This window comes from Croceicoccus sp., from assembly GCF_983967925.1.
Window position 1 is genome coordinate 1 of sequence record NZ_CFETID010000016.1, and the last position, 55,465, is coordinate 55,465.

The following is a 55,465-nucleotide window of genomic DNA, read 5'->3' on the forward strand; positions in this document are numbered from 1 at the left end:
TTGGTCGTGCGCACGATGCCGACATAGTTCCACATGAAGCGGCGGATCTCGGTCCAGTTCTGCTTGATGACGACTTCCTCGTCCGCCTCGGTCACGCGGCTGGCGTCCCAGTCGCGGATGGGGGGCGGGCTGTCGAGATCGTCCCAGCAGGCCAATATGTCGCGCGCCGCCGCGTCGCCGAACACGAAGCATTCGAGCAGCGAATTGGACGCCAGCCGGTTCGCGCCGTGCAGCCCGCTTTCGGTGCATTCGCCCGCCGCCCACAGGCCGGGCAGATCGGTGCGCGCGTCGAGGCCGATCAGCACGCCGCCGCAGGTATAATGCTGCGCGGGCACGACCGGGATCGGCCCCGTGGTCATGTCGATGCCGAGCCCCAGCAGCTTTTCATGGATCGTCGGGAAATGCGTCTTCACGAATTCGGGCGGCATGTGGCTGATGTCGAGGTGGACATAGTCGAGCCCGAAGCGCTTGATCTCGCTGTCGATGGCGCGGGCGACGATGTCGCGCGGGGCCAGTTCCATGCGTTCGGGATCGTATGCTTCCATGAAGCGCTGGCCGCTGCGCGGATTGATCAGCCGCCCGCCTTCGCCGCGCACCGCCTCGGTAATGAGGAAGTTCTTGACGTCCAGATTGTAGAGGCAGGTCGGGTGGAACTGCATCATCTCCATGTTGGAGACGCGCGCGCCGGCGCGCCATGCCATGGCGATGCCGTCGCCGGTCGCGCCGCGCGGGGCGGTGCTGAACTGATAGACGCGGCCCGCGCCGCCCGATGCCATGACGGTGGCGGGGGCGACATGGGTTTCGACCTCGCCCGTGTCCTGGTTCAGCGCATAGACGCCCCAGACGCGGCCCGATCCCGAGTATTTCTCCTCGTGCCGCCCGGTGATGAGGTCGATGCAGGCCCGGCCCGGCAGCAGGGTGATGTTGGGATTTTCTTCCGCCGCCTTGAGCAATGCGGCCTGCACCGCCCAGCCGGTCGCGTCGTTGACGTGGACGATGCGGCGATGCGAATGGCCGCCTTCGCGCGTCAGGTGAATTTCACCCTCCTCGCGGTTGAAGGGGACGCCCATCCCGATCAGCCGCTCGATCGATTCGGGGGCGCGTTCGATCACGAATTCCACCGTCTCGCGCCGGTTGAGGCCTGCGCCTGCGATCATCGTGTCGCGGATGTGATCCTGAAACGTGTCGCCCGCGTCCAGCACCGCCGCGATGCCGCCCTGCGCCCATGCGGTCGATCCCGATTCCAGCGTGCCCTTGGCCAGCACCAGCACGCGCAGCCGTTCGGCCAGCACCAGCGCCGCCGAAAGGCCCGCCGCGCCCGACCCGATGATGATCACGTCATGCCCCGACGGGCCGCGTGCGGGCGAGCTTGCGGCGTTGGATGGCGTCTGCTGGGTCGTCATGGCTGGTCGGGGATCCTCTTCGGTGAAAGCGGTCCTTCACGCCGCCCATGCAGCCGCCGCCCATGCAGCAGCTGCCTTGCCATCGCCGTGCCCGATCAGGCAAGTGTTTCGCGCGGCGAGACGTGCCCGGTGCCTGCCGTCCTAGCCCAAATGATAGACGCGCCCCGGCTGGACTGGCATCGCGGCTGTGCTAACCCCACATGCACACGGCAACCGCCCGCCGCCTGAAGGGCCGGGTGCCGCCATTCACCGGCCGACTATCCCGGCCAACGCCTAAGAGGATGCATCATGAACGACGTCTATCTCGTCTCCGCCGCGCGTACCGCGATCGGAACCTTCGGTGGAGCGCTGAGCAACGAAAAGCCGGGCGAGCTGTGTTCGCAGACGATCAAGGCCGCGCTTGAGCGTGCCGGGGTTTCGCCCGAGCTGGTCGAGCACACCATCATCGGTTCGGTCATCCCGTGCGAGCCGCGCGATGCCTATGTCGCGCGCATCGCGGCGGTCGAGGCTGGCGTTCCCCATGCCGCGCCCGCACTGACGCTCAACCGCCTGTGCGGTTCGGGCATGCAGGCGATCGTGTCGGCGGCGCAGCACATCATGCTGGGCGATCACCAGATCTGCATCGGCGGCGGGGCCGAGATCATGAGCCGCGCGCCCTATTACGTGCCGGGCGTCCGTTTTGGCCTGAAGATGGGCGACGGCAAGCTGGAAGACGGCATGCTGGGCGCACTGCACGATCCGTTCCACCGCTATCACATGGGCATCACGGCCGAGAACGTGGCCGAGAAATACGAGATCACGCGCGAGCAGCAGGACGCATTCGCGGCGGAAAGCCAGCGCCGTGCCGCCGCCGCGATCGAGGCGGGCTATTTCAAGGACGAGATCGTGCCGATCGAGGTCATGGTAAAGCGCAAGCCCGTCCAGTTCGACACCGACGAGCATGTGAAGGCCGCCACCACCGCCGAGACGCTGGCGGGCCTGCGCCCCGCGTTCAAGAAGGACGGCGGCACCGTCACCGCGGGCAATGCCAGCGGCATCAACGACGGCGCGGCGGCGACGATCCTCGCCAGCGAGGCGGCGGTGAAGGAACACGGACTGAAGCCGCTGGCGCGTCTGGTGTCATATGGCCATGCGGGCGTCGATCCGGCCTATATGGGCATCGGCCCCGTGCCCGCTTCGCAGAACGCGCTGAAGAAGGCGGGCATCTCGAAGGACGATCTGGACGTCATCGAATCGAACGAGGCTTTCGCCGCGCAGGCCTGCGCCGTGTCGAAGCAGCTGGACCTCGACCCCGCGAAGGTCAACCCGAACGGTTCGGGCATTTCGCTGGGCCATCCCATCGGCGCGACCGGCGCGATCCTCATCACCAAGCTGGCGTACGAGCTGAAGCGCACCGGCGGCAAATACGGCCTTGCCACCATGTGCATCGGCGGCGGGCAGGGCATCGCGACGGTGTGGGAAGCGCTGTAAGCCGCACGCGGCTTAACGGCTGACGGCAACGGCTGACGAAAGGGGGCGGCCCTGCGCATCGGCGCGGGGCCGCCCTTTCCCTTTCGGTCACCCGCCTGTTCAGGAACCGCAGGGTGCGTTCGCCTGTTAATCCGGAAACACCCCACCAGCAGGAGCCCCACCCATGGCCGACAAGATATTCGATCGCCTGATCGAGGACCACGACAAGCACCGCGAACTGCTCAAGCAGATGGCGAAGACCGAAGGCGACAGCGCGGAGCGGCGCGAGCTGCTGGAGCGCTTTACCAAGGAAGTGAAGAGCCATGCGGCGGCCGAGGAAATGGCGCTCTATTCCACGATGCTGCGCAAGCCGCCGACCAATGACGAGACCCGCCATTCGGTCGCCGAGCATCACGAGATCGAGGAAATGCTGAACGATCTGGCCGCGACCGACATGTCGAGCAGCGCGTGGAAGGCGAAGTTCGACAAGCTGGAACACCGCTATAACCACCACATCGACGAGGAAGAGGAAGACAACTTCCCCGATTACGAGCAATATCTCACCGACGAGGACAAGCAGCACATGCGCAAGGTGTTCGACGAGCGCAAGGCCGAGGAATGCGAGGAAGCCGAGGTGACGCCTGTCGCCATGGAGGACGCAAAGGAGTAGGCCGTCAAATACCCGCACGACCGCCGGAGGTGGGATTGACGACGAGCAATGACGAAGAACGGCCCGACAGGCTCCCCTTGCGTGACGGCGAGGCGGAGCCCGGGTCGTTATGGCCGCCCGAGGACGAGCCCGGCCCCGACGATACCGAGAGCGAAGAACGCGGCATCTGGCGATACGAGCATTGCACGCGGGCGCGGCTGGTCATCGACGCCGCCGATTATTTCCTGCTGATCCAGGAAGCGATGATGAAGGCGCGCCGCCGGATCATGCTGATCGGGTGGGATTTCGACACGCGCATTGCGCTGGGCCGCGGACGGGGCTGGCTGAACATCTTCAAGCGGCACCACCCGCCGCGGCGGCTGGGCGCATTCATCGTCTGGCTGACCAAGCGCAATCCCGATCTGAAGATCCGCGTGCTCAAGTGGAATTTCGCCGCGATCAAGATGTTCTTCCGCGGCTCGATGATCCTGGACATGTGGCGCTGGTTCAAGAACAGGCGGATCACGTTCAAGTTCGATGCGGCGCATCCGATGGGGTGCAGCCATCACCAGAAGATCGTCGTCATCGACGACCGTTTCGCGGTGTGCGGCGGGATCGACATGACCGCCGACCGCTGGGACACGTCGGAGCACAGCGAAACCGATCGCCTGCGCCGCGCGCCGGGCGGGCGGCGGTATATGCCGTGGCACGACCTGACCATGCTGGTCGAGGGCGAGGTCGCGGGCGCGCTGGACGAGCTGGGCCGCAATCGCTGGCGCATCGCGGGGGGCGAGGACATCGGCGCGTTGCCGCATCAGCCCGACAGCCCATGGCCCGAGGGGCTGGAGCCGCAGTTCACCGATATCGAGATCGGCATCGCGCGCACCCGCGCGGAGTGGAAGGACAACGACGGCATTTTCGAGATCGAGACGCTGTTCCTCGACATGATCCGCAAGGCGAAGCGTTTCATCTATGCCGAGAACCAGTATTTCGCATCGCGCAAGATCGCCGAGGTCATCGCCGAGCGCATGGCCGAGCCCGACCCGCCCGAGATCGTGCTGCTCAACCCTTTGTTCGCCGATGGCTGGCTGGAACAGGAAGCGATGGACACCGCCCGCGCACGGCTGGTGGAGACGATCGCGCGGGTCGATCACAAGAAGCGGTTTCGCATCTACAACCCGCTGACCGAAGGCGGCAGCCCGATCTATGTCCATGCCAAGCTGACCATCGTCGACGACATGATGCTGAAGGTCGGGTCGGCGAACATGAACAATCGCTCGCTGGGGTTGGATAGCGAATGCGATCTGTTCATCGATGCAAACCGCCCCGCCAATGCGGGCTGCGACGTGCAGATCAGGCAGATCCGTCATTCGCTGCTGGCCGAGCATATCGGCGTCGAGCCCGAGGAGATCGAGGGCTTGCTGGAGCGTTACGGGTCGATGCACGAGATGATCGCGCAGCATCCGCAGCCCCGCCGCAGGCTGCAGGTGCTGCCCCCGCGCGAGATGAACGATCTGGAAAAGCGCATGGCGGACGAGGAATGGCTGGACCCCGAGGATCCGGGCGATTTCTTCGAACCCATCGTGGGATCGAAAAGCAAACGCGCCGCCCTGTTCCGCAAGCTGCGCGCACCGGGCTGAAGGATAGGCGGATAGGAAAAGGGGCGGGAAAGCATGTGCCTTCCCGCCCCTTTTTCGTCGTGTGGTCCGGCCTTAGCGGGCCTTTACCGCGCTCTTGTGCGCGCCCACGCCATTCGCGCCCTTGGGGCGGAAGCGGCGCTTGCGGCCCATGTCGTCGCGCGGAAGGCCGTCGCCGCGGTTTTCCGCCGACTTGCGCTGCTGGCGTTCCTCGAACTGCTTCGATCCGCCGCCGCCGCCGCCGCTGCGTCCGCGTCCGCCGCCGCCGCCGCCGCGTGCGCCGCCGCGTCCGCGACCGCCTTTCGCGTTGGGATCACGCTCGGCCCCGGCGGGGGCGCGGGTCGGCTTGGGCAGTTTGGCTGCGTTGGCGACGAAGTTTTCCGGGATCGGCAGGATCGCGGGCTTGTTCTTCGTCAGACGCTCGATGTCGCGCATATAGGGCTTTTCATCGGGCGCGACGAAGCTGATCGCCATGCCGTCCGCGCCGGCACGCGCGGTGCGGCCGATGCGGTGGACATATTGTTCGGGCACGTTCGGAATCTCGAAGTTGAAGACGTGCGAAACGCCCGAAACGTCGATGCCGCGCGCCGCGATGTCGGTGGCGACCAGCACCGGCACCTTGCCGTCGCGAAAGCCGTCGAGTGCGCGGGTGCGCTGTGCCTGCGTCTTGTTGCCGTGGATCGCGGCGGCATTGATGCCCGCCGCGGCCAGATGGCGAACGACGCGGTCGGCGCCGTGCTTGGTGCGCGTGAAGACGAGGGTGCGGTCGATCTCGCCGCTCTCGATGCCTTTCAGCAGCGACAGGGTGAGCAGCGCCTGCTTTTCGCTCTGGTCGATATGGATTGCGAATTGCTCGACCCGCTCGGCGGTGGTCGACTGCGGCGCGACCTCGACCTTCACCGGGTTCTTGATGAAACGCTTGCCGAGGCTGGCGATCGCATCGGGCATGGTGGCCGAGAAGAACAGGCTCTGCCGGTCCTGCGGAAGCAGGGCGGCAACGCGGGTCAGCGGCTTGATGAAGCCGAGGTCCATCATCTGGTCGGCTTCGTCGAGCACGAAGATCTCGACATCGCGCAGGGTCAGCGCGCGCTGGTCGATCAGGTCGAGCAGGCGGCCGGGCGTGGCGACGAGGATGTCTGTGCCCGCGACCAGCTTCTTCGCCTGCTTGCCGGCGGGAACGCCGCCGAAGATGCACTGCACCTGCAGCCGCGTGTTCTTGGCGTAAAAGCGCATGTTGTCGGCGATCTGCGCCGCCAGTTCGCGCGTCGGCGACAGCACCAGCATCCGGCACGAGGCCGCCTGCGGGCGCTTGTCGTTTTCGACGAGCCGATGGATCGAGGGGAGCGCGAAGGCCGCGGTCTTGCCGGTGCCTGTCTGGGCGATGCCCAGCAGGTCGCGCCCTTCCATCAAGGCGGGGATCGCCTGCCGCTGGATCGGGGTCGGCTCGTCATAACCCTTGGAGGTCAGAGCGCGGGTAATGGGCTCGGCGAGGCCGAGATCCGAAAAATAGGACAAATATATATACTCACATGGGCACGGATCCGCCTTTTGCGGACGTGCGGGGCCTTACGGCGACCCTTAGCGTGATCGGGAAGCTGCGGTGTGCACCCAAGGGTAAACCCAAGGTTCGCATGCGGGGCCAGATATCGCCATTTCGGACGGCGCGGCTCACGCGGGCATACGAAGGTGCCGGATCATCCGACACTGTCACGAGGCGCTAGATAGGGATCATTTGCGTATCGCGCAACTAAATTCGCAGGCGCAGCAATTTGCCGTGCGAAATCAGGCCGGTTAAATCGGCTGTGGGTTGTGCGGCACCAGTATCAGCGTGCCGTCCTCGACCCGCCAGCCCTGCAGGCGCGACAGGAAGTTCATGCCCAGCACGTTGATGCCGTTGAGCCCTGGTGCGATCACCACGTCGAGGTCGCGGGCGAGGATATTGCCAGCGCGCAGTTCCTGCATGGTGGCGATGCGGCCCGGCGAGGCGCCGTTCGCGGTCTGCAAAGCGATTGTGCCGCGCATCGGGTTCGCCTCTACCCGCCCGCGCTGGGCGGTGTCGGGCGAGATCGCGGTGAGCGAGGCACCGGTGTCGATCAGGAAGCGTTCGGGATGGCCGTTGACCGTGCCCTCCAGCCAGTAATGACCGTCGCGCGACAGGGGAATCTGCGTCTCGCCCCCTTCGACCACCTGTTCGGGCATGCCCAGTTCGGCGACCGACAGGCTGCGCGCGAAATCGCTGCCGCCCGACAGGCGCGCGACGTCGATGATGGTCAGCACCAGCACCACGGCCAGGCCGAAACTGCCCAGCCCGCGCATCAGCGATCCGATCCGCGGCATGGTGCGGATGATCGCGCCGCCGACGATCGAGATGCCGAGTGCGACGACCGCCGCCATCAGCAGCGGGTTGCTGGCGAAAAGCTCTCCATAGGGAAGCTGGGAAAGGCGTTCGAAGTCCATGTGTCGCCTTATTAGCACGGGCAGGCTGTCGCCCGCATGACCGGCTTTGGTGAAATGGGGCGCGCTACATGCGCGCTTTCCCCACTTCCTCTACGAGTATGGCGCGGGTGCGTTCCGCGCCGGGAAAGCCTTCCGCGATCCAGCGCCCTTCGATGGCGTGGAGCGTGCGGGCGATCAGGGGGCCTTGCCCGATGCCGGCCTTGAGGATGTCTCCGCCCGATACGGGCAGGCGGGGCACGGTCCACCCGGCGATCGGCGCGATGCTTTCGCCCAATAGCAGCAGCCGGTCCTGCGCCGTTTCCATGCCGAGGCGGTAGGCGAGCGAGCGCGGATCTTCGCTGTCATGCGCCTGCCGGTCGGCGGCGAGCGCGATGCGCTTTTTCTGAGCATTCGACAACCGCAGGCGCGAGGCGACCTGCCGGGCCTGCTCGGCATCGGGCGGCAATAATGCGGCCAGACGGCGGATCGGGTCTGGGGCGATCTGCTCGCGTTGTTCGGCGTGCTGAAGCGCGGCGAGGGACGCGATGCCTTCGTCGTCCACTTCGGGAAGGATGACGGGCAGCACGCCCAGTTGCGCCATGCGCTCGATGCTGGCGGCGGGGTCGGGCAGGGCGAGGATCGCCAGCAGTTCCCCCGCAACGCGTTCGCGCGACAAGCCCTTCAGCGTGGAGGCGAGGTCGCGGCAGGCGGCCTCGGCCTTGTCGTCCACTTCGGACCCGAAGCGCGCCTGAAAGCGGAAATAGCGCAGGATCCGCAGATGATCCTCGCGGATGCGGGTCTCGGCATCGCCAATGAAGCGCACCACGCGCGCCTCCAGATCGTCCAGACCGCCGAAATAGTCGGAGATCCGCAGCGTTTCGGGATGGGCGTAGAGCGCGTTGATGGTGAAATCGCGGCGCGCGGCATCGTCGAACCATTCGCTGGCGAAGGCGACCGTGGCGCGGCGGCCGTCGGTGTCGACATCCTTGCGCAGGGTCGTGATCTCGACCGGGCCGTGGGGCAGGATCGCTGTAATCGTGCCATGTTCGATCCCGGTGGGGACGCTGCGGATGCCGGCCTGTTTCAACAGGTCCTGCGTGACCTCGGGCCGGTGGCGGGTGGCGATATCGACGTCGCTGGCGGGCACGCCCAGCAGCGCATCGCGCACGCAGCCGCCGACATAGCGGCACTCCTCCGCCCCCAGCGCGGCGATCAGCGCGGGCAGGTCGTCGCGCTTCGCCCATTCGGCAGGCGGCATGACCCGGTCGCTCACAGGCTTTCCCCGGTCACAGGCTTTTCCCGCTCAAAGTCTGGGCCCCCGCAGCAGGCGGCGGCGCAGATTGTCGAGGATGGCCGCGGTGACGCCCCAGATCCGGTAGTCCTGATAGTGCATTTCAAGAAAGCGCCGTTTCTTGCCATTCAGCTCGCCCGTCCCCTCGCGCACGTTTCCGGTGTCGAGCAGGAAGGAGAGCGGCGCCTCGAACCAGCTGTCGACCTCTGCCGGATTGGCATTGAGCGGCAGGTCGGGCGGCACGGTCGCCAGCACGGGCGTGATGTCGAAACCGCTGCCGGTGCGATAGCGGTCGCTCTCGCCGATCACCTTGACGCGGGTGGGGGGCAGGGCGATTTCCTCCTCCGCCTCGCGCAGCGCAGCCTGGATCGGGGTTTCGCCGGGGTCGATGCCGCCGCCGGGAAAGGCGACCTGGCCCGGATGGCGGCGCATGCGGGTGGGGCGCTGGATGAACAATATGCCGGGGCCGGGGCTGGCGGGATCGTCATAGGGCAGCGGGCGGTCGGTGATCGCGACCAGCACGGCGGCGCGGCGCGCGCGCGCGCCCTCGGGCAGCCATTCGCTGTCGTCGCGCAGGCCGGTGACCGTGCGGCGATGGCCCGCGCGGTACAGCAGGGAAAGACGGTCGTGCAGCTCGCTCAACGCGGCACCAGCGGGAAGACCGCGCCCTTGCTCTCTACCGCGAGAGCATCGGGATCGCGCGCGATCGCGATCTCGGCCAGCTGCGCATAGGTCGACCGGTCGAGCCGCGCCTCCAGCCCGCCGCGCACACGCACATAGAGCGCGGGCGTGTCGGCATCCCCGCGCGCGGTGATCGGATGATCGGCATCGGCGGTGACGAACTCGTCGGTGTTCAGGCGGAAGGTCAGGACGGGGGTGCCGTCTTCCCGGTCCTGTTTTACGTCCACCGCCACGAAAGGCGCGTCGGCGACCGCGATGCTCTGCTTCTGATAGGGCAGGACCAGCCAGTAACCGTCCTCGTCCCGGCGCAGCAGCGAGGAGAAGGCGCGGACCATGCCGGAGCGCCTGATCTCGCTGCCGTCATGGTACCAGCGGCCATCGGCGCGGATTTCCATGCCGCTGTCGGCTGTGGCCTCCGGCTGCCATTCGTCCACGGGGGGAAGGCGGCGCGCGGCGACCGCTTCGGCTATCTCGGCAAGACCAAGGCCTGCCAGATCGGGGGGTATCTCATAAGGCATCGCAGCATCAGGCGATGCCAGATCGGGTCAGCCGCGCCAAGGCCCCAGCGCGCCCATTTGCGGCAATACGGACAGGTTTTCGGCCCGGACCAGCAGGCGCGCGGGATCATAGGGGCCGGGCAGCGTCCAGCCCTGCGTCGGCTGGGCCACGAAACCGAAGAAGCGGCCATAGTAATCGGCGTCGCCGATCAGCACCTGCGGCAGCGGCACCGCGCCGCCCGCCTGCAGCGCGGCGATGCTGGCCAGCATCAGCGCCTTGCCATAGCCCGCGTTCTGCAGTTCGGGGACCACCGCGACCGGGCCGACCATGATCATCGGGTGCGCCCGGCCCGACGGATCGGTCAGCGCGACGGGCCAGCACTGGATCGATCCGGCCAGCATGTCGTCATCGTCAAGCGCGGCGAAGGACAATGCGCCCAGCGCCTCGGTCCCCTCGCGCACGCTGTATGCGGTGCGGCCATGGCGATCGGTCCCGAACGCGCGGTCGAGCAATTCCTCGACCATGGCGGGGTCGACCTGATCGAGCGGGATGATGGTGGGCATGGCGGGCAGGAAACTCGGCACATAAGGGAAAGCGCCGCGCGAATAGGGACCTCGCGCGGCGCTGTCGATGCTATTTCTGCTTTGCGCCCGGAAAGGCCGGCCCATGCAGCAGGGGCGATCAGCCGGCGGGGGTAAGCCGCCAGATCGTCGCCTCCGGTCCGTCCTCGGCGACCCAGACCGAACCGTCGGGCGCTTCGGCGACGGCGCGGAGGCGCTCACCGAAATCGTAGCGGGCGGTTTCCTTCGCGCTGGTGCCGTCCATCTTCACCAGCACCAGGCCCTGGCTGACCAGTCCGGCGATCAGCGCATTGCCCTGCCAGCCGGGAAACAGCGCGCCCGAATAGAAGATCATGCCGCCCGGCGCGATCACCGGGTCCCACCATTCGACCGGCGCGACATAGGGATCGCCCGGCGCGTGGTCGGGGATCGGTTCATTGTCGTAATGGATGCCGTTCGACACGTTGGGCCAGCCATAGTTCGCGCCGCGCTGGACGAGGTTGAGCTCGTCCCCGCCCTGCGGCCCGTGTTCCAGATCCCACAGCTGCCCGCGCGCATCGAAGGCGAGGCCGAGGATATTGCGGTGCCCGTAGGACCAGATCTCGGGGTTGGCATTCGCTTCGCCGGTGAAGGGATTGCCGGGCGCGGGGGTGCCGTCGGGCAGCAGGCGCACCACGGTGCCGAGATTGTTCGACAGGTCCTGCGCGGGCTGCATCTTTTGCCGGTCGCCCGAGGCGATGAACAGGAAATCGCCGTCGGGCGAAAAGGCGATGCGGTGCGAGTAATGGCCGCGGCCCGTGACCTTTTCGTCCTGCCGCCAGATCACGCGCGGATCGCGCAGGGTGCAGTTATCGGGCTGGCCGCATTGCAGCGTGGCACGTGCCACCGCCGCGCCGCGCGTGTCGCCGGGCCCGGCCTCGGCAAAGCTGAGATAGACGGCGCGGCTGCTGGCGTAATCGGGCGCGAAGACGATGTCGCCCAGACCGCCCTGGCCGCCATAATCGACCTCGGGCACGCCGCTGACGGTGCCCGTGGTGCCGTCGGCCTTGCGGAACTTGAGGGTGCCCGATTTCTCGGTCACGAACAGCGTGCCGGTGCCCGGCTCGAACGCCATGGCCCATGGCTCGTCGAAAGTGCCCATGTCCTCCTTGGCGAAGTCGACGGCGCCGGCGGGATTATCCGCAGGCTGTCCACTGGCGGCGGGGGTCGGGGTTTCCTGACAGCTTGCAACCGTGGCGAAGGCAAGCGAAACAAGGGCGATGCTGGCGAAACGCACTGATTTGAACTCCATGACCCGTGATACTTCTTGCCGCTGGTCGCGGCTGCGCGGGGTGCGCCCGTGATCGTCGGGGTGGACGAGGCGGGGCGCGGACCCTTGGCGGGGCCGGTTGTGGCCGCTGCGGTGCTGCTGTGCAAGCCGCGACCTGCGGGGCTGGGCGATTCCAAGGTGCTGAGCCGCGAAAAGCGCGCCGTGCTGGAGGACACGATCAAGCGCCGCTGCGCCTGGGGCGTGGGGGTGGTGGAGGTCGAGGAGATCGACCGGCTCAATATCTTCGGCGCGACCATGCTGGCGATGACGCTGGCGGTGGAAGCGGTGTGCGCCCGGATCGGCTGCGATCCGCTGGAGGTGCTGGTGGACGGCAATCTGACGCCCGCGGGCCGCCGCCCCGAATGGCGCTGGCCCGCGCGCGCCATCGTCAAGGGCGACGCGAAGGAGCCGTGCATCTCGGCCGCGTCGATCATCGCCAAGGAACACCGCGACCGGCTGATGCGCGAGGCGGCGATGCGGCATCCGCATTACGGCTGGGACCGCAATGCGGGTTACGGCACGCCCGAACATCTTGAGGCGCTGCGCATCCATGGCCCGACGCCGCTGCACCGCCGCAGTTTCGCGCCGGTCGCGCAGATGGAGATGCGGCTGTGAACGAGTTTACCGGTGCCGACCTGACCGATCAGTCGGGCAAGTGCTTCGTCGTGACGGGGGCGAATGCCGGGATCGGTTTCGCCGCTGCGCAGGCGCTGGCCGCGAAGAACGCGCGGGTGGTGATGGCCTGCCGCAGCGAGGAGCGGGCCCGCGCGGCGATGGACCGGATCCGGGGCGGGCATCCCGCGGCCGATCTGGCGTTCCTGCCGCTGGATCAGGCCGATCTGGCCTCGGTTCGCAAGGCCGCCGAGCTCGCCGCTGCGGAGCCGCGCATCGATGCGCTGATCAATAATGCGGGCGTGATGGTGCCGCCGCTGTCCTTCACCATGGACGGGTTCGAGATGCAGTTCGGGGTCAACCACCTCGGCACCTTCGCGCTGACCGCGCTGATGCTGCCGCTGCTTGAGAAGACCGCCGCCGATCACGGCGAGGCGCGCGTGGTCGTGACCGCCAGCATCGCGCACAAGAAGGGCTGGATCGACTTCGCCAATCTGGACGGGTCGCGCGGCTATGCGCGCATGCCGTTCTATCAGCAGTCGAAGCTGGCCAATCTGCTTTTCGCGGCGGAGCTGGACCGGCGGCTGCGGGCGCAAGGCAGCCGGGTGAAGGCCATTGCCTGCCATCCCGGCGTCGCGCAGAGCGAGTTGACGCGGCATATCCCGCTGCGCCGGGTTTTCACGCCGATGATGGGCTGGGTGGTCAACACGGCGGAGCAGGGCGCGTGGCCCGCGTTGCAGGCGGCGTGCGATCCGGCGCTGCGGGGCGGTGAATATGTCGGATCGCGCGGCTTGTTCGAGGCGCGCGGACCATCGGGTCCGGCCTTTCGCAGCAAGGCCGCGCGCGATCCCGAACTGGCGCGGCGGCTGTGGGATGTGTCGGTGCGGATGACTGGCGTCGATCCGGAATTGCCGCCAGCCTAGATCTTAGGCGAAGGATTTCTCAGGCGAAGGCCTTGGCGCGCATCGCGTCGATATAGGCCTTGCCCCATTCCTCCATCACCAGCGGATCGGCGGGCAGGCCGCCCGCCTTGTCATTCGCGGCGCCAAGCTCGTCGCGGCTGTTGACGCGCGGGAAGGGGCCATCGGGCACCGGCACGCCCAGGAATTCGCACAGGGGTTCCCAGCCTTCCTTGGGGTGAAACACCAGCAGGCGTTCGGGCGGCAGGCTGGCGATCACCTCTTCGTTGCGGCGGCGGTACCAGTCGGTCATGAAGGCGCGGTCGGTCATCGATCCTTCCTTGAACGCGTCATAGATCGCGCCCTGCATCATGCGTTCGGCAGGCGTGCCCACCAGTGTCGCCTGCATGCGCGGGCTGAAGATCGTCTCGCTGACCGAATCGAACCAGCTGTCGGGATCGCGGGTGGTCAGCACGATCTTCGCGTCCGGGTAATAGGCGGCGAGTTCGCGCCACCACGTGCAGGCGGGGTAATCGGTGACCGAGCGGAAGCCTTCGAACACAGCGTCCCAGTCGGGTCTGCCATCCACCACGTCCAGCCACAGCGGCAGGCGGCGGCGCACGTCGGCGAACAGCTCAGCCATGTGGAAGCAGGGGCCGAAACCCAGTTTCTCGAGCGCGAATTTCAGCGTGAAGGTTGCATTGCGGCCAAGGCCGGCGCCGATCACTTCCAGTGCCATCTGGGCTTCCCCCGTGTCAGGTCGCGACCCTGAACGCAGGCGAACATGCGCGCGGCGGCGCGCCGCTGCAATCGACTTTTATACGCGGCGAGTCCTGAAGGACACAGCCCCAAGATGATGAGTCCGGGCCTGCGGGGCGGACTCAATATGTTGCGAAAACGCCTGTCCGCGCTGCCGCGGCGCGGACTCAGTTCGCGGCGCGAAGCGGATTCGGCTGACCGATCCGCGCTTGACGGCGAGTCCCCATGGATTCACTAAGGGACTTATCCACAGGGGGCGGGCCTTGAAGAAGGCCCCGTAAGGGACGGCATGGCAACGATTTTGAAGACCCGCACGGTGCAGCACACCACGCTTATCCAGCCGCGAGAGCAGCCGCGCCAGATGAGCGTGGAACTGCCGCTGGGGCAGATCCTGGACGGCGATTGCGTCGAGGCGATGCGCAGCATCCCGTCGGGCACGATCGACATGATCTTTGCCGATCCGCCGTATAATCTGCAGCTGGGCGGCGATCTCGACCGGCCCGATGGCAGCCGCGTCGATGCGGTGGACGACGACTGGGACAAGTTCGCCAGCTTTTCGTCCTATGACGATTTCACGCGGGAATGGCTGGGCGAGGCGCGGCGTATCCTGAAGCCCAATGGCTCGATCTGGGTGATCGGCAGCTATCACAATATCTTCCGTGTCGGCACGGCGATGCAGGATGCTGGGTTCTGGATCCTGAACGACATCGTGTGGCGCAAGTCGAACCCGATGCCCAATTTCAAGGGCACGCGTTTCACCAATGCGCATGAGACGCTGATCTGGGCGTCGATGGGCGAGAAGGCGAAATACACCTTCAACTACCGCGCGATGAAGACGCTGAACGACGAGCTTCAGATGCGCAGCGACTGGGTGCTGCCGATCTGCGGCGGGCAGGAGCGGCTGAAGAAGGGCGGCACCAAGGTGCACCCGACGCAAAAGCCCGAGGCTCTGCTGTACCGCGTGATGCTGGCCACCACCAATCCGGGCGATGTGGTGCTGGACCCGTTCTTCGGCACCGGCACCACCGGCGCGGTCGCCAAGCGGCTGGGCCGCCAGTGGATCGGCTGCGAGCGTGAGGGCAATTACCGCGAGGCCGCGCTGGAACGCATCGAAAGCGCGCTGCCGCTGGACGAAAGCGCGCTGAAGGTGATGCAGTCGAAGCGTTCGGCCCCGCGCGTCGCGTTCGGCGCTTTGGTCGAGGCGGGCTATGTCCCCGCGGGCAGCACCGTCACCGACAAGAAGCGCCGCTTCAGCGCCACCGTGCGCGCCGACGGTTCGCTGGTGTCGGGCAAGGAAAGCGGGTCGATCCACGGGCTGGGTGCAGCGCTTCAGGGCGCGCCGTCGTGCAATGGCTGGACCTTCTGGCACATGGAGAGCGAAAAGGGGCTGCAGCCGCTGGACGATGCGCGGCAGCTTTACCTGTTGGCCACCGAAGACTGATCCGTTAGCCAGCGGCGCATGAGCAAGCTCTATCTTCTGCCGCTGGGCTTTGCGCCTTCTCCTCAGGCCTATGATGAGGGCAGGGATCCGCCCGATGTGATCCGGCTGGCAGGCACGATGTGCTATGTCTCGCAGATCGCGCTGATCGTGAGAGAAGGCGTGCGGGTGACGCGGCGGCAGGTGCTGCGCCCGTCGGAAATCGCGCCGGTGCTGGCGTCGCTGCCCGACGATCTGGCCGCGGATGGCGAGGAGCAATTTGCCAGCCTGCGCACCGCGCATCCGCCGCTACAGCTGGGCGAGCGGACGATCCGGCTGGACCAGCCGCAAGTGATGGGCATCCTGAACGTCACGCCCGACAGCTTTTCGGATGGCGGGGCGCATGACGATGTGTCGGCCGCGGTCGGCCACGGCGTCGACATGCTGGAAGCGGGCGCGGCGATCATCGACGTGGGCGGCGAAAGCACGCGCCCCGGCGCGGCGGCGGTATGGGAAGGTGACGAGATCAAGCGCGTCGTGCCCGTGGTCGAAAGGCTGGCGCGCGGCGGGGCGGCGGTGTCGGTCGACACGCGCAATGGCGCGACCATGCGCGAGGCGCTGGCGGCGGGCGCAACCATGATCAACGACGTATCCGCGCTGCGCCACGATCCCCGCAGCGCCGAGATCGTGGCCGAGGCAGGCGCGGCGGTGGTGCTGATGCATGCGCCGGGAAAAGGCGCGGACCTGCACGCCGATGCGAAATACGATCATGTCGTGTTCGACGTGTTCGACCATCTGCGCGCCCGGCGCGATGCGGCCATGGCGGCGGGGATCGAGCGCGGCAGGATCGTGCTCGACCCCGGTATCGGCTTCGGCAAGACACTGGCGGAGAACCTTGCGCTGATAGAGGCGTTGCCGCTGTTTCATGCGCTGGGCCAGCCACTGCTGTTCGCGGCCAGCCGCAAGCGTTTCATCGGCGCGCTGTCGAACGAGGCGCCCGCGGACAGGCGGCTGGGCGGATCGCTGGCGGCGGCGATGCGGGCGATGGATGCGGGCGCGCAGATGATCCGCGTTCACGATGCGGCGGAAACGGTGCAGGCGATGCATGTGTGGCGGGGACTGCGCGATGCGGCGCTGACGGATTTCTCGCAACTGCCGCAATGAATGCGCGCGAGGCCGTAGCGCGCATCGCGGAGTGGGCCGAGGCGGCCGCGCTCGATTTCCGCCATGACGAGGCCGCTGGCCATGGCGCGGTTTTCAGCCGCTGCGGGCGCTATCGATACCTGCTGTGGCGCGATGCTTTTCCCGCGCATGAGATGATGGCGATCGCCATGCTCAATCCGTCGAAGGCCGATCATCTGGCGAACGATCCGACCATCGCGCGATGCCATTCGCGTGCCTTGGGTGAGCACGCCTCGCTGCTGGTGTGGAACCTGTTCGCGCTGCGCGAAACCGATCCGCTTCAGCTCAAGAAACGCAGGGGGCCGGTGGGGCGGCACAACGACGACGCGATCCGGCTGGCGCTGGCGCTTGCGCCGCGCACGATTGCCGCGTGGGGCGTGCATGGCGCGCATCGCGGGCGGGATCGGCAAGTGCTGCGGCTGTGCGGCGATGGGGGGCTGCATTGCTATGGCACGACCAAGGCGGGGCTGCCGCGCCATCCGCTCTATCTGCGCAGCGACGTGCGTGCGGTGCCCTATAGCGTATAGCCGCCGTCGCTGGACAGCACCGCGCCGGTGATGGTCGCGGCCATGTCGGACAGCAGGAAGCCGATCTGGCCCGCGATCTCTCCGGCGCTTGCATAGCGGCCAAGCGGTGTCGCCATCCTGCCCATCGCCTGGATCGCGGCGTCGCGGCTACCAGCCTCGCGCGTCATGTCGGCGAAGAAATCCATCGAATCCCAGATCGGCGTATCGACCCCGCCCGGCGCGATGGCATTGACGCGCACGCCCGACACCGCCGATTCCTTCGCGGCCACCTTGGCCAGCTGGACCAGCGCGGCCTTTGACGCGGCATAGGCGGCGGTGGTCGGCTCTGCCTTGAGCGCGGCGGCGGATGCGGTCACGACGACCGAGCCTTTGCCCGCCCGCTGCATCGCGCCCAAGGTGGCCGCCAGCGTCAGGAACGCCCCGTCGAGATTGATCGCCATCACCCGCCGCCACTGCGCGAAATCGCCGCCCGCTATCGGGTAGGCGGCGCCGATGCCTGCGTTGGCGATCACGTGATCGAAGGCGGGCCGGTCCGCGAAGCCGGTCCAGAGGGCGGGGTCCGACACATCGCCCGCCATGCGCTCCACCTCGCAGGTCAGGTCCAGTCGCGACAGCCCTTCGGCGTCCAGATCCATCAGTACCAGCCGCGCGATGCCGTGCGCGTCCAGCCAATGCGCGGTCGCCGCGCCTATGCCCGATGCCGCGCCGGTGATCAGCGCGCTGCGGTTCGAAAAGTCGAAATCCCCTGCCATGGATGGCAAGGTGGCGCGATCAGGCGGCGTTGTCGATTCCCAGATCGCTCAGCTTGCGATAGAGCGTCGAGCGCCCGATGCCGAGGCGGCGCGCGACCTCGCTCATCCGGCCGCGATAATGGCCGATGGCAAGGCGGATCACGTCGGCCTCGATCTCTTCCAGCGAACGCAAATGCCCGTCGGCGCCGAACAGGGTCACGCCGCCCGCATTGTCGGCGGCGCGCGGTCCGATGTCGCCCACGATATTGGCAAGCTGCGGGAAATCGCTCTCGGTCAGGGCGTCGCGGTCGCAGAAGACGACGGCGCGGAACAGCACCGCCTGAAGCTGGCGCAGGTTTCCGGGCCAGCCATACCCCTCCAGCAGGGCCAGCGCATCGTCGGTGATGCCCAGATGGCGCAGGCCCGGCTGCTCGCCGATCAGCTTGAGGAAATGGCGCGTCAGCGGCGCGACGTCGCAGACTCGCTCACGCAGGGGGGGCAGCTGGATAGAATGGCCGTTGAACGCCTCTGCCAGCGCGGGTTCCAGCACGCCCTGTTCGGCCAGCGTCGCCGAATCGGTGCCCGCCGTCGCGATGATGCGGACATCCACGCGAAAGCTGTGCGCCGCGCCCAGCGGCTTGGCGATGCCGGTCATGATCGTGTCGGCCAGCCGGTGCTGCAGTGCGGGGGGCAGACGTTCCAGATCGTCGATGATCAGCGTTCCGCCATCGGCGTTCTGCAATGCGCCCGCGCGCTGTTCGAACGCGCCGGGGAAGGCGCCGCGTTCGTGGCCGTACAGCGCCGATTCGATGGCCGCCGGGGCCATGCCGGTGGTGTGGACCACAACGACGGGCCCGCGCGAACGCGGGCTGGCCGAATGGATCGCGCGGCTGAGCAGTTCCTTGCCGGTGCCCGGCTCGCCCGCGATCAGCAGCGTGGAATGCCCGCGCGCCGCCTTGGCCGCACGGGCCAGCGCGGTACGGAAATTGGGGGAGGACCCGATCATCAGGTCGAAATCGAGCGGCGCCTCGATCTTCTCGGTCAGCGGGGCCAGCTCGTCAGAGGCCAGCGCGTGCTGGACGCTGCTTTCCAGCGCATAGATCAGCCGTTCCGAAGCGATCGGCTTTATCAGATAGTCGGTCGCGCCCGCGCGCATCGCCTCTACCGCCAGCAGCGGCGAGGCGCTGCCCGTCAGGAACAGCAGCGGCATTTCGGGCGCGGCGGCGCGGAAGCGGCCGATCAGGCGGCACGATTCGTCGCCCGCGATCCAGCTGTCCAGCATCAGAGCCTGCGGCTTTTCGGGAGAGGTGTCGTCCAGCATCCGCAGCGCGGTCTCTCCGTCGGGGACGGTGCGCATGCGCCAGCCTGCACGGCCTGCCAAAGCATTGATCTGCCTGATCTGGCTGGCATCGTCTGCGACCAGCAGCATCAGGCGCGGTTCGTCATCCACCATTACTTGCCCCGTTGCGGCGACGGAAACCCCTGGCCGCCCCTGACGACTTCTAACGGGATATCGTGAACAATATGTTTAACGCGTTCGCGCGCCCGCCACCAGCCGCGCATTGAAGGGTAAACGCGCCATTGACGATAGCGTTTCCGTCCGGCTCCTGAAAGACAGGCGGCCGGCCCTTGGCGCGGCTCGAATACGGCGTCTTGTCTGAAACGGCGGCCCGCATTAGAGGCTTGTCGGGTATGGGGTCCCGTCCGGCCGGGCGGGGCACCACAGGAATAGTGCACGAAGCTTCCAAGGAAACCGCGATGGCCATGAAGAATCCCCACTCGATCGAAAAGGCGAAATCGACCTATTCGAATTTCGTCAGCTGGTTCAAATGGGGCACGATCATCGTCGCCATCCTGACCGCCGTCGTGGTGCTGATCATCGCCTGACAGCGCGAGGCCTTGCCGGAATACGCGCATCGCGCCCCGATGGCCGGGCGCGCGGGCGTTCCGGTTAAATTAACCGGTCATAGCGAACATGTCCGCCACGCTGCCGGTTGGCATGCGGTGCCTTTTTGCGTAGGCGAAAGGCGGGACACACAAGCATGAGGGACCTGGTCTTTTGCGAAAACTTGGTCTGATCGGGGGGATGAGCTGGGTTTCCACCCGTGCCTATTACGAAGACATCAACCGCATCGTGCAGCGCCGCGTCGGCCCCACGGCCAGCGCGCCGCTGCTGATCGAAAGCATCGATTTCTCGCGGCTTTACCGCACCAACGGGCCCGAACAATGGGACCATGCCGCCGATGTGCTGATCGAATCGGCGCGGCGGCTGGAGAGCGCGGGCGCGGGCGCATTGGTGATCGCGGCCAATTCGATGCATGCGGTCTATGACCGGGTCGCGGGAGCGGTTTCCATCCCCGTCATCCATATCGCGGATTGCGTCGCCACCCGCATGACCGAAAAGGGCATCAAGCGCGCCGCGCTGATCGGCACGCGCAACGTGATGATGGAGGATTTCTATCGCGAGCGGCTGGTGGTCGAGGATATCGAGCTGCTGCCCCCCAACATGGATATCGTGGAGACGCTGGACACGATCATCTATGACGAGCTGATGCACGGCAAGGTCCGCCGCGACAGCGAGCGTGAGCTGCGCACCATGATCACCAATCTGGAAAAGGCCGGGGCCGAGGCTGTCGTGATGGCCTGTACCGAGCTAGACCTGCTGATCGACACCGATGCCAACGTGCTGCCGATCTTCGATTCCGGCCATATCCATGCGGCGGCGGCGGCGGACTGGATCATCGGCGAACAACCGGCGCAGACGGATACGCCCGCCGGATGACGGGTTTTTCCGCCGTTTAACGCCGCGTTCCGTTTTTGATCCGGTTTGCCTGTGCGCCCCGATCTGCCATCGGGGTCGGCGATGGACGACGTTCTTGCACCGGCCCTACCCGATATCGCCAGCGGCGGCGGCGCGCGCGCCCGATATGCCGCCGATCCGGCGCACACGCGCGGGCGCGAATTCGGGGAGGTCGAGGGCGGGGTGCGAGGCCCGCGCAGCGCATACCAGCGCGACCGCGACCGGATTATCCACTCGATCGCGTTCCGCCGGCTGAAGCACAAGGCGCAGGTGTTCGTCGCGCCCTATGGCGACCATTACCGCACCCGCCTGACCCACAGCCTTGAGGTCGCGCAGGTCGGCCGGGTGATCGCGCGCGCATTGGGTCTGGACGAGGATCTGACCGAGGCATTGTGTCTTGCCCATGACATCGGCCACGGCCCGTTCGGCCATGCGGGCGAGCGGGCGCTGCAACGCGCGCTGAAGGGCCATGGGGGTTTCGACCATAATGCGCATACGCTGCGGGTGCTGATGCGGCTGGAAAGCCCCTATTGCACGCATGAAGGGCTGAACCTTTCGTGGGAAACACTGGAGGGGCTGGCGAAGCACAACGGGCCGGTCTCGGCGGATAAGACGCTGCCTTGGGCCTTGCGCGAACTCGACGAAGCCTTCCCGCTCGACCTTGGGCGCTGGCCTAGCCTCGAGGCGCAGGTGGCGGCGCTGGCCGACGACATCGCCTATGACAATCATGACATCGAGGACGGGATTCGCGCGGGCTTCCTCTCGCTCGACCAGATCCTGTCGATGCCGTTCGTCGCGGACCAGTGGGATGCGATCAATCGCAAGTTCCCCGGCGTCGCGAAGGAGCGCCTGCAGCGCGAGCTGATCCGTTCGCAGATCGGCTGGATGGTCACCGACGTCATTGCCGAAACGAAAGGCCGCATCGCGCAGGCGGGCGTCGAAACCGCGCAGGACGTGCGCGAGGCGGGGGTGCAGCTGGCAGGCTTTTCGCTCGGCGTGGCGGAGGCGGAGCGGGCGCTGAAGCGGTTCATGTACGATAAGCTCTATTACCACCCCGCGCAAAAGCGCACCGCGGAGCTGGCCGATGCGCTGATCGCGGGGCTGTTCGCGGCCTATGCGGACGATCCCTCGCTGATGCCCGAAGACTGGCGCGCCGCGCTGCCCGAAAGCGAGCCGCAGCGCAGCCGCCATATCGCCGATTTCATCGCGGGCATGACCGACCGCTATGCGATCCGCGCCCATGCCGACATCTTCGGCCACGCGCCCGAGGAGCTCAGCAATGTCTGAGCGCGGCGGCAGGCCGGCAGAGCCCATCCACATGGTGCTGGTGGGTGCGACCGGTCTGGTGGGGCGCGAGATCATGGCGCGCAGCGGGGCGCAGGACGACATCCGCCTGACCGCCATCGCCCGCCGCGAAGTGCCGCTGCCCGAAGGTGCGCGGATGGAGATGATCATCGCCGATCCGGCCAGCTGGGGGCAGGTCATCGCGCAGCTGGCGCCCGACGTGCTGGTGTCGGCGCTGGGCACGACATGGAAGAAGGCCGGGCGGGACGAGGCCGCGTTCCAGTCGGTCGATCTCGAACTGGTGCTGCGCTGCGCCGAGGGTGCCTCGCAGGCGCGGGTGCGGCAGTTCATCGGGATGTCGTCGGTGGGCGCGGACCGGTTTTCCAAAAACCTCTATTTGCGCACCAAGGGCGAGATGGAGCAGGCGGTGAAGAAGCTGGCCTTCTCGCGCGTAGACATGCTGCGGCCCGGCCTGCTGAAGGGCCGGCGCGAAGAGGATCCGCGCGGCAAGGAGAAGCTGGCGGCGATGCTGTCGCCGGTCACCGACCTGCTGATGAACGGTTCGCTGCGGCAATATCGATCGATCCCGGCGGGCGCGGTTGCCGATGCCATTTTGGCGATGGCGCATATGCGCGCGGACGGGCGTTTCGTGCACGACAATGACGCCATTCGCGCCGCGCCCTTGCGGCGGTCGGTGAAAAAACCGGCGCTGGCGGGTGAATAGCGCGATTTGCTCGGTTAAATCCGCCAGAACCCCAGCGCGCTGATTGACTTTGCAGGCGCAGCATAGGAATTTGCCGCCACATCGCTGACCCGTGTGGGAGAGAGCGTGCGATTCGCCGTCTGGCGAATTCGCATGCCGCCGAAGGAGCAACCGCCCCGGAAACTCTCAGGCAACAGGGACCATGTGGGTCGATAGCGATGCTCTGGAAAGAGCAGCGGCGTTTCATTGCCGAGGCCACCGAAGGGGTATTCCGGCTGCCGTGTTCGCGGCACCGGCGAAGCTCTCAGGTTTCCGCGACAGAGGGGGTCTTGCGCGTATCCGCCTGCCGGACGCGCAGGCCTGCCTATTCACGGAGCCTGATTGTGAGCGAAACCATGTCCGAAGATCATATCGAAGAGCCGATCGCTCCGGAGGCTCTGCCGCTGGACGCGTGGCATCGCGCAAGGGGTGCGCGCATGGTGCCCTTCGCGGGTTATCTCATGCCGATCCAGTATGAGGGCATCATCGCCGAGCACGAATGGACCCGCACCAACGCGGGCCTGTTCGACGTCAGCCACATGGGCCAGCTGATCGTGTCGGGCGAAGGCGCCGCCGAGGCGCTGGAGACGCTGCTGCCCGGCGATATTTCCGCGCTGAAACCGGGGCGTGTCCGCTATTCGCTGCTGCTGAACGAGGATGGCGGCATCCTCGACGATCTGATGGTGACCAATGTCACGCAGAACGACGGCGAGCCGACCTATTACCTTGTCGTCAATGGCGCGACCAAGTGGGACGACATCGGCCATCTGCGCGAATTCCTGCCCGACGAGATTTCGCTCAATCATCTGGACGACCGCGCGCTGCTGGCGCTGCAGGGCCCGCGCGCGGCCGAAGCGCTGGAGCGGGTCATTCCGGGCATCGCCGACACGCTGAGCTTCATGCAGGCGGGCAATGCGAAATGGAACGGCGTCGACGTGGGTGTCGGACGCTCGGGCTATACCGGCGAGGACGGGTTCGAACTGTCCGTCCCCGCCGAACAGGCCGAGGCGCTGGCCGAGGCGCTGTGCGCGCAGGACATGGTGAAGCCCGTCGGCCTTGGCGCGCGCGATTCGCTGCGGCTTGAGGCGGGGCTGCCGCTCTATGGCCACGACCTTGACGAGAACACCGATCCGGTAACCGCCGACCTGTCCTTCGCGCTGTCGAAAAAGCGGCGCGAGAGCGGGGGCTTTCCGGGGGCGGACAAGATCCTTTCTCTGCTGGCCCACGGGCCCAGTGCAAAGCGTGTCGGCCTTATGATCGAGGGGCGCATGGCCGTGCGCGAGGGCGCCGCGATCCATGCCGGCGAGGCGCGCATCGGCACCGTCACCAGCGGCGGCTTCGCGCCCAGCGTCGGCCAGCCCATCGCGATGGGCTATGTCGAGGCGGGCCATGCGCTGCCCGGCACGAAGCTGACCGTCGAGATGCGCGGCAAGGCGATCACGGCGACCGTCACCGACATGCCCTTTGTGCCGCATCGCTATTTCCGCAAGAAATCCTGATTTTCCTGACTTAATTCCTCTGAGGATCATCACGCCATGACCATCTATTTCACCGAAGACCATGAATGGATCTCCGTCGAGGGATCGACCGGCATCGTCGGCATCACCGACCATGCACAGGAACAGCTGGGCGACATCACCTTTGTCGAACTGCCCGAAGTGGGCAGCGATTACGGCAAGGGCGACAGCGTGTCGGTCGTCGATTCGGTAAAGGCCGCCAGCGACGTATACACCCCGGTTTCCGGCACCGTCACCGAAGTGAACACCGACCTCGAGGAACAGCCCGAGCTGGTCAATAACGATGCCGAAGGCGAGGGCTGGCTGTTCAAGGTCACGCTGTCCGACAAGTCCGAGCTTGAAGGGCTGATGGACGAGGATGCCTACAAGACATTCCTCGAAAGCCTGTGATCCCTGCAAAGACCCTGATCCCTGCAAAGACTTTGATCGGCATTCGCCGCAAGGACATGATGTGATGCGTTACCTTCCGCTGACCCAGACCGACCGGTCCGCCATGCTGGCGAAGATCGGTGCGGACGATATCGATGCGCTGTTCGCCGACGTTCCGGCAGAGGCGCTGCTGAAAGACCCCGTGTCGGGCCTGCCGATGCATGCCAGCGAGATGGCGGTCGAACGGCACATGAAGAAGCTGGCCGCGCAGAACCTGTCGGCGGCCGACGCGCCGTTCTTCCTGGGGGCGGGGGCCTATCGCCATCACATTCCCGCGACGGTCGACCACATCATCCAGCGCGGCGAATTCCTGACCGCCTATACGCCCTATCAGCCCGAAATCGCGCAGGGCACGCTGCAGGTGTTGTTCGAATTCCAGACGCAGGTCGCGCGCATGTTCGGCACCGACATCGCCAATGCGTCGATGTATGACGGTTCGACCGCCTGCTGGGAAGCGATCGCCATGGCGGGCCGCATCACCCGCCGCGAACGCGCCGTGTTGGGCCCGATCCACCCGCATTACGTCTCCTCTGCCGAGACGATGGCGCGCTTTACCGGGGACGAGCTGGTCAGCGTCGGCCCGCAGCTGTCCGCCGATGCGGGTGAGGATGCGGTGATCGCCGAGATCGACGACAAGACCGCGGCGGTCGTGGTGCAATATCCCGACATCCTTGGCCGCGTGCCCGATCTGGCGAAAATCGCCGATGCCGCGCATGCCAAGGGCGCGCTGCTGATCGCGGTGGTGACCGAGCCGGTCGCGCTGGGCCTGCTGGAAAGCCCCGGCTCGCTGGGCGCCGATATCGTGGTGGGCGAGGGGCAGTCGCTGGGCGTCGGCCTGAACTTCGGCGGGCCCTATCTGGGCCTGTTCGGCGCGCGCGAGAAATTCGCCCGCCAGATGCCGGGACGCCTGTGCGGCGAGACGGTGGACGCCGACGGCAAGCGCGGTTTCGTGCTGACGCTTTCGACGCGCGAGCAGCATATCCGGCGCGAGAAGGCGACCAGCAATATCTGCACCAACTCGGGCCTGTGCGCGCTGGCGTTCTCGATCCACATGACGCTGCTGGGCGGCGAGGGGCTGGGCAGGCTGGCGCGCATCAACCACGCCCGCGCGCTTACCGCGGCGGAGCGGCTGGGCGCGATCCCGGGCGTGGAAGTGGTCAACGAGGGCAATTTCTTCAACGAGTTCGCCGTGCGGCTGGCGGGCAAGGATGCGCGCGAGGTGGCCTATGCGCTGACCCGGCGCCAGATCCTGGGCGGCGTGTCGATGGGACGCCTGTTCCCGGACCGCCCCGACATGGCCGAAGGGCTGCTGATCGCGGTGACCGAAACGGTGAGCGACGAGGATATCGACTATCTGGCCGGCGCGCTTGAGGAGGAACTGGCATGAACACCATCAACCGCAGCGGCTGGAAACCCGAGATGGGCGAGGTGGACGTCCACGCCCCCGAAGACGCGCCCACGGCCAGCGGCGACCGCGCGCTGAACCTTGAGGAACCGCTGATCTTCGAATTGCGCGCGGCCGATGGCGCGGGCAAGTGCGGGGTCGATTTCGACGATATGCCCGATGCGATGTCGCCCGGCATCGCGAAATTCGCGCGCAAGAAGCAGGTCGAACTGCCCGCGCTGGCAGAACCGGAGACGGTGCGCCATTATACCCGCCTGTCGCGCCAGAACTATGCGATCGACCTTGGGCCGTTCCCGCTGGGTTCGTGCACGATGAAGCACAATCCGCGCCTGAACGAGGCGGTGGCGCGGCTGCCGGGCTTTGCCGACATCCATCCGCTGCAGCCGATGGACACGGTGCAGGGCGCCTATGCGGTGATCGAGCAGCTGGCCGACTGGCTGATGAAGCTGACCAACATGAGCGCGGTCGCGATGAGCCCCAAGGCGGGCGCGCATGGCGAATTGTGCGGCATTCTTGCGATGCGCGCGGCGCTGGAAGCGCGCGGCGATGCGCGCGAGGTGATCCTCGTTCCCGAAAGCGCGCATGGCACCAATCCGGCCACCGCGGCCTTTGCGGGCTATGGCGTCGAGAATATCCCGGCGACCAAGGACGGGCGCGTCGATCTGGAGGCGCTGAAGGCGCGGCTGGGGCCTGACGTGGCGGGCGTGATGATCACCAACCCCAACACCTGCGGATTGTTCGAGCGCGATATGAAGGCGATCTCGGACGCGGTGCATGCGGCGGGCGGCCTCGTCTATTGCGACGGGGCGAATTTCAACGCCATCGTCGGCAAGGTGCGCCCCGGCGATCTGGGCGTCGATGCGATGCACATCAACCTGCACAAGACCTTCTCCACCCCGCATGGCGGCGGCGGTCCGGGCAGCGGCCCGGTGGTGTTGTCGGCGGCGTTGGCGCCCTTTGCCCCGATCCCCTTCGTCCGCCGCGACGACAAGGGACGGCTGCGCATGGTCGAGGAACGCCAGCGTCCCGATCAGGCACCGCAGAGCTTTGGCCGCATGGCTGCGTTCCACGGGCAGATGGGCATGTTCACCCGCGCGCTGACCTATATGCTCTCGCACGGGGCGGACGGGCTGCGTCAGGTGGCCGAGGATGCGGTGCTGAACGCGAACTATATCCTGCGCTCGCTGGAGGACGTGCTCGACGCGCCCTATGCCGATGCGGGTCCGTGCATGCACGAGGCGCTGTTCAGCGACGACGATCTGCCCGAGGGCATGACGACGCTGGATATCGCCAAGGGTCTGATCGACGAGGGATTCCACCCGATGACGGTCTATTTTCCGCTGGTGGTCCACGGCGCCATGCTGGTCGAGCCGACCGAGACCGAGAGCAAGGCCGGGCTGGACCGTTTCATCAATTCGATGCGCAGCCTAGCCGAACGTGCGAAAGCCGGGGACCAGAGCCTGAAATCCGCGCCGCATTTCGCGCCGCGCCGCCGGATGGACGAGGCCCGCGCCGCGCGCAAGCCGGTACTGACATGGAAGGCCCCGCCCGGACCCGCGGGCGAACCCGCGCTGTGCGAACTGGGCGGAAGCTGAGATGACGGGCGGCGGCGGGGAGACGAGCGAGGTTCGCTTTCCGCCGCCGCTGATCTTTGCGGGGCTGTTGCTGGCTGGGCTGGCGGCGGACGATCTGCTGGGTCTCAATCCCGCGATGCCGGGTGTGCTGCGCGGCGTGGGGATCGGCATTGCGCTGGTGGGCGCGGGCCTGATCGCGGCGGCATTGCTGCAGTTTCGCAAGGCGGGCAACGACCCCGAACCGTGGAAGCCCGATGCCGCCTTCGTCGCGCAGGGCCTCTACCGGTTCAGCCGCAATCCGATGTATCTCGGCATGGCGCTGCTGCATCTGGGGATCGCGCTGGCGCTGGACAGTCTTGGCGCACTGCTGACATGGCCGGTTGCTTCTGTGCTGATCGACCGGCTTGTCATCGCGCGTGAGGAGCGCCATCTCGCCCGCCGTTTCGGCCCGGAATATCAGGAATATCGCCGTAATGTCCGACGCTGGCTCTGACCCATCGAACGAGCGCGGGCACGATCCCGCCGACCGCTGGATCGACCGCCGCCGCCACGCCCCCGCGACCGAGCGTAACCGCGGGCCCATCGGCGACCGGCTTGCCGACATCCTGCCCGCCAAGGGCGTAGTTCTGGAGATCGCGAGCGGATCGGGCGAGCATGCGCTTTATCTGGCGCGGCGCTTTCCCGCGCTGGACTGGCTGCCCAGCGATCCCGATCCCGATTCCATCGGGTCTATCGCGGCATGGCGGGAGGCGGAGGGGCCGCCCAATCTGCGCGCGCCCGTCAGTCTGGATGCCAGCGCACCCGACTGGCCGGTGGACCGCGCCGAGGCGATGCTGTGCGTCAACATGATCCACATCAGCCCATTGGCCGCGACTGAGGGGCTGTTCGCGGGCGCGGCGCGCGTGCTGCCGCCGGGGGCACCGCTGGCGATTTATGGTCCGTTTCTGGCCGGGGATATCGAAACCGCGCCGTCCAACCTGCAATTCGACCAGTCGCTGAGGGCGCGCGATCCGCGTTGGGGACTGCGCGATCTGGCGGATGTCGTCGATCTGGCGGGTCGCCATGGGCTGGAACTCGCCGCGCGCCATGCCATGCCCGCCAATAATCTGTTCCTGCATTTCCGGCGGATCTGACGGCATTTCGACCCGCGCCCGAACGAGAAACGCCCGCCGGTGAGGGCGGGCGCTTGCCGTTCGAAATTCTTTGAAGAGGCCTTAGTCGATGGCGTCCTCACCGGCCTGACCGACGGATTCGATATCCTCGCCAGCACCCTTGACGGTGTTGCAGGCAGCGGCGGTGAGTGCCAGCGAGCCAAGCGCGCAGGCAATAGCGATACGACGAATCATGGGAGGCTCCTTTGTTTCCATTCCCCCAACAACGCCGGGATACGAATGCGGTTCCACACGATTGTTAAGATTACGGCTCCAGCGTGCGCATTCGCCTGCGGCGCAAGATCTGTTCGCGCACGACGATGATGACGCCCGCCGCGATGATGAGTGGCGCACCCAGCCACAGGCTGGCGGGCGGCAGATTGTTGAACAGGTACCAGCCGTAGTACGAGGCGGCGATCAGCGAGACGTAATCCATCACGATCACGCTGGCGACCTGCCCGAACCGCAGTGCCAGCGTCAGCAGCACCTGCGCCAGCGTGCCCGCGACGCCGATGCCGATCAGCAGGGCGATATCCGCCGGATCGCTGGTCCACCCGTCGAACAGCGACCAGACGAACAGCAACGGCACGGTGAAGAGCGAGAAATAAAGCACGATGACCACGCTGTTCTCGGTCTGTGCAAGGTCGCGGATCTGGATCGACACCAGCGCCACCATGAAGGCCGCGCCAATCGCCACCAGCGCGCCGGTCATGGGAATCTCCGCGCCGCCCGCGGGGCTGGCGACGACCAGCACGCCCGCGAACCCCAGCAGCACCGCAGCCCAGCGCCAGCGTCCGACATGCTCGCGCAATACCAGCGCGGACAGGATCACGGCAAAGATCGGCGCGGTGAAGCTGAAGGTCGTCGAGACCGCAAGCGGCAGCAGGATCGGCGCGAGGAAGTTCAGCACCATCCCAGTCACGCCATAAAGCGACCGCATGAAATGTCCGCCCAGCCGCTGCGTCCGCATCACGCCGAAACCGGACGTCAGCGCCAGCCACAGGCACAGGATCGGGATCGAGGCGGCCTGCCGGATCAGCAGCATGTGCGAAAGCGCGATCCCATGCTCGGAAGCCAGCTTTACCAGGGCGAACATCGTCGCCAGCGTCAGCGCCGCGCCCAGCCGCAGGACCAGCGCCAGCGTCGGCCGCTGCCGCGCCAGCACCATGGCCGGCTGCTCCGTACCGGCGGCGCGGGTGTTTTCCGCAGCTTCGCCGACCGGTGCGGCGGCAGGACTTGGGGTCTTTGCCATGCGGCCCTATGGAGCCGTGACGCCTGTGCGATCAAGCGCGTTTTTGCGCTGCAGCATGGGCAGGGGTCAGACAGACACGCGAAGGACGGGCGAATTGATCGAATGGCTGACGGCAAGCGATGCGGGCCATTGGACCGTGTGGGCGGCGGCTGCGGTGACGGTGGCCGCGATCGCGTGGCTGGGCGACTGGCGCCGCGCGCGCAGGGCGGCGCCCGACGCGGTCGGCTGCATGCCGTGGACCGCGGTGTTCATGGCCGCGCTGCTGGTCGCCGTGGTGACCGGCGCGCTGGCCGTGCTGACGTGGATGTCGCCCTGACGCCCTGTTTTTAAGCGAACGCCTGCCTTTACAGACAGGCCTGCAGATAGGCCTGGTCGAACCCGTATTGCCGCGCCTTTTCCAGCGTATAGGGGCGCAGCCCGGTCGAGCGGTGCTCGCCGATGATCTTGCCGTCCTCGCCCTCGTCCAGATATTCGAACTTGAACAGGTCCTGCGTGACGATGACGTCGCCTTCCATGCCGATCACCTCGGTGATCTGGGTGGTACGGCGCGAACCGTCGCGCAGGCGCTTTACCTGCACGATTAGATCGACCGAATCGGCGATCTGCTTGGAAATCGCGGCCTTGGGGATCTTGATGTCGCCCATCAGGATCATGTTCTCCATACGGCCAAGGCATTCGCGCGGGCTGTTGGAGTGGAGCGTACACATCGAACCGTCGTGGCCCGTGTTCATGGCGGCCAGCAGGTCGAAACATTCCGCGCCGCGGATTTCGCCCAGGATGATGCGGTCGGGACGCATGCGCAGGGCGTTCTTCACAAGGTCGCCGATGGTGATCGCGCCTTCGCCTTCCAGGTTCGGCGGACGCGTTTCCAGCGGCAGCCAGTGCGGCTGCTGCAGCCGAAGCTCGGCCGCGTCCTCGATCGTCAGCACGCGTTCGCCCGGGTCGATCATCTTGGACAGGGCGTTGAGCATGGTCGTCTTACCCGAACCCGTACCGCCCGAAATGACGATGTTCATCCGGCTGGCGCCCGCGATCTTGAGCGCGGTCGCCATCTGGTCCGACATCGAACCGAAGTCGCGCAGCATGTCGATGGTGATGGGCTTTTCGGAAAACTTACGAATCGAGATCGCCGTGCCTTTCAGCGACAGCGGCGGCACGATCACGTTGACGCGGCTGCCGTCCTTGAGGCGGGCGTCGGCCAGCGGCGTGGTCTGGTCGACGCGGCGGCCGACCTGGTTCACGATGCGCTGCGCGATCTGGAACAGGTGATTCTCGTCGCGGAACTGGATGCGGGCCAGCTGCAGCTTGCCCTTCTTTTCGACATAGGTCTGCTGCGGCCCGTTGACCATGATGTCCGAGATGTCGGGATCGTTCAGCAGCTCTTCCAGCGGGCCGAAACCCAGCAGCTCGTCGACCAGCACCTTTTCCAGCGCGAACTGCTCGCGCCGGTTGAGCGTGATCTTCAGCTCCTGCAGCACCTCCATGATGATCGGGCGGAATTCTTCCGACAGCTCTTCCTTGGTGAGCGTGGCGGCAGCCTCGGGGTCGACGCGTTCCAGCAGGCGCGGAAGCACCTGTTCCTTGATCTTGTGGACGCTCGCCTCGAACCCCTCGGGGCCCTTGTCGGGCTCGTTCACCGCGTTCGAGCGTTCCGCCAGCCGTGCCAGCGCCTCGTCATTGGCGTCGGGCTTGTGTTCGGGCAGCGGCGGGAACTGTTCTTCCATCCCGGGCGGGGGCGGAGGCGTGGTGCGCAGCGGTTCGCTGCCGCCCTTCATCGGCCGGGCGACCCCGAATGCGGGGCGCTGCCCCATGCCGCCCATTCCGTTCTTCCGGCCGAAAGCGTTCATCTAACCAATCCCTGCATCAAGTCACGCCGCGCGCATCTGGCACGAATGGCGCGTTGCCGTTCACCAATTGCTGACAGGGTTTGGTGAATAAATTCGAAACCTTGATTTATGCTTAAGGACGATCGGCCGGAGATCGCCAGCCCTGCCATCGCGCAAGAATCCTGCGCATGCGGTTTCGCGCCTTCGCTGACAGGCTCTGCCGCAGATGGGCAGAGATGCGGTTCTTCGCGGTTGCGCTTTCCTCGATCCTGTCGGGAAAGCGATAGCCGGTTACGCCGTCGGGAAGCATGGCCTGCTCGATGTCGCCCCGGCAATTTTCGCCAGACCCGTCATGCCCGATATTGAACACCAGCGATTGTGCCGGGTTCAGGCATAGACCGTCGTTCCGGAAGATCGTTTCATACCAGAAGATGGCCCAGCTTTTCAGCCGTCCGCTCGCGTTATGGCAAATCTGCGCGTGGAAATCATGGGCACCATCAAGGTTGAACGAATGCCTGCTGGAACGATCGAATCGACGCGCGGCCTGTTCGGGTTCGCGACTGAAATGCGCCCACCGATCGGCCCAGGTCGCCCACCCCCAACAGTTCATGACCGTCTGGAAATAGCAATCGCCGAGCCCGTCGCCGCGGATCGGGTAGCTCCAGCCCGACACATGCCATACTCTCTTTTCGTCAGCATATCGATCAAGCGCGGCATTGAGGAAAGTGAGAAAGGAAGGCGCGGTCAGCAGATCGTCTTCCACCACGATTATCCGGCCATGCGCCGAGACGACCTGCGAGACGCCGTCGATGATGTTATCGGCCAGACCCATGTTCCCGGATCGTTTTACGATGCGAACGGACCGGAATCCCCTCACGCGCTCTATGATATGGGTCGTCGCAAGATGGTCTTCCCGGTCAACTTCGCCTCGCGAGCCATCCTGAAAAACGATCAGCTCGCTTTGGTCCGCAAGCGGGTTACGCGCGAGCGCCTCGATCGTCCGGCGCGTGTGTTCGGGGCGTGCATAGCAGAAAAGCGCGATCGGGGCCGGATGCAGCGATGATGGCGAAGAGGATAAGGGCGGCGCGGTCATCACGGTAAGTCCGGGCGGTTGCGACGATGTGACAGGAGCGTCCTGATCGCGATCAGCGGGTTGAGCGAGGAAAGCATGGTAACGCCTATGTCGCTCAGCCAGGGAAAGACGAAGCATGTTCCAAGCCCCGCAACGGCATAGGATACGACCGTCGCGACCGCGGCGCCGGTGCCGCCGTAAACGGGGATCAGCAGCAGGTTAAGAGCAACGTTCACGGCCGCGCCAAGTGCGGTGGCCGCGGGTGCCGTCCAGAACCAGCCATGGATGGTCAGATGACTGGTCCTGGCCACGCCAAGGCCGACGAATGGCAGCGCAAGCGCCAGTATCGCGATCATCGGCAATGCGCGCGCAAAGGACGGATCCATGAAGAGCCAGATGATCCCCCCGCCTGCGATAACAACCCCCATTGCCACCAAAGCCATCGCCAGCGACATGACGCTGAAATAGGATTTAAGCTCGGCCTGATATTGCGCGCTTCCCGATTTGTACGCCTTGACGATAGCGGGGAAAAAGGCCGCCTGCAGTGCCATCGGCACGAAGAGGGCGCTGTCGGCGATCCGGACGGCCAGCGTATAGCGCCCCAGCTCGCCGATGCTGGCGAACTGTCCCAGCATGACCTGATCGATCCGCATGTAGATGACCGTGCCGATCCCCGCGAGCATCAGCGGAAACCCGGTGACGAGAAGATCGCGAAACAGGCCGGGGTCAAGGCGAAGATGGCCGATATGCCGTCGGAACGGGACCATCATGGCGACCGCCGCGATCCCCAGCAGGACCGCTTCGCCAGCACGCAGCGTGAGAAAGTCCGCAAGTCCGCCACCGAGCGTGATCAGCACCGCGAATGCCGCGGTTGTCGCGACGGTCACGATCACGCGGGGCAGGGCGATGCGTTTTGGCCGCTCCGCCGCCTTGAAGAAAAGCGATGGCGTCTGAAGCGGCAATGTCAAGAGCGTGATCGAAGCGATCAGCACCAGTTCGAGCGAGGTTCCCGCCGGCTGCGGCAAGGCGATCATGGTCGCGATCGCAAGTCCGGCTGCGACAAGCCCGGCCGGAAGGCGAAGCGCCATGGATGTGCAAAGCACCTCGCCGACGTTCTCGCGATCCTCCAGCATATGTTTCGTAACATATTGGTCGAGGCCAGACAGCGTGATCGGCGTGAACAGCGCCACGATGCCGAGCACATAGCCATAGGCCCCGAATCCATCTGCCCCGAGATAGCGGGCAAGCATGAGCGTAACGAGGAAACCCGTGCCCAGACGCACGACCTCGTCGGCCCCCAGCCAGCCGAAATTTCGCAGGCGTTGTTTCAGGTCGATCCCCATTTTCTCGGAAAGCTGCTCCTTCACCGAGGGGCTAGAGCGGGTGCAATAAATAATGGTTAATGATTTCCAGCTAGTGCGGGTAGTCGCTACGAAGCCAAAGGATATCGCGTGAACCTCCAACCCCTATTCCGGCTCTATGCAAGGGCGTTTGCGCGGCCTGTCTTCTACAAGGTGCACCGGCTGCTCTATAACCTCTCGCTGAGGGGGATGGGCGTTCTGAACTGGGAAACCGACGATCTTCAAGGAGAAACCGCGATTCTAAGACGCTTTGTCGCGTCGGCCCCTTCCGGAGCAATCGTTCTCGACGTCGGTGCCAATGTCGGAAAATACTCACGATCGGTCAGGTCGATTGCGCCGCAGGTAAACCTGCACAGCTTCGAACCTTCTCCGCAAGCCTTTGCAGAATTGCAGGCCGCGATGTCCGGTGACGATGTTCGCTGCGTTCGCGCCGCGGTAGGATCGGTAGAGGGAACGGCAACTCTGTTCGACCATGCCGGGGCGGCCGGATCGGGCCATGCCACGCTGCAGGGCGATGTGATCGAACGCATCCACGGCGGGGTTGCCAAGGCGACCCAAGTGCCGGTCATCCGCCTCGACCGCTACATACGCGAAGAGCGAATAGAGAGCGTCTTCTGGTTGAAGATCGATGTCGAGGGGCGCGAAGCGGATGTATTGCGCGGCTTGGGCGATCTGCTCACCACCGGTTTCGAAATTCATCACATCCAGATCGAGTTCAACGAGATGAATGCATTGAGCAAGACCTTCCTCGAAGATCTGTGCGAAATGCTTTCAGGCTACAGGGTCTACCGCATCCTGCCGGGTGGCAAACTGGTGGATATCAGTACAGAGGCGCTGGTATTGCGCGAGATATTTGCGTTTCAGAACTTGCTGTTTTCGAAATCGGATCTTTGCCGACGCTGACGGACAGGCAAATTGCGCATTCTCCACGTCAACCAGTCCGATCGCGATGGCGGAGCCGCCATCGCCGCGCGTCGACTTGTTCTGGCTCAGCGCGAGGCCGGGATCGATGCGCAGATGCTGGTGGTCCGCAAGACCGGCCACGAACAATGGGTTCACCAGTTCGGGTCACCTTTCCTGCGCTCGCGGATCCGTCTGACGCGCGCCGTGACAAAGCGGCTGCTTCGCACATTCTCCCGAACCGATCCGGACGCCATGCGGACGCTTGCATCGGTGCGAACGGGACTTGCGTCGGCGGCGGAGCGTTTCTCTCCCGATTTGATCCATTGGCACTGGGTGGGCGGCGAGGTGATCTCCGTCCCCGAGCTGGCCGAACCGGAATTGCCCGCTGCGTGGACGTGTCACGACCACTGGCCTTTCAGCGGAGTGGAACATTATCCGTCGGCCGCCATTCCAAGGTCCGGCACCGCTTCCGCCAATCTTCCCGACCTCGAGGCGTTTAACCGGAAACGGAAGATGCGTGCCTGGCAGGACTGGCGACCCCATCTGATCTGTCCCAGCATGGCGACCCTGGAACATGCGCGGTCAAGCGAAATAGGCGGCCGCATGCCGGCCTCCGTCATTGGGAATACGATCGATTTCGACGCCTTTCCCGTCATGGCGCGTGACCGGGCGAGGGCAATGCTGAATATTGACGACCGCCGCAGGATCGTCCTCTTCGGCGCGCAGTTCGGGGTGGCCGATCCGCGCAAGGGCTTTGATTTGCTGCTGGATGCAATCGGGCACATGTCCGATGCGGAGCGGGCCGGACATCTGTTGCTCACCTTTGGGGGAAGGGGTGACCGGGCAGCGGTACACGGGATGGAGCGTCGAAGCCTAGGGTTCATCGACGATACGGAAAGGCTGGCGGCTGCCTATGGGGCCGCGAATGTCTTCGTGAATCCATCGCGTCAGGAAACCTTCGGCAATACCACGCTGGAGGCCGTCGCATGCGGGACGCCGGTCGTGGCGTTCGATATGGGCGCTGCCAGCGAGATCATCGCAACACGGGACGCGGGAAGCCTTGTCCGGCCGTGGGACTGCGCCGCGATGGCGCGGGCGATCGTGCGCCATGCCGGGCCGACCGACCCGGCATCGAGAGAGAATATGCGCCGCGAGGCGTTTGCAAGCTTTTCTCCGGCCCGCATTGTCGCGAAGCATGTCGAACTTTATGACCGCCTGATAAGGGGGTCGGATTGATGCCGAATGCCGAGCAACCAGTTTTCACCATCGTCACAGCCAGCTTCAATGCGCTGGACGGGCTGCGCAGAACTGTCGAAAGTGTTGCCGCTCAGGATCATTCCGCTGTCGAGCATATCGTGATCGACGGCGGATCGAGCGATGGCACTCGCGCATATCTCGAGGAGATGGGCGATCGTGTTCGCTGGATCAGCGAGCCTGACGAGGGCATTGGCGACGCGCTGAACAAGGGGATCGCCATGGCCAGCGGCGACTATATACTCGTCCTGCAAGCGGAAGATGTCTTCGTGGACAATGGCGCTCTTGGCCGCGTCGCGGGCGAGCTGGTCGACAGGGGGCGCCATGGACGCATCGATGTGGCGGCCTTCGACGTCATTCTCGACTTCGGTGACCGGCGCGTTCTGCGCAAGGCGAGACCGCTGAGCTTCTTGAGCGATTTCAAGATGACCTGTCCGCATCAGGGAATGTTCGTGTCGCGCGCGCTTTACGAGAAGATTGGCGGGTTTGACGCGACCTACCGGGTGGCGATGGATTACGAATGGCTGCTGCGGGCCCGTAATGCCGGCGCAAGGCTGCTTGCCTTTGACCGGGTCGTCGCGATCATGCCGGCCACGGGGGTCAGCACGCGTACCGACTGGCCATCGGTGTCACATCGGCTGAGTGAGGATCGCAGGTTGCAGGCCCAGCATGCGAGAAATGCCGCGGGACGGGCCGTGAACCGGGTGTTCTGGATGGTCTATCGGCCTTTCAAGCAGGTCAAGTCCCGTATCGGGTCGCGAGCGTCGGCCGCGTGACCGAGCCGCTGACCATCGTCTTGTGCTTCTATAACGAAGAGCGCTGGATCGGGCGCACGCTCGCCAGCCTTGCGGCACAGACGGACCGGCGGTTTTCCCTCGTTCTTGTCGATAATGGCTCGACCGATGGCAGCGTCGCGGCGGTCAGGGCCGCCCTGTCCCATGTGTCCGACATCGAGGTGCGCCTGCTGACAGAGCCGCAGCCTGGCAAGATCCATGCCCTGCGCACCGGGACCATGGCTGCCACGGGACGCTATGTCGCTACCGTCGATGCCGACACGGTCTACCCGCCGCATTATGTGGCCACCTTGCTCGGATTGTTCGAGGACAGGCCGGATGCGTCCTGTGCCATCGCCTTCGGTCTGCCGGCAAAAGGCGTGGGCGGCTGGAGGCATTCCAAGCTTCGTCTGTTCGCACACGCCCTTCCGCGCAAGTGCCATTCGGGAGGTTACGGCCAGACATTTCACCGCACGAAACTGCTGGACTGCGGCGGCTTCGATGCGCGGCGCTGGCCTTTCGTGCTGGAAGATCACGAAATCGTTCACAGGATCGCGGCAGCGGGGCCGATCCTCTATCACCGCGACCTGTATTGCTTCCCCTCGGATCGGCGCAGCGATCGTTCCGCCGTAAGCTGGTCCCTTGGTGAGCGCATTGCCTACAAGCTGTGGCCAGCGGCCGGGATGATGGGTTTTTTTCACCGCATCCTGGCCAGTCGTTTCGCGGCGCGAAAGGCCGATAATCTGGCCCTGCGCAACCAGGACCAGTGGAACGGCGCGCCCTAGGCGATAGCCGTCAGTGTCTGCCGGGCGGCGCGCTGCCAGTCGAAGAAACGCGACGCCTCCCCCTGAAAACCGGCAAGTCGTTTCGCCCGAATGCCGGGGGGCGTGCCATCGGCTGCCATGATGGCGTTCATCCAGCACGCGGCGTCGGCAGAAGGAAGCAAATGCCCCGTCACCCCGTCGATGACGGCGTCGCGCAGTCCGTCGCAATCGGCGGCCAGCACCATTCCGCCCGCCGCTGCCGCTTCGGGAGCGATCAGGCCGAACCCTTCGAATTCGCCGTTTTCCACCGGTATGTTCGGTACCACCACGGCCAGCGCCTCGCGATAGGCGCGCACCAGTGCATCGCCGTGGAGGGGGCCGAGGAAGCGGACGCGCGGATGGTTCAGCAGGGCGCGCTCGGCCGTGCTCCAGCCTGTACCGGCGATGTCGAGGCCGATGCTTTCAGGCAAGAGCGGCAGCACCTCGCGGATGAACCAGCCGCAGCCCTTGCGTTCGATCAGGCGCCCCGCGAACAGTAGCCGTCCGTTATGCCGGCCGTCCGGAGGAGGCGCGGTAATATCGGTCGCCAGCGGCACGACATGCGCGTCGTGCCACCCGGTTTCGTTCAACACTTCGGCGGTGGCGCGGGAATTGGCAATGACGGTGGCGCTGCCCAGCATGCGCGAGCCCAGACGCAGATAGGCGCCGTAAAGCTTGCCCCTGATCCCGCCGCGGCGGTGATAGGATACGTCGGTCCCATGCGCCGCAATCGCGATCCGCCGGATGCCGCGCAATCTTGCCGGCAAGGCCAGCGGCCAGATCGCCATGTCGCCCAGCAGAGCCGCCTTGGGCGCCTGGCGCAGCGAGAGCAGGCGTGCCAGGACCGTGAAGGGAAAGGCAAGCAGGCTGGCAGCATGCGGCGGCATCCCGTTTCGCCGGCCCGGCAGGGCAATGACCTCTACCGCGGCAAAGCTGCCAAGCGCTTCTGCCATCCGCATCGACCATGTTTCCATGCCGCCGATCGCGGGTTGCCATTTGCGGGTGATGAGAACCAGCGAGTTGCGCACGTCGTCAGCCATGGCAGGATCAATAGCCGATCCACAGATCGCCCGTGGGGGGAGGATCCTGCGGGGACTGCGCGGTGGCGGCCCAGACCAGTCGCGCGGGCCGGGAGCCGCGATTGGCAAGATTATGCATGCCCCGCCCGACATCGACGGTTTCGCCTTCGGCAAGCGCAACGCCATCGAGCACGAGACCTTCGCCTTCCGCGCGATATTGGCCCGGCACCAGAAATTCCGATGCTTCCCCGGTCCCCGCTGGCACCGTTTTGCCCGCAAGCCACACCGTTCCCCAATAGTTCACGTAATTGCCGCGCCAGGCGCGGGAATCCTCGGGCAGAAGGACGGCGGCATGATCGCCCTTCAATGCGGCGGTGACCATGGTGTCGTTCTCTATCAGCAGCGGAATCGCCTGCCGCTCCATCGCTGCGCGATAGCTGCTGCTGCCCGCGCGGCGGTATTGTTCCATGCCCCACGGCGTCATGAAGCCGTTGACCTTGCGAAAGGCCGGGATCATCCCGCTGTGATCGAAATATGCGGTTCCTTGCGGGAACATCTTCTGCACGGCGTCCGAAACGGCACGCTGCCTGGGCAGGACCTGGCGGTCGTCGGTGACCCAAGTGGCCAGCGCGATCACCAGCATGATCGCCATGACCGGGACGGCGCCGAAGCGCGCGATGGTTCCGCGCAGTCCGCAAGTGACCGCCACCGCCAGCGGCGGCAGCAAAAAGACGTAATAATAGCCTGCCGTATTGCGATAGAAGGCAAGCGTCAGCACCGGCAGCCATAATCCCGCCAATGCGCATTTTTCATGCGCCGACAATGCGCTGCGCGCGATGGTGACGGGACCGGCAAGGATCAGCACCGCGAGGAGCGGCGCCAGACTGGCGGCTTTTACGATCATCGGCCAATATGGCGGCAGGCCGACAAAGAACATGTCACTGGCAGAGCGGTTCAGTACGGCGGCAGCCCGCGCCTGCGTGCCGCGCGCATCGGCACCGGCACCGGCATCGGCATCGGCATGGGCGGAAACCAGCGCAGGATCGGGATGAACGGGGCCGGCGATCTGGCCGGAGTGCCAGACATAGAGCGCAAGGAACACGGCCAGCGCGGCCACCGCAATGCCCGCGATCCTCAGCGCGGCGGCGCGGGTGCGGCCTGCATCGGCCCAGCGCATCCATGCCAGACCGGCAAATGCAGGTGCGAACAGCACCGCCTTGATCGTAATCATGCCCGCCATGCCGATCAGCGCCCCGATCAGGGCGGCGCTCCACCAGCCAAGCGATGCGCGGGCGAGGAGGGCAAGCGCGACCATCAGCGTGGCCGTGACCGGCGGATCGACGCGGAACGACATGCCGTGCTGCAGCACATAGCCCGCCGAGATGTAGCCGAGCGCAGCCAGTACGGAGGTCAGCCGGTCCGCGAAGCGCCGCGCCAGTGCATAAATGCACACGATCGTCACGCATTCGCAGACGAACATCGCCAGACGCGCGGTCAGGATATGATCGATCGCGCTGCCTGGCATATCCACAAGCCAGCGGAAGCCATGGACGTGAAGGGTCTGGAGCGGGGTCTCCAATTCGCCGCGCCCAAATTGCGCGACCTGGCCGTAGAAGAAGAACTCGTCCCAATTGATCGCCCTGCTGAAGATCAGCGTGCATTGCAGGGCGAGCAGCAGGATGATTGAGGCGGCGCCCACGTGGACGCTGCCGAGGGAGGGCAGCGTGCGTCCTGCGGCGGGGCGCCGGGGGCCGCTGGTCAAAAGCGAGTCCATAGGGCTCCCTCCAGTCGGTCGCGTGGCGGCAAATCGGGATGTCGGCCCCAGATCAGCCGCGCATCGGTTTGCCCTGCAGGCGCGAGGCGATACTCGCCGCGCTCGACGTCCACGATTTCTCCAGCCTGTCTGACCCGGCCGTCGAATTCGACCGGTCCGCCAATAACGGTGTAGGCACCGGGCACCAGGAAATGCGTGACACGCGGCGGATCGCCCGCAGCGATGTCGCGGCCCGCGACAAAGATGGCGCCCGTCACGTGAACATAGTTCTCGCGCAGCGCGGCCGTATCGGCCGGCAGGAAAATGTCGTTCTCGGGATCGTCAAGCGCACCGAACAGCCACCAGTTCGTCAGCAGCAGCGGAACGGGCTCTCGCTCCATGGCGGCCGCATATGCGGGCACTCCATTGGCGACATAGCCCTTCATGCCCCATGGCGTCATGAAACCGTTGCGCTTGGGAAAGCCGGCCAGCATTCCGGGGTGATCGAAATAGGCGACCGGCTCCGGGAAAATGCGATGCACCTCACCGATCAGCGCGCGCTGATTGGCAAGTACATCTGCGCGCTCATCCGCGAGGATTGCCATGGACGGAGCGACAAGGGCAGCGGCGATCAGGGCGACCGGAACCCGATCGCGCAACGGGGTGATGGCCGCAGTGGCGGCGACGCACAGCGGCGCGAGCATGAAGACGAAGAAATAGCTCGCGGTGTTCTCGTAGAAAGCGAATGTGAGGACGGGTAGCCACAGGCTTGCCAGGGCGATGCGTTGCGGGCTCGTGAAGCGGCCCTTGCGCGCCAGGACAAAAGGTGTCGCAACCGCCAGCGCCGTCAGCCCGGGGGTCAGGATCCAGCCTTTCAGGATCATGCCCAGATTATTGGGCATCCCAAGAAAGAACATGCGGTTCATGCCGTCTGCCAGCAAATGCGACGATGCGGCATTGGCCTTCGCCACGCCGCCAGACGGATCGCCCGCTGCGCCGGTGACGCCGCTTGCGTGCAAGGCATAGAAAGCCGCAAACGCAGCCAGGGTCATGACGGCGAACAGGGCCAGCCGGATGAGCGCGGATCCCGCCCGGGTCTCACCGCGCCAGCGAAGCAGGGCGATGCCGGCAAAGGGCGGGGCGTAGAAAATCGCCTTGATCGTGAACATGGCCGCCAATGCCGCCAGCGCCGCTCCGGCAGCCGCCATGATCCAGAAGCGCGGTCCATGCAGGGGCATCCAGATCAACAGCGCAAGCGATGCCATCAACGCAGCGGTCGCAGCCGGATCGGCGCGGAAGGAAAACCCGTGCTGCAGCACATAGGCTGCCGACAGGTACGACAAGGCGCACAGCAGCGCTCCGGCCGTATCGGCGAAACGGCGCGCCACCGCGAAGATGGAGCCAAGGATCACCATCTCGAAACCCAGCATCACCGTGCGGCCCGCGATGATCGCATCGATGGTGTCGGAGAAGCGCGCCGGAAGCCAGCTGAAGATCCGGACGTGGATCGACTGGAGAGCCCGGGCCAGATGGCCGTCGGCGAAGCGGGCCACCTCGTCGTAATAGAAGAATTCGTCCCAGTTGATGGCGCGCGTGTGCACCATCACCGCTTGTGCAACCAGCAGCAGCGCGATGGCGGCAGCCGGCCATACGGCGCTTTGTGCGTCGGGCCGCGTGGCCATGGTCGGGGCCCCGGCCGGCAGGGCCGCAGCGGTCATGGCTTAACGGCTCCGGCGGGCGGAAGCAGGGCCGGACAGACCGGGAAGAGGCACGATATCGGCGACCGCGTCCTCGGCCTTCGTTTCGGCTTCCGGTTCGTCATGCGGGCGAACGGCGGTGCCTTGATCCTGCTCGGCCAATCGCGCCTCCAGCTTGCGGACCTTGTGCAATGTCGCTTCCAGCAGCTTGCGATTGGCGGTGATCAGATCTGCCAGCATGCCCATCACCGCCACCAGTGCGCCCAGCACCAGCAGAGAGCCGCCAATGACGAGCGACTGGATATGACCGCTGCCATCGCCGTTCACATAGAACCACATGAACCGCAGGATCGGCAGCAGGCCCGCCAGCGTCAGAAGCAGACCGGTGCCGACGAAAACGCGCAGCGCGTTATAGGTCGTATAGGCCCGCGCGATCGTCACGCCGGTCTGCCCGATGAACCGCGGGATGGTGGTGAACAGGCGCGAGGGGCGCGTTGCGGGATGGGTGCGGACCGGGACGCTGACGATCGCCATGCGCTTGCGCCCGGCCTGGATCAGCATGTCGGTGGTATAGCTGAACTCGGTCGTGATGGTCAGGCGCTGCGCCGCTTCGCGGCTGATGGCGCGAAATCCGCTGACCGCATCGGTGATGTCGGTACCCGACAGCCTTCGCACGACGGCGCTGCCCATCCTTTGCAGCCGCCGCTTGAACGGGCCGAAATGGGCGTTCTTTCCCACGCCCCGGTCGCCGATGACGATATCGGCCTCGCCCCGCAGGATCGGCTGGACGAGCGCGGCGATGTCGGCGCCCTCGTATTGTCCGTCGGCATCGGTGTTCACGATGATGTCGGCGCCCGCGGCAAGGCACGCGTCGAGCCCGGACTGAAACGCATTGGCAAGCCCGCGATTGCGGCGGTGCCGCACGATGTGACGCACGCCCCACTGCCGGGCCACCTCGGACGTATTGTCATTCGACCCGTCGTCGATAATCAGCACTTCGATCGCATCGATTCCGGCAATCTCACGCGGCAATGCGGCCAGAGTCGCGGGCAGGTCCTCCGCCTCGTTCAGGCACGGAATCTGGATGATAAGCCGCGTCAATGTCATTCCCCCTGCCGCGCAGAATAGTCGATGGCGCGGGTATGGGCAATTCGGCTTGAAAAAACGTTAACCATGAGCGCGGCGCATGGACCGCGCGCGCGCCTCATTCGAAGCGCGCACGGTAATCCCGCAGCGCATCGATCAGCCCGTCACGCAGTGAAATGGAAGGCATCCACCCCATCGCTTGCAGCCTGGTGCCGTCCATGATCTTGCGCGGCGTGCCGTCCGGCTTGGTCGTGTCGAATTCCATCCTGCCGCCGAAACCGGCGATCCCGGCGATCAGCGCGGCAAGATCGGCGATCGATATTTCCTGGCCGCTTCCCACGTTCACATGGCTTTCGTCCGAATAGTTCCTGAGAAGGAATACGCATGCATCGGCCAGATCGTCGACATGCATGAATTCGCGAAGCGGCTTGCCGGTCCCCCAGACGACCACGGTTTCGTCTCCCGCCGCCTGGGCAGCGGCGGTCTTGCGGATCAGCGCGGGGATCACGTGGCTGCCGTCGAGGTCGTAATTGTCGCCCGGCCCGTACAGATTGGTCGGCATGGCCGATATGAAGTCGCAGCCATATTGCCGGCGATAGGCCTGGCACAGCATGATTCCCGCGATCTTGGCAGCGGCATACCATTGATTGGTGGGCTCGAGCGGCCCGGTCATCAGGCTTTCCTCGGCGATGGGTTGCGGTGCCATCCGGGGGTAGATGCACGAGGAGCCGAGGAACAGCAGCTTGGCGCACTGCTGCTGGCGGGCGGCCTCTATCAGATTGGCCTCGATCATGAGATTGTCATACAGGAATTCGGCCGGGCGGCTGTCATTCGCCTTGATCCCGCCGACACGCGCTGCCGCTATGATAACGGCTTCGGGCGCATTATCCGCAAACCAGCCGCGAACCGACGCCTGTTCGCGCAGGTCGATCGAGCGCGGGGCGGTCAGGATCTGGCAATCCTCTCTGGCCAGGCGGCGTATCAAGGCCTGTCCGACCATGCCGCGATCGCCTGCGACATAGATCCGCCGACCGCTGAGCGGGAAAATCATGTATTGTCCTTCGAGATCGGCGCCTCGCGCATGACCTGCATGTCGGCCGCGACCATTTCGCGCACCAGCTCGCGCACCGGCGTCTCGTGCCGCCATCCCAGTTCGCGCTGCGCCTTTGACGGATCGCCCAGCAGCAGATCGACTTCGGTCGGACGGAAATAACGCGTGTCGATTTCCAGCAGGCAACGACCGGTTTTCCGGCAATAGCCCTTCTCATCGACGCCCGCGCCGCGAAATTCGATCGGAATGCCCGCATCCTCGAATGCCCAGAGCACGAAATCGCGTACCGACGTCGTTTCCCCCGTCGCCAGAACATAATCGCCGGGTTCGTCCTGCTGGACCATTTGCCACATGCCGCGCGCATATTCGCGGGCATGACCCCAGTCGCGCCGCGCATCGAGATTGCCGATATACAGCCTGCTCTGCCGGTTCAGGGCGATGGCCGCCGCCGCGCGGGTGATCTTGCGTGTGACGAAGGTTTCGCCGCGTAGGGGGCTTTCGTGGTTGAACAGGATCCCGTTGGAGGCATGAATGCCATAGGCCTCGCGGTAATTGACCGTGATCCAGTAGGCGTAGAGCTTGGCCACCGCATAGGGCGAGCGCGGATAGAAGGGCGTGCTCTCGCTCTGCGGCACCTGCTGGGCAAGGCCATAAAGTTCGCTGGTCGATGCCTGGTAGAATCGCGTGCGCTTCTCCAGCCCCAATATGCGAATGGCCTCCAGCAGCCGCAACGTGCCCATGGCGTCGGCGTTGGCGGTGTATTCGGGGGTCTCGAAGCTGACCTGCACGTGACTTTGCGCAGCCAGATTGTAGATCTCGTCGGGTTGCACTTCCTGGACGATACGGATCAGATTGGTGGCGTCGGTCAAGTCGCCATAGTGCAGCTGGAAAGTCTGGTTCTGGGTATGGGGGTCCTCATAGATGTCTTCGATCCTGCCGGTGTTGAAAGAAGACGAACGCCGTTTCACGCCATGAACGATGTAATTCTTTTGCAGCAGCAGCCGTGCGAGATAGGCTCCATCCTGCCCGGTGACCCCGGTAATAAGTGCTGTCTTGCCGCTCATGATGTCCTCGTGCTGCGTCACGGGCAAAACCGTGCGTCAAGGGTTCCGGCATGGCAAGCCGGCTGCGCGGCTTGTCATCAGCAAGCCGGCGGTCGCTGAATGGCACCGGATGTGGAGGACACCGCCGCTTGCTGGCTTTGCGCACGGCCGCTGGGGCGGCGGGTGGAGAAGCATCATCCGGTGCCCAAGAGCCGGGGCGGGCGCGTCACGGTAGGGGTGCATCCAATCTGCCACCGCACGCTGCATGCGCGCTTTACCAATGCGGAGCTTGGGCGGCTGGGCGGGGATGTCGATGCGATCAGGCGCGATCCCGACATCGCCGCATTCCTGCGCTGGATCGCGGGCAAGCCGCCCGATTTCCATGCGCCGACGAAAAAGCGGCGCTGATCGCCTCAGGCGAGGCGCAGCAGACGTTCGAGCAGACCCGGCTTTTCCATCGGCTGGATGCGGCCATAACGCTGACGGCGCAGGTTCGCGTCGGAGAAGGGACGCGGACTGCTCCAGGCGTCCTTGCCCGATCGGTGGAAACTGTATCTCGACATGCTCTTGCCCCCTTGGCAGCCGAATTGACTATGCCGCAGCCTTTAGGGAGCGGGGCGGACTTGTGGGGATGAGGCGGCGACTTATCCACAAAACGGGGGCTTACATCGGTCAAGACTGGCGTGCGGGCGGGGGCGGCGCGCCTGCGGGGGCCTCGGCCAAGCTGCTGGGGCCACAAGGCTTTCGCGGGAGACCGGACCCGAAAGCCACAGGGTGCGAACCAAATGAAAAGGCCCGCGCGGCGGCGGGCCTTGTGGAGCGTGGCGGGTCGGCGCCGGGCGCCAGAGTCGCGCCGCGTTCAGTCCTCGACGTGTTCGGCCAGCACGGTCAGCCCGTTGTCGCCCACTTCGGCGAAACCGCCCGAAACGGTGATGATCTCGGGCGATGCGCCCGCCGTCTTGTAGATGCGCATCTGGCCGTCGGCGATGGTCGACATGAAGGGGGCGTGGCCTTCAAGGACACCGAACGCACCCTCGCTGCCGGGGACTTCCACCATGTGGACGTCTTCCGAGCGGACCAGCTTGGCCGGGGTTACGAGTTCGAAATGCAGCGCCATCGTTTCAGCTTTCAGTCAAAATCGTGAAGGAGGGGCGGAAGCGGAGGCCTCCGCCCGTCTCGATCGTGCTTAGGCGTCTTCGGCCAGCTTCTTGGCCTTCTCGACCGCCTCGTCGATGCCGCCGACCATGTAGAAGGCCGCTTCGGGCAAATGGTCGTATTCGCCTTCGACCACGGCCTTGAACGACTTCACCGTGTCTTCCAGCTGGACGAACTTGCCCGGGATGCCGGTGAAGACCTCGGCGACGTGGAACGGCTGCGACAGGAACTTCTGGATCTTGCGCGCGCGCTGGACGGTCAGCTTGTCCTCTTCCGACAGCTCGTCCATGCCCAGAATGGCGATGATGTCCTGCAGCGACTTGTACTTCTGCAGCGTCTCCTGAACGGCGCGGGCGGTTTCGTAATGCTCGGTGCCGACGACGCGGGGCTCCAGAACGCGGCTGGTCGAATCCAGCGGGTCGACCGCGGGATAGATGCCCAGTTCCGAAATCGCGCGGTTCAGCGTGGTCGTCGCGTCAAGGTGAGCGAACGAGGTGGCCGGCGCAGGGTCGGTCAAGTCGTCGGCGGGCACGTAGATGGCCTGCACCGAGGTGATCGAACCCTTGGTGGTCGAGGTGATGCGTTCCTGCAGCGCGCCCATGTCGGTCGACAGGGTCGGCTGATAGCCCACGGCCGAGGGAATACGGCCGAGCAGCGCCGACACTTCCGAACCCGCCTGGGTAAAGCGGAAGATGTTGTCGACGAAGAACAGCACGTCCTGCCCTTCCTGGTCGCGGAAATATTCGGCCATGGTCAGGCCCGACAGCGCCACGCGGGCACGCGCGCCCGGGGGCTCGTTCATCTGGCCGAACACGAGCGCAACCTTCGACCCTTCCGAGGTCGCATTGCCATCGGCGTCCTTGGCGATGACGCCCGCGTCGAGGAATTCGTGATAGAGGTCGTTGCCCTCGCGGGTACGCTCACCCACGCCCGCGAACACGGACACGCCGCCATGGCCCTTCGCGATATTGTTGATCAGTTCCTGGATGAGCACGGTCTTGCCCACGCCGGCGCCGCCGAACAGGCCGATCTTGCCGCCCTTTGCATAGGGCGCGAGCAGGTCGATGACCTTGATGCCGGTGACCAGAATGGCCGCTTCGGTCGACTGGTCGATGAATTCCGGGGCCTTGGCGTGGATCGGTGCATACATGTCCGAACCGACGGGGCCCATCTCGTCGATGGCTTCGCCGACGACGTTCATGATGCGGCCCAGCGTCTTGGGGCCGACCGGGACCGAGATCTGCTTGCCGGTGTTCGAAACCGGCTGGCCGCGGGTCAGGCCGTCGGTGCCGTCCATGGCGATGGTGCGCACGGTGTTCTCGCCAAGGTGCTGAGCGACTTCGAGGACGAGGCGGTTGCCATTGTTCTCGGTCTCGAGCGCGGTGAGGATCGCGGGCAGTTCGCCTTCGAACACGACGTCGACGACGGCGCCGATGACCTGGCTGATCTTGCCCTGTGCGGGGACATTGGAAGTGCCCGAAAAGTCGAGCGAGGGTGCGGTGGCCATGGGTGTTTCCTTGCCTTTAACTTACAGCGCTTCCGCGCCAGCAATAATCTCGATGAGTTCGGTGGTGATCGCGGCCTGGCGGCTGCGATTGTACTGGATGGTCAGCTTCTGGATCAGGTCGCCGGCGTTGCGCGTGGCGTTGTCCATCGCGGTCATCGACGCGCCCTGTTCCGACGCATTGTTCTCAAGCAGCGCCTTGAAGATCTGTGTCTTCAGATAGCGGGGCAGCAGCGCCTCGAGGATTTCCTCCTCGCCGGGCTCGTACTCCACCACCGCGTCGCTGTCGGGCGCGGCGGTTTCGGGCGCGGCGACCGGAATGATCTGCTGCTCGGTCGGGATCTGCGCCAGCGCCGACTGGAAGCGCGAATAGAATAGATGCGCCACGTCGAAACGGCCATCCTGGTACATGCCGACCAGCTCGTCCGCGATCTGCTCGGCCTCGTTGAAGCCGGGTTCGCGCACCTGCGTGGTGTCGAACTGCACGCCGATCCGGTCGGGGAAGGTGCGCCGGATCACCGGACGGCCCTTGCGGCCGATCAGGTAGAATTCGACGTCCTTGCCGTCCGCGATCAGGGCGCGCGCCTTGACCAGCGCGGCCTTGACGATGTTCGAGTTGAACGCGCCCGCCAGACCCTTGTCCGAGTTGGCGACGACCAGCAGGTGCTTCTGATCCGATCCGGTGCCCGCGAGCAGGCGCGGGGCCTGGTCGTTCTTGCCGACCTTGCCGGCAAGGCTTGCCATCACGCCCGTCAGCCTTTCGGCATAGGGACGCGCGGCTTCCGCCGCGGCCTGCGCCTTGCGCAGCTTTGCGGCGGCCACCATCTGCTTGGCCTTGGTGATCTTCTGGGTCGACTTGACCGAGTTGATCCGACCCTTGAGTTCCTTCAGCGAGGCCATTTCGGCTCCCTAGCTAGTGTTCTCTTGGGGCTCAGGCGAACTGCTTGGCGAAAGCGTCGAGCGCGGCGACGGTCTTGTCCTTCGTCTCGCCCTCGAACTTCTGCGTGGTGCGGATCTCTTCCAGCACCCCGGCATGCTGCGAACGCATGAACGACAGCATCTCTGCCTCGTACTCGGTCACGCGGTCGACGGCGACGCTGTCGATATAGCCATTGGTGCCCGCGAAGATCGACACGACCTGCTCCTCGAACGGCATCGGCGCGAACTGCGGCTGCTTCAGCAGCTCGGTCAGGCGTGCGCCGCGGTTCAGCAGCTTTTGCGTCGAGGCGTCGAGGTCCGAACCGAACTGCGCAAAGGCCGCCATTTCGCGGTACTGCGCCAGCTCAAGCTTGATCGAGCCCGCGACCTTCTTCATCGCCTTTGTCTGCGCGGCGCCGCCGACGCGGCTGACCGACAGGCCGACGTTGATGGCCGGGCGGATGCCCTGGAAGAACAGGCCGGTTTCAAGGAAGATCTGGCCGTCGGTGATCGAGATCACGTTGGTCGGAATATAGGCCGACACGTCGCCCGCCTGCGTCTCGATGATGGGAAGCGCGGTCAGCGAACCGGCGCCGTTTTCCTCGTTCATCTTGGCCGCGCGCTCAAGCAGGCGGCTGTGCAGGTAGAACACGTCGCCGGGGTATGCCTCGCGGCCCGGAGGACGGCGCAGCAGCAGCGACATCTGGCGATAGGCGACGGCCTGCTTGGAAAGATCGTCATACACGATCACGGCGTGCATGCCGTTGTCGCGGAAAAACTCGCCCATCGCGCAGCCGGTATAGGGCGCGAGGAACTGCAGCGGGGCAGGCTCCGACGCGGTGGCGGCGACGACGATGGAATATTCCATCGCGCCGTTTTCTTCCAGCGCGCGCACGATCTGCGCGACGGTCGAACGCTTCTGACCGACGGCGACATAGATGCAGTAGAGCTTCTTGCTCTCGTCGTCTCCGGCGTTGACTTCCTTCTGGTTGATGAAGGTGTCGATGGCGACGGCGGTCTTGCCGGTCTGGCGGTCGCCGATGATCAGCTCGCGCTGGCCGCGGCCGACGGGGACGAGGGCGTCGACGGCCTTGAGGCCGGTCTGCACGGGTTCGTGCACCGACTTGCGCGGGATGATGCCGGGCGCCTTGACCTCGACGCGCGAACGCTTGTCGGCGACGATCGGGCCCTTGCCGTCGATCGGATTGCCCAGCGCGTCGACGACGCGGCCCAGCAGGCCCTTGCCAACGGGCACGTCGACGATGGTGCCGGTCCGCTTGACCTGCGTGCCTTCCTTGATGGCGGCGTCCGAGCCGAAGATCACGACGCCGACATTGTCGGCTTCGAGGTTCAGGGCCATGCCCTGCGTGCCGTCGGCGAATTCGACCATCTCGCCGGCCTGCACCTTGTCGAGGCCGTGGATGCGGGCGATGCCGTCACCCACCGAGAGGACGGAACCGACCTCGCTCACCTGTGCTTCGGTGCCGAAGCTGGCAATCTGGTCCTTGATGACCTTCGAGATTTCTGCGGCGCGGATTTCCATGTTCTAAGTGCCTTTTACTAAGGACCCCAGTTCAAGCGAACAGGTGAGGTCAGCCCTTCATGGCCTGGGCGAGAGTGTTGAGACGGGTGCGGATCGAGCTGTCGATCTGGCGGCTGCCGATCTTGACGATCAGCCCGCCAAGGATCGACGGATCGACCTCGGTACGGATCTTTACATCGCGGCCTTCGCGCGCGGTCAGTTTCTGGGTCAGCGCGCTCAGCTGCGTATCGTTCAGCGGGTGCGCGGTGGTGACATTCGCGGTCACCTCGCCGCGCTGGGCGGCGGCGATGGTGGCGAACGCGCGGATCATGTCGGGCAGGCTGGACAGGCGGCGGTTCTTCGCCAGCACGCCCAGGAAATTCTTGGTCAGCGGCGCGAGGTGCAGATAATCGGCAACGCCCGCCATGGCAGAGGCGGCCTGCTTGCGGCCGATCTCGGGGTCTTTCAGCAGCGCGGCAAGGTCGGCCGATTCGGCAATCGCCGAACGCAGCTTCTCAAGGTCGTTCTCGACCGCGGTGACCTGATTCTCGTCCACTGCCAGTTCGAACAGTGCCGAGGCGTAGCGCCCCGCAAGACTGGCCGTGATGCCGCCCGTATTCTCCACGCTTGTCCTGTCCTCATGCATGCCGTGAAAACGGCCAAACCCCCGAAACGCACCTGCCGGATCATTGCTACCCCATCTTTAAGTAGCGCAAATGCCCGGCACGCGAGGGGCGTCCGTCACGGCGGCGCGCCTAGCAATGAAACCGGCTTATGACAACCGGCGCGCGGTGTGTTTTGCGGGGTAATGCCGCCTGCCGTGATCGCCAGCCGGGGATCGGCGGCCAAATCGGCGCGATTCAGCCGTTTTCGCCGCTCGCCTTATTCTCGGCCCCGGCGGTTTCCTCTTCGGCGGGGATCGTGGCCGCGGGTTCGCAGCGATAGACCAGCCGCTCGTTCGGGGTTTCGGGCAGCAATTGGCGAATCGCCTCCTGCTGGTCGCCAAGATCGCGCGCCGCATCCTCGCCTGCACCGCACGCGGGCGCCTGATAAGACGCGCGGGCCTCCCTCGCGGCGTTCATCGTATTCAGGTCGAGGAAATAGCGGTCGGTGCGCAGCATCCGCCTGGCAGGGTCATAGCGCGAGACCGAAATCGTCTGCTCGCCCTCGGGCACCAGGATCCGCGACCAGCCATCGGACGACAGGCCGTACTGGGTGCGCCCGTTGACGCAGCCGTCCTGGTTCCATTGCAGTTCGAGGTCATTGCTGTTCGACACGGTCACGCGGCTGCGATCGGGCAGGAAACGGCACAGGAAGCGGCCGCGATCGACATCGGGCGAGGGCACGCGCGCGTCGCTGCGCTTGGTCAGCACGGCGCGCTGCGCATCGTCGCCGCGCGCGATCACGTCGCTGACCGACGGGCGCGCCAGCCATGCCGCCAGCGCCGCCAGCAGCGAGAACCCGGCAAAGGCACCCGCGGCCAGCGCCTGTTCGCGGCGGCGGTTGTCGAGCAGATAGACCGCGCCAAGCCCGCTCATCATCGCGAACACCACCATCAGCCCGGCAAGGCCCATCAGCGTCTCGCGCTCGTCTAGCGCTTCCAGTTCGGCGATGCGTGCGGCCTTTTCGGCGGCAAGGCTGCGTTCGTTCGCGGCGGCGGCCAGCCGCGCGCGGCGTTCGGCATCCTCGCGCAGGTTTCGCGCCGTCTCCTCGGCGTCGAGATCGGCGAGCGAACGGCACTTGGTGGCGCTGGTGCTGGGCGTGACGCCCGCCGCGCGCAGGAAGGGCGCAAGCTCGCGCATCGAGACGGCGAAATAGAATTCCGAATCGCTGCCATTGTCGCTGATCGTGCCGAAGGCGTTGACGCCGACGACGCGACCGCAGGGATCGAGCAGCGGCCCGCCCGAATTGCCGACGCCGATCGCCGCGGTGTGCAGGATCGTGTCGTAATCGGCCGAGGTGCGGCCCGCCGACACCTGCCCGCGCGTCTTCACCGGTGCCTGCGGCGAGGTCAGCCCGTTGAGGCCCAGCCCCAGCGCCTGGTCGACATTGGCGGGATAGCCGACGGCATAGACATCCTGCCCATCCTCGACCCGCCCGGAATAGAGCGTCGAGACGGGCAGCGAGGCATCCTCGGTCAGTTCGACCAGGGCGAGATCGACATCGCCCGCGATGCGCACGATGCGCGCGAAATAGCCGGTGCGGCCCTGCGCGGGCACGATGCCGAGGCGCAGCCGGTCATCGTCCATCAGCGGGGCGAGGACATGGGCGTTGGTGACGATCAGCTTGGGCGTGACGGCAAAGCCGGTGCCGTGGCCGATGACGTCATAGCCCGACGCATCGCGCATCACGATGACCACGCGCACGACCGAGCGGGCCGTGGCATTGATGTCGGCGGTATCCGCGCGCACGGCAGGCGCGCCGCCCAGCAGCGAGCCGGTCGCGACAAGCGCCAGCAGCAGCGCCGCGGCCATGCCGCGCGCCAGCCGCGCGATGCGGCGTCCCAGGTTTCCGAAACTCATCCCAGCGTCCATGGCTGCGGGCCTTAGCGACTTTCGGATCGCCATGGCAGGGGGTATGTCGGGGCGTCCCACAGGGTTTTTCGCAAGCAAATCCGGTTTGATCGCGGCTTTCGGGATGCGGGCTGCGCGGCGGGAGGCTAGAACGTATCCCATGACGCTGGTCCCGCCCCTCCCGCTGCCCGAAGCAGAAGCGCTTGCCGCCTTCGCGCGCCGCGACCGCCGCTATGACGGGCGCTTCGTCGTGGGGGTGCGCACGACCGGCATTTATTGCCGCCCCAGCTGCCCCGCGCGCAGGCCGAGGCCGGAGAACATGGCGCTGTATCCCGATATTCCCTCGGCGCAGGCGGCGGGGCTGCGCGCCTGCAAGCGTTGCCTGCCCGACGATGCGATGCAGGACCGCGAGGCGGTGCGCGCCGCGCTGGATGCAATCCGGGGGCAGGGCGGACCTGTGACGCTGTCCGTTCTGGCGGAGCGGACGGGTTACTCACCCGACCACCTCGCGCGCATTTTTCGCCGCGCGGTGGGCCTCAGCCCCGCCGAATATGGCCGCGCACTGCGGCTGGAGCGTGCGCGCGATGCGCTGGGACAGGAAGCGAACGTGACCGATGCGATACTGGAGGCAGGCTATGAAACCCCCTCGCGCTTTTATGACGAGGCGAAGGACCGGCTGGGCATGACCCCCTCGGCATGGCAGCGCGGTGGGGAGGGGGTGACGATCCGCTGGGCCGTGGTCCCGACGACTCTGGGCGACATGCTGGTCGCGGCGACGGACAAGGGCATCTGCCGCCTGTCGTTCGGCGAGGGTGTCGATTCATTGGCGCAGCGTTTTTCGCGCGCGGAACTGGTCGAGGGCGGCGAAGAATTCACCGGTCTGCTCCGCCGCGTCATCGCCGAGGTCGAGGCCCCCGGCAGCGATCCGGACATCTCGCTCGACGTGAAGGGCACCGCCTTTCAGGAGCGGATCTGGGCCGAACTGCGCCGCATTCCGGCGGGCGAAACGCGCAGCTATGCCCAGCTTGCGGCAGCGGCAGGCCATCCGAAAGCCGTGCGCGCGGCAGGCAGCGCCAATGGCGCGAACAATGTCGCGGTGCTGATCCCCTGCCACCGCGTGGTGCGGTCGGATGGCAGCGTCGGCGGCTATGCCTATGGGCCAGAGATCAAGAGCGCGCTGCTGGAGCGCGAGAAGCGGCGCTAGCCCCGCGCCCAGCCCTTGCTGGCGGGCACCAGCGCGTCCAGCACGTCCTTCGCGCTGTCCAGATATTCGCGGCGCCGGTCCTCGTCCATCCGGTCCCACGTCGAATAGACCCGCGCCACCCGGTTGTTGCTTTCAAGCAGCTTGCGATTGCGTACCATGAAATCCCAGTAGAGCGGATTGAACGGGCAAGCCCCTTCGCCGGTCTTCTTCGACACCGAATAGCTGCATTTCCGGCAGTAATCCGACATTTTGTTGATGTAGTTTCCGCTCGACGCATAGGGTTTGGTCGCCAGCCGCCCCTTGTCGGCCCACAGCGCCATCGCCGCCACATTGGGCAGTTCGACCCACTCATAGGCGTCGGCATAGACCACCAGGAACCAGTCCTCGACCTCCTGCGGTTTCACCCCCGCAATCAGCGCGAAATTGCCCAACACCATCAGACGCTGGATGTGGTGCGCATGCGCATTCTCGCGCGTCGATCGGACCGCCTCGGCCATGCAGAGCATGTCGGTTTCGCCGGTCCAGTAGAATTCGGGCAGCGGGCGGTGGGCGTCCAATGCGTTGGCCTCGGCCAGTTCGGGCATTTCCAGCCAGTACATGCCGCGGATATATTCGCGCCAGCCGATGATCTGGCGGATGAAGCCCTCCACCGCGTTGATCGGGGCCTTGCCGTCCTTCCACGCCTTTTCCGCACGGCGGCAGCATTCGACCGGATCGAGCAGCCCCAAGTTGATCGATGTCGATAGCAGCGAGTGATAGAGATCGTCCTCCCCCGTCACCATCGCGTCCTGATAGGTGCCGAAATCGGGCAGGC

At 65.7% G+C, this 55,465-nt stretch carries 55 protein-coding genes and 2 riboswitches (1 of these 57 cut by a window edge); of the genes, 25 read left to right on the forward strand and 30 right to left on the reverse strand.

Going from position 1 to position 55,465, the window contains the following annotated elements:
* Nucleotides 1-1,403, reverse strand: a 1,403-nt coding sequence (gene nadB, locus AC4FIJ_RS10130; RefSeq protein WP_490336603.1) for an L-aspartate oxidase, incomplete at its 3' end; no start/stop codon positions are given.
* Between the two features lie 288 nt (nt 1,404-1,691).
* On the opposite strand from nadB, the gene AC4FIJ_RS10135 reads away from it, so the two are divergent.
* The 3 genes from AC4FIJ_RS10135 to AC4FIJ_RS10145 all read left to right on the forward strand — a co-directional run bounded on the left by AC4FIJ_RS10135 (nt 1,692) and on the right by AC4FIJ_RS10145 (nt 5,141).
* A complete protein-coding gene (locus AC4FIJ_RS10135; RefSeq protein WP_490336604.1) occupies nt 1,692-2,873 on the forward strand; it encodes an acetyl-CoA C-acyltransferase family protein in 1,182 nt (393 codons plus the stop codon).
* Nucleotides 2,874-3,036: 163 nt separating this feature from the next.
* Complete coding sequence (locus AC4FIJ_RS10140; RefSeq protein ID WP_490336605.1) at nt 3,037-3,522, forward strand: hemerythrin domain-containing protein; 486 nt, start codon at nt 3,037-3,039, stop codon at nt 3,520-3,522.
* Nucleotides 3,523-3,557: 35 nt separating this feature from the next.
* On the forward strand, nt 3,558-5,141 hold the full coding sequence (locus AC4FIJ_RS10145) for a phospholipase D-like domain-containing protein (protein ID WP_490336606.1): 1,584 nt from the start codon (nt 3,558-3,560) through the stop codon (nt 5,139-5,141).
* A 72-nt stretch (nt 5,142-5,213) separates the two neighbouring features.
* Here AC4FIJ_RS10145 and AC4FIJ_RS10150 read toward each other — a convergent pair whose 3' ends face one another.
* The 7 genes from AC4FIJ_RS10150 to AC4FIJ_RS10180 form a co-directional block, all read right to left on the reverse strand.
* Nucleotides 5,214-6,653, reverse strand: a complete 1,440-nt coding sequence (locus tag AC4FIJ_RS10150; RefSeq protein WP_490336607.1) for a DEAD/DEAH box helicase — start codon at nt 6,651-6,653, stop codon at nt 5,214-5,216.
* 276 nt (nt 6,654-6,929) lie between these two features.
* Nucleotides 6,930-7,595: a retropepsin-like aspartic protease family protein gene (locus AC4FIJ_RS10155; protein ID WP_490336608.1), complete on the reverse strand. Its 666-nt coding sequence runs from the start codon at nt 7,593-7,595 to the stop codon at nt 6,930-6,932.
* A 64-nt stretch (nt 7,596-7,659) separates the two neighbouring features.
* Nucleotides 7,660-8,832, reverse strand: coding sequence for a CCA tRNA nucleotidyltransferase (locus tag AC4FIJ_RS10160; RefSeq protein ID WP_490336687.1), 1,173 nt, complete (start codon nt 8,830-8,832; stop codon nt 7,660-7,662).
* Nucleotides 8,833-8,877: 45 nt separating this feature from the next.
* Nucleotides 8,878-9,507: a CoA pyrophosphatase gene (locus AC4FIJ_RS10165; RefSeq protein WP_490336609.1), complete on the reverse strand. Its 630-nt coding sequence runs from the start codon at nt 9,505-9,507 to the stop codon at nt 8,878-8,880.
* Nucleotides 9,504-10,064, reverse strand: coding sequence for a DUF1285 domain-containing protein (locus tag AC4FIJ_RS10170; protein ID WP_490336610.1), 561 nt, complete (start codon nt 10,062-10,064; stop codon nt 9,504-9,506). Before AC4FIJ_RS10170 ends, AC4FIJ_RS10165 begins: the two co-directional genes overlap by 4 nt.
* Nucleotides 10,065-10,091: 27 nt before the next feature.
* Nucleotides 10,092-10,607, reverse strand: coding sequence for a GNAT family N-acetyltransferase (locus AC4FIJ_RS10175; protein WP_490336611.1), 516 nt, complete (start codon nt 10,605-10,607; stop codon nt 10,092-10,094).
* 118 nt (nt 10,608-10,725) lie between these two features.
* Nucleotides 10,726-11,895, reverse strand: a complete 1,170-nt coding sequence (locus tag AC4FIJ_RS10180; RefSeq protein WP_490336612.1) for a PQQ-dependent sugar dehydrogenase — start codon at nt 11,893-11,895, stop codon at nt 10,726-10,728.
* Between the two features lie 15 nt (nt 11,896-11,910).
* Here AC4FIJ_RS10180 and rnhB point away from each other — a divergent pair, with 15 nt between their 5' ends.
* Nucleotides 11,911-12,528 (forward strand): ribonuclease HII, encoded by a 618-nt coding sequence (gene rnhB, locus AC4FIJ_RS10185; protein ID WP_490336613.1) that lies wholly within the window; start codon nt 11,911-11,913, stop codon nt 12,526-12,528.
* Nucleotides 12,525-13,448: an oxidoreductase gene (locus tag AC4FIJ_RS10190; protein ID WP_490336614.1), complete on the forward strand. Its 924-nt coding sequence runs from the start codon at nt 12,525-12,527 to the stop codon at nt 13,446-13,448. The genes rnhB and AC4FIJ_RS10190 overlap by 4 nt, the downstream gene beginning before the upstream one ends.
* 19 nt (nt 13,449-13,467) lie before the next feature.
* Here AC4FIJ_RS10190 and AC4FIJ_RS10195 read toward each other — a convergent pair whose 3' ends face one another.
* Complete coding sequence (locus AC4FIJ_RS10195; RefSeq protein WP_490336615.1) at nt 13,468-14,163, reverse strand: sulfotransferase family protein; 696 nt, start codon at nt 14,161-14,163, stop codon at nt 13,468-13,470.
* A gap of 381 nt (nt 14,164-14,544) precedes the next feature.
* Here AC4FIJ_RS10195 and AC4FIJ_RS10200 point away from each other — a divergent pair, with 381 nt between their 5' ends.
* From AC4FIJ_RS10200 to AC4FIJ_RS10210, 3 genes are read left to right on the forward strand one after another with little or no spacing between them, the layout of a single operon-like run.
* The gene (locus tag AC4FIJ_RS10200; RefSeq protein WP_490336688.1) at nt 14,545-15,624 is read left to right on the forward strand and encodes a site-specific DNA-methyltransferase; all 1,080 of its coding nucleotides are present in this window, start codon (nt 14,545-14,547) and stop codon (nt 15,622-15,624) included.
* Nucleotides 15,625-15,642: 18 nt separating this feature from the next.
* Complete coding sequence (gene folP, locus AC4FIJ_RS10205) at nt 15,643-16,764, forward strand: dihydropteroate synthase (RefSeq protein ID WP_490336616.1); 1,122 nt, start codon at nt 15,643-15,645, stop codon at nt 16,762-16,764.
* Nucleotides 16,761-17,309 (forward strand): DUF1643 domain-containing protein, encoded by a 549-nt coding sequence (locus AC4FIJ_RS10210; protein WP_490336617.1) that lies wholly within the window; start codon nt 16,761-16,763, stop codon nt 17,307-17,309. The genes folP and AC4FIJ_RS10210 overlap by 4 nt, the downstream gene beginning before the upstream one ends.
* Here the strand turns inward: AC4FIJ_RS10210 and AC4FIJ_RS10215 are convergent.
* Nucleotides 17,297-18,061, reverse strand: coding sequence for an SDR family NAD(P)-dependent oxidoreductase (locus AC4FIJ_RS10215; RefSeq protein ID WP_490336618.1), 765 nt, complete (start codon nt 18,059-18,061; stop codon nt 17,297-17,299). The two genes, AC4FIJ_RS10210 and AC4FIJ_RS10215, sit on opposite strands and share 13 nt — an antisense overlap.
* A 19-nt stretch (nt 18,062-18,080) precedes the next feature.
* Nucleotides 18,081-19,493, reverse strand: coding sequence for a sigma-54-dependent transcriptional regulator (locus AC4FIJ_RS10220; protein ID WP_490336619.1), 1,413 nt, complete (start codon nt 19,491-19,493; stop codon nt 18,081-18,083).
* 305 nt (nt 19,494-19,798) lie between these two features.
* On the opposite strand from AC4FIJ_RS10220, the gene AC4FIJ_RS10225 reads away from it, so the two are divergent.
* From AC4FIJ_RS10225 to AC4FIJ_RS10270, 10 genes are all read left to right on the forward strand, one after another.
* Entirely contained in the window at nt 19,799-19,927 is a 129-nt protein-coding gene (locus AC4FIJ_RS10225) for a hypothetical protein (protein WP_490336620.1), read from the forward strand.
* 172 nt (nt 19,928-20,099) lie between these two features.
* On the forward strand, nt 20,100-20,822 hold the full coding sequence (locus AC4FIJ_RS10230; RefSeq protein WP_490336621.1) for an aspartate/glutamate racemase family protein: 723 nt from the start codon (nt 20,100-20,102) through the stop codon (nt 20,820-20,822).
* Nucleotides 20,823-20,903: 81 nt separating this feature from the next.
* On the forward strand, nt 20,904-22,127 hold the full coding sequence (locus tag AC4FIJ_RS10235) for a deoxyguanosinetriphosphate triphosphohydrolase (RefSeq protein WP_490336622.1): 1,224 nt from the start codon (nt 20,904-20,906) through the stop codon (nt 22,125-22,127).
* Nucleotides 22,120-22,848 carry an NAD(P)H-binding protein gene (locus AC4FIJ_RS10240; RefSeq protein ID WP_490336623.1) on the forward strand — a complete coding sequence of 243 codons (729 nt, stop codon included), beginning with the start codon at nt 22,120-22,122 and terminating at the stop codon, nt 22,846-22,848. The genes AC4FIJ_RS10235 and AC4FIJ_RS10240 overlap by 8 nt, the downstream gene beginning before the upstream one ends.
* Nucleotides 22,849-22,932: 84 nt before the next feature.
* Nucleotides 22,933-23,040: riboswitch (glycine riboswitch) on the forward strand.
* Nucleotides 23,041-23,158, forward strand: a riboswitch (glycine riboswitch).
* Between the two features lie 64 nt (nt 23,159-23,222).
* Nucleotides 23,223-24,365, forward strand: coding sequence for a glycine cleavage system aminomethyltransferase GcvT (gcvT, locus tag AC4FIJ_RS10245; protein ID WP_490336624.1), 1,143 nt, complete (start codon nt 23,223-23,225; stop codon nt 24,363-24,365).
* A gap of 36 nt (nt 24,366-24,401) precedes the next feature.
* Nucleotides 24,402-24,773, forward strand: a complete 372-nt coding sequence (gene gcvH / locus AC4FIJ_RS10250; protein ID WP_490336625.1) for a glycine cleavage system protein GcvH — start codon at nt 24,402-24,404, stop codon at nt 24,771-24,773.
* Between the two features lie 64 nt (nt 24,774-24,837).
* Nucleotides 24,838-26,199 (forward strand): aminomethyl-transferring glycine dehydrogenase subunit GcvPA, encoded by a 1,362-nt coding sequence (gcvPA, locus tag AC4FIJ_RS10255; RefSeq protein WP_490336626.1) that lies wholly within the window; start codon nt 24,838-24,840, stop codon nt 26,197-26,199.
* Nucleotides 26,196-27,812, forward strand: coding sequence for an aminomethyl-transferring glycine dehydrogenase subunit GcvPB (gcvPB, locus tag AC4FIJ_RS10260; RefSeq protein WP_490336627.1), 1,617 nt, complete (start codon nt 26,196-26,198; stop codon nt 27,810-27,812). The genes gcvPA and gcvPB overlap by 4 nt, the downstream gene beginning before the upstream one ends.
* Nucleotide 27,813: 1 nt before the next feature.
* Complete coding sequence (locus tag AC4FIJ_RS10265) at nt 27,814-28,284, forward strand: methyltransferase family protein (protein WP_490336628.1); 471 nt, start codon at nt 27,814-27,816, stop codon at nt 28,282-28,284.
* On the forward strand, nt 28,265-28,924 hold the full coding sequence (locus AC4FIJ_RS10270; RefSeq protein WP_490336629.1) for a DUF938 domain-containing protein: 660 nt from the start codon (nt 28,265-28,267) through the stop codon (nt 28,922-28,924). Before AC4FIJ_RS10265 ends, AC4FIJ_RS10270 begins: the two co-directional genes overlap by 20 nt.
* An 81-nt stretch (nt 28,925-29,005) precedes the next feature.
* Here AC4FIJ_RS10270 and AC4FIJ_RS10275 read toward each other — a convergent pair whose 3' ends face one another.
* Both AC4FIJ_RS10275 and AC4FIJ_RS10280 read right to left on the reverse strand, forming a co-directional pair.
* A complete protein-coding gene (locus AC4FIJ_RS10275) occupies nt 29,006-29,137 on the reverse strand; it encodes an entericidin A/B family lipoprotein (protein WP_490336630.1) in 132 nt (43 codons plus the stop codon).
* Between the two features lie 70 nt (nt 29,138-29,207).
* Nucleotides 29,208-30,194: a DMT family transporter gene (locus AC4FIJ_RS10280; protein WP_490336631.1), complete on the reverse strand. Its 987-nt coding sequence runs from the start codon at nt 30,192-30,194 to the stop codon at nt 29,208-29,210.
* A gap of 94 nt (nt 30,195-30,288) precedes the next feature.
* On the opposite strand from AC4FIJ_RS10280, the gene AC4FIJ_RS10285 reads away from it, so the two are divergent.
* Nucleotides 30,289-30,510 carry a hypothetical protein gene (locus AC4FIJ_RS10285; protein ID WP_490336632.1) on the forward strand — a complete coding sequence of 74 codons (222 nt, stop codon included), beginning with the start codon at nt 30,289-30,291 and terminating at the stop codon, nt 30,508-30,510.
* Between the two features lie 28 nt (nt 30,511-30,538).
* On the opposite strand, the gene AC4FIJ_RS10290 is transcribed toward AC4FIJ_RS10285, so the two are convergent.
* From AC4FIJ_RS10290 to AC4FIJ_RS10300, 3 genes are all read right to left on the reverse strand, one after another.
* The gene (locus AC4FIJ_RS10290; RefSeq protein ID WP_490336633.1) at nt 30,539-32,041 is read right to left on the reverse strand and encodes a TadA family conjugal transfer-associated ATPase; all 1,503 of its coding nucleotides are present in this window, start codon (nt 32,039-32,041) and stop codon (nt 30,539-30,541) included.
* A 112-nt stretch (nt 32,042-32,153) separates the two neighbouring features.
* The gene (locus tag AC4FIJ_RS10295; RefSeq protein WP_490336634.1) at nt 32,154-32,852 is read right to left on the reverse strand and encodes a hypothetical protein; all 699 of its coding nucleotides are present in this window, start codon (nt 32,850-32,852) and stop codon (nt 32,154-32,156) included.
* 260 nt (nt 32,853-33,112) lie between these two features.
* Entirely contained in the window at nt 33,113-34,459 is a 1,347-nt protein-coding gene (locus AC4FIJ_RS10300) for a flippase (protein ID WP_490336635.1), read from the reverse strand.
* A 183-nt stretch (nt 34,460-34,642) separates the two neighbouring features.
* Between AC4FIJ_RS10300 and AC4FIJ_RS10305 the strand changes: the two genes are divergently transcribed.
* Genes AC4FIJ_RS10305 through AC4FIJ_RS10320 form a run of 4 tightly spaced genes read left to right on the forward strand, consistent with a single transcriptional unit; the run spans nt 34,643 to nt 38,168 of the window.
* Complete coding sequence (locus AC4FIJ_RS10305) at nt 34,643-35,356, forward strand: FkbM family methyltransferase (protein ID WP_490336636.1); 714 nt, start codon at nt 34,643-34,645, stop codon at nt 35,354-35,356.
* A 12-nt stretch (nt 35,357-35,368) separates the two neighbouring features.
* Nucleotides 35,369-36,592, forward strand: a complete 1,224-nt coding sequence (locus AC4FIJ_RS10310; RefSeq protein WP_490336637.1) for a glycosyltransferase — start codon at nt 35,369-35,371, stop codon at nt 36,590-36,592.
* On the forward strand, nt 36,592-37,386 hold the full coding sequence (locus AC4FIJ_RS10315; protein ID WP_490336689.1) for a glycosyltransferase family 2 protein: 795 nt from the start codon (nt 36,592-36,594) through the stop codon (nt 37,384-37,386). The genes AC4FIJ_RS10310 and AC4FIJ_RS10315 overlap by 1 nt, the downstream gene beginning before the upstream one ends.
* Entirely contained in the window at nt 37,383-38,168 is a 786-nt protein-coding gene (locus AC4FIJ_RS10320; RefSeq protein WP_490336638.1) for a glycosyltransferase family 2 protein, read from the forward strand. Before AC4FIJ_RS10315 ends, AC4FIJ_RS10320 begins: the two co-directional genes overlap by 4 nt.
* Here AC4FIJ_RS10320 and AC4FIJ_RS10325 read toward each other — a convergent pair.
* From AC4FIJ_RS10325 to gmd, 6 genes are all read right to left on the reverse strand, one after another.
* The gene (locus AC4FIJ_RS10325; protein WP_490336639.1) at nt 38,165-39,226 is read right to left on the reverse strand and encodes a glycosyltransferase family 4 protein; all 1,062 of its coding nucleotides are present in this window, start codon (nt 39,224-39,226) and stop codon (nt 38,165-38,167) included. The genes AC4FIJ_RS10320 and AC4FIJ_RS10325 overlap by 4 nt on opposite strands.
* A 7-nt stretch (nt 39,227-39,233) precedes the next feature.
* The gene (locus AC4FIJ_RS10330; RefSeq protein WP_490336640.1) at nt 39,234-40,967 is read right to left on the reverse strand and encodes a glycosyltransferase family 39 protein; all 1,734 of its coding nucleotides are present in this window, start codon (nt 40,965-40,967) and stop codon (nt 39,234-39,236) included.
* Entirely contained in the window at nt 40,964-42,676 is a 1,713-nt protein-coding gene (locus AC4FIJ_RS10335; RefSeq protein WP_490336641.1) for a hypothetical protein, read from the reverse strand. The genes AC4FIJ_RS10330 and AC4FIJ_RS10335 overlap by 4 nt, the downstream gene beginning before the upstream one ends.
* A 3-nt stretch (nt 42,677-42,679) precedes the next feature.
* Complete coding sequence (locus tag AC4FIJ_RS10340) at nt 42,680-43,762, reverse strand: glycosyltransferase family 2 protein (RefSeq protein WP_490336642.1); 1,083 nt, start codon at nt 43,760-43,762, stop codon at nt 42,680-42,682.
* A gap of 97 nt (nt 43,763-43,859) precedes the next feature.
* Nucleotides 43,860-44,792, reverse strand: coding sequence for a GDP-L-fucose synthase family protein (locus AC4FIJ_RS10345; RefSeq protein ID WP_490336643.1), 933 nt, complete (start codon nt 44,790-44,792; stop codon nt 43,860-43,862).
* A complete protein-coding gene (gmd, locus tag AC4FIJ_RS10350; protein ID WP_490336644.1) occupies nt 44,789-45,856 on the reverse strand; it encodes a GDP-mannose 4,6-dehydratase in 1,068 nt (355 codons plus the stop codon). Before gmd ends, AC4FIJ_RS10345 begins: the two co-directional genes overlap by 4 nt.
* 99 nt (nt 45,857-45,955) lie before the next feature.
* Here gmd and AC4FIJ_RS10355 point away from each other — a divergent pair, with 99 nt between their 5' ends.
* Complete coding sequence (locus AC4FIJ_RS10355) at nt 45,956-46,243, forward strand: HNH endonuclease (protein ID WP_490336645.1); 288 nt, start codon at nt 45,956-45,958, stop codon at nt 46,241-46,243.
* Between the two features lie 5 nt (nt 46,244-46,248).
* Here the strand turns inward: AC4FIJ_RS10355 and AC4FIJ_RS10360 are convergent, their stop codons facing one another.
* From AC4FIJ_RS10360 to AC4FIJ_RS10390, 7 genes are all read right to left on the reverse strand, one after another.
* Nucleotides 46,249-46,398, reverse strand: a complete 150-nt coding sequence (locus tag AC4FIJ_RS10360; RefSeq protein WP_490336646.1) for a hypothetical protein — start codon at nt 46,396-46,398, stop codon at nt 46,249-46,251.
* A 296-nt stretch (nt 46,399-46,694) separates the two neighbouring features.
* Nucleotides 46,695-46,952: an ATP synthase F1 subunit epsilon gene (locus AC4FIJ_RS10365; RefSeq protein WP_490336647.1), complete on the reverse strand. Its 258-nt coding sequence runs from the start codon at nt 46,950-46,952 to the stop codon at nt 46,695-46,697.
* A gap of 69 nt (nt 46,953-47,021) precedes the next feature.
* On the reverse strand, nt 47,022-48,497 hold the full coding sequence (atpD, locus tag AC4FIJ_RS10370; protein ID WP_490336648.1) for a F0F1 ATP synthase subunit beta: 1,476 nt from the start codon (nt 48,495-48,497) through the stop codon (nt 47,022-47,024).
* A 21-nt stretch (nt 48,498-48,518) separates the two neighbouring features.
* Nucleotides 48,519-49,394, reverse strand: a complete 876-nt coding sequence (locus tag AC4FIJ_RS10375) for a F0F1 ATP synthase subunit gamma (protein ID WP_490336649.1) — start codon at nt 49,392-49,394, stop codon at nt 48,519-48,521.
* A gap of 31 nt (nt 49,395-49,425) precedes the next feature.
* On the reverse strand, nt 49,426-50,955 hold the full coding sequence (gene atpA / locus AC4FIJ_RS10380; protein ID WP_490336650.1) for a F0F1 ATP synthase subunit alpha: 1,530 nt from the start codon (nt 50,953-50,955) through the stop codon (nt 49,426-49,428).
* A 49-nt stretch (nt 50,956-51,004) separates the two neighbouring features.
* The gene (locus AC4FIJ_RS10385) at nt 51,005-51,559 is read right to left on the reverse strand and encodes a F0F1 ATP synthase subunit delta (protein ID WP_490336651.1); all 555 of its coding nucleotides are present in this window, start codon (nt 51,557-51,559) and stop codon (nt 51,005-51,007) included.
* 235 nt (nt 51,560-51,794) lie between these two features.
* Nucleotides 51,795-53,456: a S1C family serine protease gene (locus AC4FIJ_RS10390; RefSeq protein WP_490336652.1), complete on the reverse strand. Its 1,662-nt coding sequence runs from the start codon at nt 53,454-53,456 to the stop codon at nt 51,795-51,797.
* 151 nt (nt 53,457-53,607) lie between these two features.
* Here AC4FIJ_RS10390 and AC4FIJ_RS10395 point away from each other — a divergent pair, with 151 nt between their 5' ends.
* A complete protein-coding gene (locus AC4FIJ_RS10395) occupies nt 53,608-54,651 on the forward strand; it encodes a bifunctional transcriptional activator/DNA repair enzyme AdaA (protein WP_490336653.1) in 1,044 nt (347 codons plus the stop codon).
* On the opposite strand, the gene AC4FIJ_RS10400 is transcribed toward AC4FIJ_RS10395, so the two are convergent.
* Nucleotides 54,648-55,465: the 3' portion of a cryptochrome/photolyase family protein gene (locus AC4FIJ_RS10400; RefSeq protein ID WP_490336654.1), read on the reverse strand. The gene runs 739 nt beyond the window's last position; only the last 818 of its 1,557 coding nucleotides appear in the window; its start codon lies beyond the right edge, outside the window; its stop codon occupies nt 54,648-54,650. The two genes, AC4FIJ_RS10395 and AC4FIJ_RS10400, sit on opposite strands and share 4 nt — an antisense overlap.

Excerpts from the sequence above, each read along its gene's own strand:
- AC4FIJ_RS10140 (WP_490336605.1), top strand. The coding sequence starts at position 3,037 with ATGGCCGACAAGATATTCGATCGCCTGATCGAGGACCACGACAAGCAC.
- AC4FIJ_RS10235 (WP_490336622.1), top strand. The coding sequence starts at position 20,904 with ATGGACGACGTTCTTGCACCGGCCCTACCCGATATCGCCAGCGGCGGC.
- AC4FIJ_RS10240 (WP_490336623.1), top strand. The coding sequence starts at position 22,120 with ATGTCTGAGCGCGGCGGCAGGCCGGCAGAGCCCATCCACATGGTGCTG.
- gcvPB (WP_490336627.1), top strand. The coding sequence starts at position 26,196 with ATGAACACCATCAACCGCAGCGGCTGGAAACCCGAGATGGGCGAGGTG.
- AC4FIJ_RS10340 (WP_490336642.1), bottom strand. The coding sequence starts at position 43,762 with ATGACATTGACGCGGCTTATCATCCAGATTCCGTGCCTGAACGAGGCG.
- AC4FIJ_RS10225 (WP_490336620.1), top strand. The coding sequence starts at position 19,799 with ATGGCCATGAAGAATCCCCACTCGATCGAAAAGGCGAAATCGACCTAT.
- gcvH (WP_490336625.1), top strand. The coding sequence starts at position 24,402 with ATGACCATCTATTTCACCGAAGACCATGAATGGATCTCCGTCGAGGGA.
- AC4FIJ_RS10295 (WP_490336634.1), bottom strand. The coding sequence starts at position 32,852 with ATGGGTCTGGCCGATAACATCATCGACGGCGTCTCGCAGGTCGTCTCG.
- AC4FIJ_RS10220 (WP_490336619.1), bottom strand. The coding sequence starts at position 19,493 with ATGGTGGATGACGAACCGCGCCTGATGCTGCTGGTCGCAGACGATGCC.
- atpD (WP_490336648.1), bottom strand. The coding sequence starts at position 48,497 with ATGGCCACCGCACCCTCGCTCGACTTTTCGGGCACTTCCAATGTCCCC.
- AC4FIJ_RS10270 (WP_490336629.1), top strand. The coding sequence starts at position 28,265 with ATGTCCGACGCTGGCTCTGACCCATCGAACGAGCGCGGGCACGATCCC.
- AC4FIJ_RS10275 (WP_490336630.1), bottom strand. The coding sequence starts at position 29,137 with ATGATTCGTCGTATCGCTATTGCCTGCGCGCTTGGCTCGCTGGCACTC.
- AC4FIJ_RS10160 (WP_490336687.1), bottom strand. The coding sequence starts at position 8,832 with ATGCCGCCTGCCGAATGGGCGAAGCGCGACGACCTGCCCGCGCTGATC.
- AC4FIJ_RS10315 (WP_490336689.1), top strand. The coding sequence starts at position 36,592 with ATGCCGAATGCCGAGCAACCAGTTTTCACCATCGTCACAGCCAGCTTC.
- AC4FIJ_RS10305 (WP_490336636.1), top strand. The coding sequence starts at position 34,643 with ATGGGCGTTCTGAACTGGGAAACCGACGATCTTCAAGGAGAAACCGCG.
- AC4FIJ_RS10395 (WP_490336653.1), top strand. The coding sequence starts at position 53,608 with ATGACGCTGGTCCCGCCCCTCCCGCTGCCCGAAGCAGAAGCGCTTGCC.
- AC4FIJ_RS10325 (WP_490336639.1), bottom strand. The coding sequence starts at position 39,226 with ATGGCTGACGACGTGCGCAACTCGCTGGTTCTCATCACCCGCAAATGG.
- AC4FIJ_RS10210 (WP_490336617.1), top strand. The coding sequence starts at position 16,761 with ATGAATGCGCGCGAGGCCGTAGCGCGCATCGCGGAGTGGGCCGAGGCG.
- AC4FIJ_RS10335 (WP_490336641.1), bottom strand. The coding sequence starts at position 42,676 with ATGACCGCTGCGGCCCTGCCGGCCGGGGCCCCGACCATGGCCACGCGG.
- gcvPA (WP_490336626.1), top strand. The coding sequence starts at position 24,838 with ATGCGTTACCTTCCGCTGACCCAGACCGACCGGTCCGCCATGCTGGCG.
- AC4FIJ_RS10175 (WP_490336611.1), bottom strand. The coding sequence starts at position 10,607 with ATGCCCACCATCATCCCGCTCGATCAGGTCGACCCCGCCATGGTCGAG.
- AC4FIJ_RS10390 (WP_490336652.1), bottom strand. The coding sequence starts at position 53,456 with ATGAGTTTCGGAAACCTGGGACGCCGCATCGCGCGGCTGGCGCGCGGC.
- AC4FIJ_RS10200 (WP_490336688.1), top strand. The coding sequence starts at position 14,545 with ATGAGCGTGGAACTGCCGCTGGGGCAGATCCTGGACGGCGATTGCGTC.
- AC4FIJ_RS10265 (WP_490336628.1), top strand. The coding sequence starts at position 27,814 with ATGACGGGCGGCGGCGGGGAGACGAGCGAGGTTCGCTTTCCGCCGCCG.
- atpA (WP_490336650.1), bottom strand. The coding sequence starts at position 50,955 with ATGGAAATCCGCGCCGCAGAAATCTCGAAGGTCATCAAGGACCAGATT.
- AC4FIJ_RS10345 (WP_490336643.1), bottom strand. The coding sequence starts at position 44,792 with ATGATTTTCCCGCTCAGCGGTCGGCGGATCTATGTCGCAGGCGATCGC.
- AC4FIJ_RS10290 (WP_490336633.1), bottom strand. The coding sequence starts at position 32,041 with ATGAACGCTTTCGGCCGGAAGAACGGAATGGGCGGCATGGGGCAGCGC.
- AC4FIJ_RS10365 (WP_490336647.1), bottom strand. The coding sequence starts at position 46,952 with ATGGCGCTGCATTTCGAACTCGTAACCCCGGCCAAGCTGGTCCGCTCG.
- AC4FIJ_RS10135 (WP_490336604.1), top strand. The coding sequence starts at position 1,692 with ATGAACGACGTCTATCTCGTCTCCGCCGCGCGTACCGCGATCGGAACC.
- AC4FIJ_RS10355 (WP_490336645.1), top strand. The coding sequence starts at position 45,956 with ATGGCACCGGATGTGGAGGACACCGCCGCTTGCTGGCTTTGCGCACGG.
- AC4FIJ_RS10170 (WP_490336610.1), bottom strand. The coding sequence starts at position 10,064 with ATGCCTTATGAGATACCCCCCGATCTGGCAGGCCTTGGTCTTGCCGAG.
- AC4FIJ_RS10195 (WP_490336615.1), bottom strand. The coding sequence starts at position 14,163 with ATGGCACTGGAAGTGATCGGCGCCGGCCTTGGCCGCAATGCAACCTTC.
- folP (WP_490336616.1), top strand. The coding sequence starts at position 15,643 with ATGAGCAAGCTCTATCTTCTGCCGCTGGGCTTTGCGCCTTCTCCTCAG.
- gcvT (WP_490336624.1), top strand. The coding sequence starts at position 23,223 with ATGTCCGAAGATCATATCGAAGAGCCGATCGCTCCGGAGGCTCTGCCG.
- AC4FIJ_RS10375 (WP_490336649.1), bottom strand. The coding sequence starts at position 49,394 with ATGGCCTCGCTGAAGGAACTCAAGGGTCGGATCAACTCGGTCAAGTCG.
- AC4FIJ_RS10215 (WP_490336618.1), bottom strand. The coding sequence starts at position 18,061 with ATGGCAGGGGATTTCGACTTTTCGAACCGCAGCGCGCTGATCACCGGC.
- AC4FIJ_RS10280 (WP_490336631.1), bottom strand. The coding sequence starts at position 30,194 with ATGGCAAAGACCCCAAGTCCTGCCGCCGCACCGGTCGGCGAAGCTGCG.
- AC4FIJ_RS10360 (WP_490336646.1), bottom strand. The coding sequence starts at position 46,398 with ATGTCGAGATACAGTTTCCACCGATCGGGCAAGGACGCCTGGAGCAGT.
- AC4FIJ_RS10180 (WP_490336612.1), bottom strand. The coding sequence starts at position 11,895 with ATGGAGTTCAAATCAGTGCGTTTCGCCAGCATCGCCCTTGTTTCGCTT.
- AC4FIJ_RS10155 (WP_490336608.1), bottom strand. The coding sequence starts at position 7,595 with ATGGACTTCGAACGCCTTTCCCAGCTTCCCTATGGAGAGCTTTTCGCC.
- gmd (WP_490336644.1), bottom strand. The coding sequence starts at position 45,856 with ATGAGCGGCAAGACAGCACTTATTACCGGGGTCACCGGGCAGGATGGA.